Origin of the sequence: Sporosarcina sp. P25, assembly GCF_002743235.1 — a bacterium.
Classification (GTDB): Bacteria; Bacillota; Bacilli; order Bacillales_A; family Planococcaceae; genus Sporosarcina; species Sporosarcina ureae_B.
Map to the genome: position 1 here is coordinate 115343 of NZ_PDYV01000002.1, position 57671 is coordinate 173013.

Annotated in this window: 61 protein-coding genes, 1 pseudogene and 1 riboswitch (1 of these 63 cut by a window edge); of the genes and pseudogenes, 53 read left to right on the forward strand and 9 right to left on the reverse strand. The window is 41.7% G+C overall.

The window, feature by feature from the left end; translation table 11 throughout:
- Both CSV70_RS02310 and CSV70_RS02315 read right to left on the reverse strand, forming a co-directional pair.
- On the reverse strand, nucleotides 1–712 hold the 5' portion of the coding sequence (locus CSV70_RS02310) for an iron-hydroxamate ABC transporter substrate-binding protein (RefSeq protein WP_099626656.1). The gene continues 221 nt to the left of window position 1, outside the view; only the first 712 of its 933 coding nucleotides appear in the window; its start codon is at nucleotides 710–712; its stop codon lies off the left edge, out of view.
- A 3-nt stretch (nucleotides 713–715) separates the two neighbouring features.
- Nucleotides 716–1510: an ABC transporter ATP-binding protein gene (locus CSV70_RS02315; protein WP_099628466.1), complete on the reverse strand. Its 795-nt coding sequence runs from the start codon at nucleotides 1508–1510 to the stop codon at nucleotides 716–718.
- A 122-nt stretch (nucleotides 1511–1632) separates the two neighbouring features.
- On the opposite strand from CSV70_RS02315, the pseudogene CSV70_RS02320 reads away from it, so the two are divergent.
- Nucleotides 1633–2678 (forward strand): annotated as a pseudogene (locus tag CSV70_RS02320) (NAD(P)/FAD-dependent oxidoreductase).
- Between the two features lie 54 nt (nucleotides 2679–2732).
- On the opposite strand, the gene CSV70_RS02325 reads toward CSV70_RS02320, so the two are convergent.
- Both CSV70_RS02325 and CSV70_RS02330 read right to left on the reverse strand, forming a co-directional pair.
- On the reverse strand, nucleotides 2733–3413 hold the full coding sequence (locus CSV70_RS02325; protein ID WP_099628523.1) for an MOSC domain-containing protein: 681 nt from the start codon (nucleotides 3411–3413) through the stop codon (nucleotides 2733–2735).
- A gap of 53 nt (nucleotides 3414–3466) precedes the next feature.
- Nucleotides 3467–3799 (reverse strand): DUF5658 family protein, encoded by a 333-nt coding sequence (locus tag CSV70_RS02330; RefSeq protein WP_085132168.1) that lies wholly within the window; start codon nucleotides 3797–3799, stop codon nucleotides 3467–3469.
- Between the two features lie 155 nt (nucleotides 3800–3954).
- On the opposite strand from CSV70_RS02330, the gene CSV70_RS02335 reads away from it, so the two are divergent.
- The 6 genes from CSV70_RS02335 to CSV70_RS02360 all read left to right on the forward strand — a co-directional run bounded on the left by CSV70_RS02335 (nucleotide 3955) and on the right by CSV70_RS02360 (nucleotide 8917).
- The gene (locus CSV70_RS02335; protein WP_085132167.1) at nucleotides 3955–4407 is read left to right on the forward strand and encodes a MarR family winged helix-turn-helix transcriptional regulator; all 453 of its coding nucleotides are present in this window, start codon (nucleotides 3955–3957) and stop codon (nucleotides 4405–4407) included.
- Nucleotides 4404–6038, forward strand: coding sequence for an MDR family MFS transporter (locus CSV70_RS02340; protein WP_099628467.1), 1635 nt, complete (start codon nucleotides 4404–4406; stop codon nucleotides 6036–6038). The genes CSV70_RS02335 and CSV70_RS02340 overlap by 4 nt, the downstream gene beginning before the upstream one ends.
- Nucleotides 6039–6215: 177 nt before the next feature.
- Complete coding sequence (locus CSV70_RS02345; protein ID WP_099628524.1) at nucleotides 6216–6578, forward strand: GntR family transcriptional regulator; 363 nt, start codon at nucleotides 6216–6218, stop codon at nucleotides 6576–6578.
- Complete coding sequence (locus CSV70_RS02350) at nucleotides 6578–7483, forward strand: ATP-binding cassette domain-containing protein (protein WP_233191747.1); 906 nt, start codon at nucleotides 6578–6580, stop codon at nucleotides 7481–7483. The genes CSV70_RS02345 and CSV70_RS02350 overlap by 1 nt, the downstream gene beginning before the upstream one ends.
- Nucleotides 7458–8210 carry a hypothetical protein gene (locus CSV70_RS02355; RefSeq protein ID WP_099628469.1) on the forward strand — a complete coding sequence of 251 codons (753 nt, stop codon included), beginning with the start codon at nucleotides 7458–7460 and terminating at the stop codon, nucleotides 8208–8210. The genes CSV70_RS02350 and CSV70_RS02355 overlap by 26 nt, the downstream gene beginning before the upstream one ends.
- A gap of 86 nt (nucleotides 8211–8296) precedes the next feature.
- Complete coding sequence (locus tag CSV70_RS02360; RefSeq protein WP_099628470.1) at nucleotides 8297–8917, forward strand: hypothetical protein; 621 nt, start codon at nucleotides 8297–8299, stop codon at nucleotides 8915–8917.
- A gap of 59 nt (nucleotides 8918–8976) precedes the next feature.
- On the opposite strand, the gene CSV70_RS02365 is transcribed toward CSV70_RS02360, so the two are convergent.
- Nucleotides 8977–9828 (reverse strand): dimethylarginine dimethylaminohydrolase family protein, encoded by an 852-nt coding sequence (locus CSV70_RS02365; RefSeq protein WP_369822330.1) that lies wholly within the window; start codon nucleotides 9826–9828, stop codon nucleotides 8977–8979.
- A 150-nt stretch (nucleotides 9829–9978) separates the two neighbouring features.
- Between CSV70_RS02365 and CSV70_RS02370 the strand changes: the two genes are divergently transcribed.
- Both CSV70_RS02370 and nhaC read left to right on the forward strand, forming a co-directional pair.
- Nucleotides 9979–10899, forward strand: coding sequence for an NADP-dependent oxidoreductase (locus tag CSV70_RS02370; RefSeq protein ID WP_099628472.1), 921 nt, complete (start codon nucleotides 9979–9981; stop codon nucleotides 10897–10899).
- Nucleotides 10900–11072: 173 nt separating this feature from the next.
- Nucleotides 11073–12521, forward strand: coding sequence for a Na+/H+ antiporter NhaC (gene nhaC / locus CSV70_RS02375; protein WP_085132163.1), 1449 nt, complete (start codon nucleotides 11073–11075; stop codon nucleotides 12519–12521).
- 39 nt (nucleotides 12522–12560) lie between these two features.
- Here the strand turns inward: nhaC and CSV70_RS02380 are convergent, their stop codons facing one another.
- Complete coding sequence (locus CSV70_RS02380) at nucleotides 12561–13811, reverse strand: HTH domain-containing protein (protein ID WP_099628473.1); 1251 nt, start codon at nucleotides 13809–13811, stop codon at nucleotides 12561–12563.
- An 88-nt stretch (nucleotides 13812–13899) separates the two neighbouring features.
- Here CSV70_RS02380 and CSV70_RS02385 point away from each other — a divergent pair, with 88 nt between their 5' ends.
- From CSV70_RS02385 to CSV70_RS02420, 8 genes are all read left to right on the forward strand, one after another.
- Nucleotides 13900–15012, forward strand: a complete 1113-nt coding sequence (locus CSV70_RS02385) for a mandelate racemase/muconate lactonizing enzyme family protein (protein WP_099628474.1) — start codon at nucleotides 13900–13902, stop codon at nucleotides 15010–15012.
- On the forward strand, nucleotides 15009–15665 hold the full coding sequence (locus CSV70_RS02390; protein WP_099628475.1) for a GNAT family N-acetyltransferase: 657 nt from the start codon (nucleotides 15009–15011) through the stop codon (nucleotides 15663–15665). The genes CSV70_RS02385 and CSV70_RS02390 overlap by 4 nt, the downstream gene beginning before the upstream one ends.
- Nucleotides 15666–15806: 141 nt before the next feature.
- Nucleotides 15807–16853 carry a selenide, water dikinase SelD gene (gene selD / locus CSV70_RS02395; RefSeq protein ID WP_099628476.1) on the forward strand — a complete coding sequence of 349 codons (1047 nt, stop codon included), beginning with the start codon at nucleotides 15807–15809 and terminating at the stop codon, nucleotides 16851–16853.
- 21 nt (nucleotides 16854–16874) lie between these two features.
- Nucleotides 16875–17909: a tRNA 2-selenouridine(34) synthase MnmH gene (gene mnmH / locus CSV70_RS02400; RefSeq protein ID WP_099628477.1), complete on the forward strand. Its 1035-nt coding sequence runs from the start codon at nucleotides 16875–16877 to the stop codon at nucleotides 17907–17909.
- A gap of 212 nt (nucleotides 17910–18121) precedes the next feature.
- Nucleotides 18122–18550, forward strand: coding sequence for a YugN family protein (locus CSV70_RS02405; RefSeq protein WP_085132157.1), 429 nt, complete (start codon nucleotides 18122–18124; stop codon nucleotides 18548–18550).
- Between the two features lie 171 nt (nucleotides 18551–18721).
- Entirely contained in the window at nucleotides 18722–20014 is a 1293-nt protein-coding gene (locus tag CSV70_RS02410) for an MFS transporter (RefSeq protein WP_099626665.1), read from the forward strand.
- A 126-nt stretch (nucleotides 20015–20140) separates the two neighbouring features.
- Complete coding sequence (locus tag CSV70_RS02415; RefSeq protein WP_232319127.1) at nucleotides 20141–20383, forward strand: PepSY domain-containing protein; 243 nt, start codon at nucleotides 20141–20143, stop codon at nucleotides 20381–20383.
- Between the two features lie 94 nt (nucleotides 20384–20477).
- Nucleotides 20478–20957 carry a GAF domain-containing protein gene (locus tag CSV70_RS02420; RefSeq protein ID WP_099628478.1) on the forward strand — a complete coding sequence of 160 codons (480 nt, stop codon included), beginning with the start codon at nucleotides 20478–20480 and terminating at the stop codon, nucleotides 20955–20957.
- A 372-nt stretch (nucleotides 20958–21329) separates the two neighbouring features.
- Here CSV70_RS02420 and CSV70_RS02425 read toward each other — a convergent pair whose 3' ends face one another.
- Nucleotides 21330–22652 (reverse strand): sodium-dependent transporter, encoded by a 1323-nt coding sequence (locus tag CSV70_RS02425; RefSeq protein WP_085132154.1) that lies wholly within the window; start codon nucleotides 22650–22652, stop codon nucleotides 21330–21332.
- 172 nt (nucleotides 22653–22824) lie between these two features.
- Between CSV70_RS02425 and CSV70_RS02430 the strand changes: the two genes are divergently transcribed.
- The 3 genes from CSV70_RS02430 to CSV70_RS02440 all read left to right on the forward strand — a co-directional run bounded on the left by CSV70_RS02430 (nucleotide 22825) and on the right by CSV70_RS02440 (nucleotide 24969).
- Nucleotides 22825–23277, forward strand: coding sequence for a helix-turn-helix transcriptional regulator (locus CSV70_RS02430; RefSeq protein ID WP_099628479.1), 453 nt, complete (start codon nucleotides 22825–22827; stop codon nucleotides 23275–23277).
- Between the two features lie 15 nt (nucleotides 23278–23292).
- The gene (locus CSV70_RS02435) at nucleotides 23293–24450 is read left to right on the forward strand and encodes a PstS family phosphate ABC transporter substrate-binding protein (protein WP_099628480.1); all 1158 of its coding nucleotides are present in this window, start codon (nucleotides 23293–23295) and stop codon (nucleotides 24448–24450) included.
- Nucleotides 24451–24603: 153 nt separating this feature from the next.
- Nucleotides 24604–24969, forward strand: coding sequence for a hypothetical protein (locus CSV70_RS02440; protein ID WP_099628481.1), 366 nt, complete (start codon nucleotides 24604–24606; stop codon nucleotides 24967–24969).
- Nucleotides 24970–25010: 41 nt separating this feature from the next.
- On the opposite strand, the gene CSV70_RS02445 is transcribed toward CSV70_RS02440, so the two are convergent.
- Both CSV70_RS02445 and CSV70_RS02450 read right to left on the reverse strand, forming a co-directional pair.
- The gene (locus CSV70_RS02445; RefSeq protein WP_099628482.1) at nucleotides 25011–26366 is read right to left on the reverse strand and encodes an S-layer homology domain-containing protein; all 1356 of its coding nucleotides are present in this window, start codon (nucleotides 26364–26366) and stop codon (nucleotides 25011–25013) included.
- A 116-nt stretch (nucleotides 26367–26482) separates the two neighbouring features.
- A complete protein-coding gene (locus CSV70_RS02450) occupies nucleotides 26483–26872 on the reverse strand; it encodes an OsmC family protein (protein WP_085132149.1) in 390 nt (129 codons plus the stop codon).
- A gap of 130 nt (nucleotides 26873–27002) precedes the next feature.
- Between CSV70_RS02450 and CSV70_RS02455 the strand changes: the two genes are divergently transcribed.
- From CSV70_RS02455 to CSV70_RS02610, 33 genes are all read left to right on the forward strand, one after another.
- Entirely contained in the window at nucleotides 27003–27137 is a 135-nt protein-coding gene (locus tag CSV70_RS02455; RefSeq protein ID WP_085132148.1) for a YfhE family protein, read from the forward strand.
- Between the two features lie 143 nt (nucleotides 27138–27280).
- The gene (locus CSV70_RS02460) at nucleotides 27281–28267 is read left to right on the forward strand and encodes an alpha/beta hydrolase (protein ID WP_199171584.1); all 987 of its coding nucleotides are present in this window, start codon (nucleotides 27281–27283) and stop codon (nucleotides 28265–28267) included.
- Between the two features lie 63 nt (nucleotides 28268–28330).
- The gene (locus CSV70_RS02465) at nucleotides 28331–29761 is read left to right on the forward strand and encodes a sensor histidine kinase (protein ID WP_099628484.1); all 1431 of its coding nucleotides are present in this window, start codon (nucleotides 28331–28333) and stop codon (nucleotides 29759–29761) included.
- On the forward strand, nucleotides 29754–30323 hold the full coding sequence (locus CSV70_RS02470) for an ANTAR domain-containing response regulator (protein ID WP_085132138.1): 570 nt from the start codon (nucleotides 29754–29756) through the stop codon (nucleotides 30321–30323). The genes CSV70_RS02465 and CSV70_RS02470 overlap by 8 nt, the downstream gene beginning before the upstream one ends.
- Before the next feature lie 160 nt (nucleotides 30324–30483).
- Nucleotides 30484–31752: an ethanolamine utilization protein EutH gene (eutH, locus tag CSV70_RS02475; protein WP_099628485.1), complete on the forward strand. Its 1269-nt coding sequence runs from the start codon at nucleotides 30484–30486 to the stop codon at nucleotides 31750–31752.
- Nucleotides 31753–31774: 22 nt separating this feature from the next.
- Nucleotides 31775–32116, forward strand: coding sequence for an ethanolamine utilization microcompartment protein EutS (gene eutS, locus CSV70_RS02480; RefSeq protein WP_085132136.1), 342 nt, complete (start codon nucleotides 31775–31777; stop codon nucleotides 32114–32116).
- A gap of 12 nt (nucleotides 32117–32128) precedes the next feature.
- Nucleotides 32129–32626, forward strand: a complete 498-nt coding sequence (locus CSV70_RS02485) for a EutP/PduV family microcompartment system protein (protein ID WP_085132135.1) — start codon at nucleotides 32129–32131, stop codon at nucleotides 32624–32626.
- 163 nt (nucleotides 32627–32789) lie between these two features.
- Nucleotides 32790–34235 (forward strand): ethanolamine ammonia-lyase reactivating factor EutA, encoded by a 1446-nt coding sequence (locus tag CSV70_RS02490; protein ID WP_099628486.1) that lies wholly within the window; start codon nucleotides 32790–32792, stop codon nucleotides 34233–34235.
- 14 nt (nucleotides 34236–34249) lie between these two features.
- On the forward strand, nucleotides 34250–35614 hold the full coding sequence (locus CSV70_RS02495; RefSeq protein ID WP_085132133.1) for an ethanolamine ammonia-lyase subunit EutB: 1365 nt from the start codon (nucleotides 34250–34252) through the stop codon (nucleotides 35612–35614).
- Nucleotides 35615–35621: 7 nt separating this feature from the next.
- Complete coding sequence (gene eutC, locus CSV70_RS02500) at nucleotides 35622–36617, forward strand: ethanolamine ammonia-lyase subunit EutC (RefSeq protein ID WP_369822331.1); 996 nt, start codon at nucleotides 35622–35624, stop codon at nucleotides 36615–36617.
- A 16-nt stretch (nucleotides 36618–36633) separates the two neighbouring features.
- The gene (gene eutL / locus CSV70_RS02505) at nucleotides 36634–37278 is read left to right on the forward strand and encodes an ethanolamine utilization microcompartment protein EutL (RefSeq protein ID WP_232319126.1); all 645 of its coding nucleotides are present in this window, start codon (nucleotides 36634–36636) and stop codon (nucleotides 37276–37278) included.
- Between the two features lie 73 nt (nucleotides 37279–37351).
- On the forward strand, nucleotides 37352–38821 hold the full coding sequence (locus tag CSV70_RS02510) for an aldehyde dehydrogenase family protein (RefSeq protein ID WP_233191750.1): 1470 nt from the start codon (nucleotides 37352–37354) through the stop codon (nucleotides 38819–38821).
- A gap of 23 nt (nucleotides 38822–38844) precedes the next feature.
- Complete coding sequence (locus CSV70_RS02515; RefSeq protein WP_085132129.1) at nucleotides 38845–39129, forward strand: BMC domain-containing protein; 285 nt, start codon at nucleotides 38845–38847, stop codon at nucleotides 39127–39129.
- 33 nt (nucleotides 39130–39162) lie between these two features.
- A complete protein-coding gene (pduL, locus tag CSV70_RS02520; RefSeq protein WP_099628487.1) occupies nucleotides 39163–40035 on the forward strand; it encodes a phosphate propanoyltransferase in 873 nt (290 codons plus the stop codon).
- A 16-nt stretch (nucleotides 40036–40051) separates the two neighbouring features.
- Nucleotides 40052–40357, forward strand: a complete 306-nt coding sequence (locus tag CSV70_RS02525) for a EutN/CcmL family microcompartment protein (RefSeq protein ID WP_085132127.1) — start codon at nucleotides 40052–40054, stop codon at nucleotides 40355–40357.
- Complete coding sequence (locus CSV70_RS02530; RefSeq protein WP_099628488.1) at nucleotides 40332–40673, forward strand: BMC domain-containing protein; 342 nt, start codon at nucleotides 40332–40334, stop codon at nucleotides 40671–40673. Before CSV70_RS02525 ends, CSV70_RS02530 begins: the two co-directional genes overlap by 26 nt.
- 60 nt (nucleotides 40674–40733) lie before the next feature.
- Nucleotides 40734–41687 carry a malate dehydrogenase gene (mdh, locus tag CSV70_RS02535; protein WP_085132125.1) on the forward strand — a complete coding sequence of 318 codons (954 nt, stop codon included), beginning with the start codon at nucleotides 40734–40736 and terminating at the stop codon, nucleotides 41685–41687.
- Nucleotides 41688–42059: 372 nt separating this feature from the next.
- The gene (locus CSV70_RS16415; protein ID WP_157111241.1) at nucleotides 42060–42230 is read left to right on the forward strand and encodes a hypothetical protein; all 171 of its coding nucleotides are present in this window, start codon (nucleotides 42060–42062) and stop codon (nucleotides 42228–42230) included.
- Nucleotides 42231–42396: 166 nt separating this feature from the next.
- Nucleotides 42397–42573: riboswitch (cobalamin riboswitch) on the forward strand.
- A gap of 173 nt (nucleotides 42574–42746) precedes the next feature.
- The gene (locus CSV70_RS02540; protein WP_143560405.1) at nucleotides 42747–44021 is read left to right on the forward strand and encodes a ribonucleotide reductase N-terminal alpha domain-containing protein; all 1275 of its coding nucleotides are present in this window, start codon (nucleotides 42747–42749) and stop codon (nucleotides 44019–44021) included.
- 75 nt (nucleotides 44022–44096) lie between these two features.
- Entirely contained in the window at nucleotides 44097–45194 is a 1098-nt protein-coding gene (locus CSV70_RS02545) for a CdaR family transcriptional regulator (RefSeq protein WP_085132123.1), read from the forward strand.
- A 145-nt stretch (nucleotides 45195–45339) separates the two neighbouring features.
- Nucleotides 45340–46467, forward strand: coding sequence for a YibE/F family protein (locus CSV70_RS02550; RefSeq protein WP_369822332.1), 1128 nt, complete (start codon nucleotides 45340–45342; stop codon nucleotides 46465–46467).
- Nucleotides 46464–47237, forward strand: a complete 774-nt coding sequence (locus tag CSV70_RS02555; protein WP_085132121.1) for a YibE/F family protein — start codon at nucleotides 46464–46466, stop codon at nucleotides 47235–47237. Before CSV70_RS02550 ends, CSV70_RS02555 begins: the two co-directional genes overlap by 4 nt.
- A 264-nt stretch (nucleotides 47238–47501) precedes the next feature.
- Nucleotides 47502–48536: a DctP family TRAP transporter solute-binding subunit gene (locus CSV70_RS02560; RefSeq protein ID WP_099628491.1), complete on the forward strand. Its 1035-nt coding sequence runs from the start codon at nucleotides 47502–47504 to the stop codon at nucleotides 48534–48536.
- Nucleotides 48537–48554: 18 nt separating this feature from the next.
- On the forward strand, nucleotides 48555–49040 hold the full coding sequence (locus CSV70_RS02565; RefSeq protein ID WP_099628492.1) for a TRAP transporter small permease: 486 nt from the start codon (nucleotides 48555–48557) through the stop codon (nucleotides 49038–49040).
- Entirely contained in the window at nucleotides 49037–50359 is a 1323-nt protein-coding gene (locus CSV70_RS02570; protein WP_085132118.1) for a TRAP transporter large permease, read from the forward strand. The genes CSV70_RS02565 and CSV70_RS02570 overlap by 4 nt, the downstream gene beginning before the upstream one ends.
- Before the next feature lie 17 nt (nucleotides 50360–50376).
- Nucleotides 50377–51078, forward strand: coding sequence for an SDR family NAD(P)-dependent oxidoreductase (locus CSV70_RS02575; RefSeq protein WP_199171585.1), 702 nt, complete (start codon nucleotides 50377–50379; stop codon nucleotides 51076–51078).
- A complete protein-coding gene (locus CSV70_RS02580) occupies nucleotides 51062–51538 on the forward strand; it encodes a PPC domain-containing DNA-binding protein (RefSeq protein WP_085132116.1) in 477 nt (158 codons plus the stop codon). Before CSV70_RS02575 ends, CSV70_RS02580 begins: the two co-directional genes overlap by 17 nt.
- A gap of 2 nt (nucleotides 51539–51540) precedes the next feature.
- Entirely contained in the window at nucleotides 51541–53022 is a 1482-nt protein-coding gene (locus CSV70_RS02585; RefSeq protein WP_099628526.1) for a class I adenylate-forming enzyme family protein, read from the forward strand.
- Nucleotides 53019–54152 carry a thiolase C-terminal domain-containing protein gene (locus CSV70_RS02590; protein ID WP_099628494.1) on the forward strand — a complete coding sequence of 378 codons (1134 nt, stop codon included), beginning with the start codon at nucleotides 53019–53021 and terminating at the stop codon, nucleotides 54150–54152. The genes CSV70_RS02585 and CSV70_RS02590 overlap by 4 nt, the downstream gene beginning before the upstream one ends.
- 4 nt (nucleotides 54153–54156) lie before the next feature.
- Nucleotides 54157–54462 (forward strand): Zn-ribbon domain-containing OB-fold protein, encoded by a 306-nt coding sequence (locus tag CSV70_RS02595; RefSeq protein WP_099628495.1) that lies wholly within the window; start codon nucleotides 54157–54159, stop codon nucleotides 54460–54462.
- 182 nt (nucleotides 54463–54644) lie between these two features.
- On the forward strand, nucleotides 54645–55604 hold the full coding sequence (locus CSV70_RS02600; RefSeq protein WP_099628496.1) for a bile acid:sodium symporter family protein: 960 nt from the start codon (nucleotides 54645–54647) through the stop codon (nucleotides 55602–55604).
- Nucleotides 55605–55829: 225 nt separating this feature from the next.
- Nucleotides 55830–56423: a hypothetical protein gene (locus CSV70_RS02605; protein WP_099628497.1), complete on the forward strand. Its 594-nt coding sequence runs from the start codon at nucleotides 55830–55832 to the stop codon at nucleotides 56421–56423.
- 326 nt (nucleotides 56424–56749) lie between these two features.
- Nucleotides 56750–57532 (forward strand): helix-turn-helix domain-containing protein, encoded by a 783-nt coding sequence (locus tag CSV70_RS02610; RefSeq protein WP_099628498.1) that lies wholly within the window; start codon nucleotides 56750–56752, stop codon nucleotides 57530–57532.
- Nucleotides 57533–57671: the final 139 nt, after the last annotated feature.

Below are 57671 nucleotides of genomic sequence, written 5' to 3' on the forward strand. Positions count from 1 at the left end.
AAAGAGCATAATATCCGTCTTTCTCAGTCATTTCCTTTACTTTTTCAGGCATAGCCAGTTTCATTTCCTGGTAGAGGATTTCCGTTCCTCTTCCCCAGTTATCGCCGAAGACGTAAATTTGTTTGTCAAACTCTTCGATGACGGAAACTGTCGTATCTTCTCCAATTTTGGCTTTAATGTCTTTTCCTGCCTGCTGCGCACGTGCCTTAAATGCATCTACCCATTCTGTCGCTTCTTTTTCCTTATTCAATAACTTACCGATTTCGATTTGCTGTGTTAAATAATCTACTTTTCCGTATGTATACGTAACAGTAGGGGCAATTTCTTTTAGTTTATCAATGTTCTTAATAGTGTTAAGTCCAATAATTAAATCCGGCTCCAGTTCAATAATCTTTTCAATGTTTTCGTCCGACACTTCTTCTACATCTTTCAAAAATGAATCAAAGCTTGGATTATCTTTTGACCAAGACTCAGCTCCCACCAAATTCACGCCAAATTCATGTACAGTACCGGCAAAACTAGATAACACCACAACCCGTTGTGGATCTGCGGGAACCTCCACTGGACCTTCTTCTGATTCATAAGTAATCGTGTCGCTTGCTCCTTGTTCTTTTGCAGGTGTATCTTCTTTCGCAGGTTCTTCCTGTTTATTGCCGCAAGCTGCTAACGCAAGTACGAAAAGCAGAAGAGCAGGTAATAGAATTTTCTTCAACAGTTATTCGTCTCCTTTTAGTAGATCATATGTGATACATAACGGTTTGCCCGTTCTTGGATCCGTTCCAATTTCGGCATCAATTCGAAATACTTCTCGCAGTATATCTGGCCGTATTACGTCCTCGCACACGCCTGCGCATACAATGTCTCCATCTTTCATGGCAATGATGAAATCGGCAAAACGTGCTGCTTGATTCAAATCATGAAGAACCATGACAATGGTGCGTTGTTGCTCTTCATTAAGCCTTTGCAATAGCTCTAGCACTTCTAGTTGATGTGCCATATCTAAATAGGTAGTCGGCTCATCTAGGAAGATGATATCTGTTTCCTGGGCAAGTGCCATCGCGATCCAAACACGCTGGCGTTGACCACCGGATAATGCATCGACTTGACGGTATTTGAAATCAGTCGTATTGGTGACCTCGAGCGCCCAGTTGATAACATCCATATCACGCGGTGTTAAACGTCCCATTGCATTCTGGTAAGGAAATCTACCGTAGGATACCAATTCACCAACTGTTAAACCGCTGGCAGCTTCTTGTGTCTGAGGAAGAATAGCCATCTTTTGCGCGAGCTGCTTAGTCTTTTGTTTAACAATATTTCCGCCATCTATTATCACTTCTCCTGATTGATGCGGAATTAAGCGCGTGACCGCTTTTAGAAACGTTGATTTGCCACATCCGTTTGCACCGATAATAGCAGTTACTTTCTTGTCAGGTATTTGAACCGATAACCCTTTAACAATCAGGTGATCATCGTATGAAACTTGTAGATTTTCTGTATACAAGCGAACCATTTCGTGAAATCAAACCTTTCCTACTAAGTAATCATTGATAATGATTATCAATATCGGTACAATGAGAACTATAAATTGAAATGCAAGCGATGTCAATAATTATTTATAAGGGAGAAGATGGAATGAAACAAGATCAGCTACTGGACGTAACAATTATCGGCGGCGGACCTGCGGGGTTATATGCTGCTTTTTATAGTGGATTGCGTGAAATGAAGACGAAAATCATTGAATACCAGCAGCAACTTGGTGGAAAGATCCATGTCTACCCAGAAAAATGATTTGGGATATTGGCGGTATGACACCGGCACCAGGAGCGCAGGTAATTGAACGGCTTGTGGCCCAAGGGTTAACTTTTGATCCGGAAGTCGTGCTCAATGAGAAAATAGTGAAGATCGAGAAAATAGAAGACAAGCATTTTGCATTACATGGCTCATCCGGTACTATTCATTACAGCAAAACCGTAATAGTAGCAACAGGTACAGGTATTTTGAATCCACAGAAGATTGAAGTGGAAGGCGCAGAACGCTTTGAAGTGTCGAATTTGAACTACACGGTAAAATCTTTGGGACGTTTCAAAGGAAAGACCGTTCTGATTTCAGGCGGTGGGAACGCGGCAATTGACTGGGCCAATGAACTGCAACCGATCGCTAAGAAAGTGTACCTAACTTATCGTAAAGAGAATTTAAACGGCCATGAAGCGCAAGTGCGACAACTCTTTGAGAGTGGTGTGGTCTGTCACTTTAATACGAATATATCTCGATTCATTGCGTCTGCGGATCATAGTTCAATTGAGAAAGTGGAGCTACGAGACAATGAAGAAGAAACAGTTACCACGATAGCTGTAGATGAAGTCATCATTAATCACGGTTACGAGCGTGATACTTCGTTAATTGGCGACCAGCAACTAGGTGTTGAACTAACGGAACATAAACAGATTGCCGGAACGTGCACGAGTGCTACGTCTATAGAGGGAATGTATGCGGCAGGGGATGTACTGAGCCATAAAGGCAAACTACATTTAATAGCAGGGGCATTTCAGGATGCAGCGAATGCTGTGAACTGCGCCAAACTCTATATTGATCCCGAAGCAAATGAAAATGGTATGGTATCTTCTCACAATGAACTCTTCAAGGAACGAAATCGTGAATTGGTCAAACAGCTCATATAAACAAAAAAAGAACTGACGGACGATATGTAACTATCGTAGTGTCAGTTCTTTTATTTAGATATTCTCGAGCTTCTCTAGCCGTTTCATCAGCATGTCTTGCCACTCTTTAGCCAGTGCATCGACTTCTAAAATTCGCTTCAATCCTTCCACATCTTTAGGGCGCTGAAAATACACTTCATTTGCATAGAGGATGGAAACTTCGTTTGGATCTTGTTGAAGCAAAGTAATTGCAGAATCTGAACGAACAATTCCTTCTTTCACGACACGGCATAAATAGCCTGTGAATCCAGTGTTGACCATCTCTTTCATCAGATTAGGCAAGCCAGTACGCTTACTAATTGTGCTGCAAGGAACCCGACCTTGCGTTACTTGAATAATGGCTTCACCTACCTGAAAAATGTCTCCGATGCATATGTCTTCCTCTAGCATCCCGTCCACTGTGAGGTTTTCTCCGAAAGTAGAAGAGGGCAATATGCAGGAGAACTCTTTTTCCCAGAAAGTGTAATGCTCCCCCGGATAGATACAGACTGCGCGATCAGGTCCACCATGATGTTTCGTATCAGCAATCCCATCACCTTGAAAACCTTCTTTAGAAAGATAGACTTCCGCAGATGTTTGTTTACATATAGCGCTGACAAATTCTTTTCCACTCATTGTCTGCAAAGTACGTGGCAACCCGATTGCCAACGTTCGTAATGTTGGAGAAATGTTCAATAAGTTCCCTTCTTTCCACATATTCATATATACAGTATACAATACATACGGTTTGCAGGAAGGATACTATCATTTCAAAACGCCACTACAATTAACCAAAAAATATGAATGAACAACACAGCAATATAAAGAAATAAGGCAGTCGTCAAGGTAATGCGCACGACGACTCCCGACGATCGAATGGTTAGCAGATATAAAAGCAGTAGCGGCAAACCTAATTTGACGGCATAAAACAAAAAAATGCTTGTTTCATACATAAATGCGACAAACAGATTAGCTTCCTCTATGTGGCCGGTTCGCAAACCGTAATCAGTGAATAGGGCGTCTAATAAACAAAGGCAAGCTAATAGAAAGCCCACATTCAATAATCTGTTTTGTTGAATAGGAAAATCCTTTACTGTATTCATCTTATTCACTCCTAACATACAGTGTAAGTAGATAGGATGTGTATAAGATGATCTATTTATTCATTTAAATCATTATTTGACAACATATTTTTTGAGCATTATACTTTAACCATTAAAGTATTCGGCGATTAAATTATATATTGGAGGTATGGCCAGTGGCAGATGAAAAAGAGTTGTTTTCCCGTTTCGAGGAATTGTTTTGGCAAGTGACACGGAATATGGGGCAGATCTGGAAGAAGATTTTTGACGAGCATTTTCCTGGTTCGCAGTCACACTTGGTCTTTACTTTGGAACGCCGTGGCACGATGCGTATGTCTGAACTGGCAAGTGCCCTGAATCTAACGGCAGGAGCGGTAACAAGTGCCTCTGACAAATTGATCGAACACGGTTATGTAGAAAGATTTCGTGATGAGAAAGATCGTCGCGTTGTCTATCTGAAAATAACAGACAAAGGCAGAGAGACTATGTCGGAATTACGGACGCAAGGTCGACAAACGATGAAGACCGTATTTGCGCATTTAACGGAAGAAGAGCTACAGCAATTCATTGATACGTTCGAAGAAGCATCCAGTGTCATCACTACGATTAGAGAGGAAAACAATATATGAACGATTTGAATGATAAACAGAAAGTAACCATCATGATTGCGATTATGACGGCAATGTTTTTCTCTGCGATCAATCAAACGATTATCGGTGTTGCGATGCCACGAATCATTGCGACACTTGGCGGTTTGGACTATTATACATGGGTGATAACGATTTACTTACTGACGATGGCGGTAGCTACTATATTGGTAGGGAAACTGTCTGATATTTATGGACGAAAACCGTTTCTGCTTGGCGGTATCGGGATCTTCGTAATAGGCGCATTTTTATCTGGTCTATCCGCTGATATTTTCCAACTAATCGTGTACCGTGGGATTACGGGAGTTGGTGCGGGTATGATCATGTCTACCGCGTTTACTGCGGTCGGTGATTTATATTTACCACGTGAAAGGGCAAAGTGGACCGGTTTAATGAGTGGTATTTTTGGCATTTCAAGTGTCTTAGGCCCATTGATGGGTGGGTATATTGTAGATAATCTTGACTGGCACTGGGTATTCTGGGTGTTCTTGCCGCTTGGAATTATTGCGTTTGCAATGATCTTCAAGCTATTCCCAAAAGTTCCGCGTCGTGAAGGGGAATCTATCGATTACTTTGGCTCATTCTTCCTAACGGTCACGATTGTTGCTTTGTTAATGTCATTCAGTTTAGCGGGGGAAGGAGCAGGGAAATTTGCTTGGTCTTCCTGGCAGATTCTCAGTTTATTCGCATTGACTGTGGTGGCATTGATTGCCTTCATAATTACAGAGACAAAAGTGAAGACACCTGTACTTCCATTGTCATTGTTTAAAAATGATATCGTAACGATTTCGAATCTCGCTGGATTCCTTCTTGGAATGGGCATGATGGGTGTCATGATTTATACACCATTCTTCATTCAAGGAGTAAAAGGGATTTCACCAAGCGGTTCAGGGCTCATTATGATGCCGATGTCGATTTTCATGGTATTTGCTACCACCTTTGCGGGAGCCTATATGACCAAGGCTGGTAAATATAAAGGACTGGCGATTATCGGCTTAAGCGTTACGACAGTGGGGATCTTTTTACTGTCGACGATCACGATTACTACGCCAGTGTATGTGATGATTGTGTATCTATGTATTATTGGCATTGGACTTGGAGCAAGTATGCCCGTTTTCTCATTAACGGTACAAAACGCTGTCAGCTTACGACAGCTCGGCGTCGCATCCGCGTCTTCCCAACTGTTCCGTTCACTCGGCAATACGATGGGTATCGGGATTTTAGGAGCTATCATGAGTTCACGAATGGCCTCCGGGATAAAAGAGATGCTCGCTGAAGAAGGCAGTGTGGTCGATACGTCAAAAATACCGCCTGAACAAGCGCAGCAACTAGGGCAGTTAATGAATCCGGAAATTTTGATGAATCAACCAAAACTAGAAGCAATTCAAAATGGTTTGCCGGTAGAATTGCAAAGTGTGGCGGCAGACATGATCGCTTCGGTCAAGGATGTATTCAGTGATGCATTGACAACAACGTTCTTTGCCGGTGCAGGCATTATGATAGTAGCAGTCATTGTCACGATCTTCCTACGCGCGATTCCATTAGTTTCTTCCAAGGATGCAACGCCGCTGACTTCTAAAAAAGAAGGAGAAACTTTGCATACATTACAGTAATAACATATGTATGGTTAGTAGGTGTTTTAGCTAATTGATCCTTTTATACTTTCAGATGCAAGGCCTAGCGCTTTGCATCATTTTTGTGTTCATTTGCAAAATACTTCAAAAACAAGTATAGTACATTACAACAGTAATGCACTGGGTAGCCTGAAGGTGGTGAAGTTCTTGCTTGAGATGGATGGAGAGAAGCCGATTTATATACAAATTGCAGAATGGTTAGAGACAGAAATTATTGATGGTACGTTACAAGCGGATGATAAAGTGTACTCGCAGTATCAGTTGGCGGAGCTATTCAATATCAATCCTGCGACTGCAGGAAAGGGGCTGAGCATCTTGCTAGATGCGGAACTTATCTATAAAAAACGAGGGCTCGGTACATTTGTCTCTGCGGATGCACGCGATAAACTGTTGACGAAACGTAAAGACGGCACATTGCGACGACTGGTACAGGAGTTGCTTAATGAAGCTGCATTGCTTGGTTTGAAAGATGAACAGCTTATCGAATTGATTCAAGCAGAGCGAAAGGAGAGGTCATGATGCAGACAATTACTTTGGAAAACGTAACGAAAAGCTATCGATCCATTACCGTATTGGATCAATTAAATTTAGAGATTCGTGAAAATGTGATTACAGGTGTAGTGGGGCGTAATGGGGTAGGGAAAACGACGCTCATGAAGATGATTGCGGGTTTCATCAAAGAGTCAGGCGGAGAATTGCGCGTGTTCGGCGAACGTCCCTTCAATAGCCTTTCTGTTTCTGCGAATATGATTTTTGTTGATGACATGATGGGCTTTCCGGATGCGTTGACGCTAGAGGATTTATTGGAAGAGTTTAATCGCTTCTACGAAAATTGGGACGGTGAACTGGCTGGGTGCCTACTCGAATACTTTAGACTGCCATTGACTTTGAACCATCGCGTACTGTCTAAAGGAAAACGCAGTACATTTAATGCGATTGTCGGAATCGCGGCACGTTGTCCATTGACGATGTTCGATGAACCGATTACCGGAATGGATGCCGGAGCGCGCAGAGACTTCTATCGCGCGCTCCTGAAAGATTATCTGGCGCATCCACGAACCATTCTTTTATCGAGTCACCACATGGAAGAGATGGAGGACTTGCTGGAGGATATCTTATTGATAGAAGGAAAAGAGATTGCATTTCATGGTTCGATAACCAAACTGCAAGAGAAATTTATTTCATTAAAAGGTAAAGAAAGCGTATTGAAACAGTACGCGAATCAATATGCTGTTATTCATCGATCCTCTGCAGGTCCGTTGACAGAGTGGATTGTTGATAATGAACATACAAAAGCGGAACGGACTGAACTAAAGCAGGCGGGAATACGCGTGTCAGCCGTTTCGGCAAGTGAGGCTTATCTTGCAATGACGGGTCAGACGAGAGGAGGGGTAGATGATGTTTTCGACGCAATGGAGCGTTAATGAGCTCGCAAAACGACAGTTTTTATTCAAACTGAATGCCAACGGTACATTATTTACGATGTTGATTATACTGCAAATTATAGCAACTATATTTATAAGCGGAGCATTTACATCTACCTCCACGAATGATTGGGGAGAGCCGATCTCCTTCAACTTCACTTCCATATCGAATGATGGGCAGGTAGGGCTGACACTATTCTGGGCATTCATAGTCGGCTTCCTGTTGACATCTTCTGCACAGCGGAATGAATCCTTTTCATTCGTAACGAACCGTTTGACGTTTCAACTGGCCAATTTCTACTTCTTCTGTACTGCTGCATTACTCGGTGGTGTGACGACTGTTTTACTTGGTTCAGTTATGAAAATTATCGCGATGTTCAGAGATAATATGATTATTGAAACGACTGGATTATTATCTTCACCAGTGGATTTCTTTTCACGTATTTTTGTTATGACGGCTTATACACTGTTACTCATGCTGATCGGTTATACGTTAGGCTCTTTAATTCAACTAAGCAAACTGTTTATCGCACTGTTTGGAGTGATCTGGTATGCATTCACGCGGAGTACATTTGCCGTGTCGGATAATCAAGATAGTGGATTATTGTACTTCTTTTATGGAGAAACGTCGATTCTATTATTCACGTTAAAGATAGTAGGAACAATTGTTGTTCTGCTTGCTATCAGCTTCTTTGTCACAAATCGTTTGGAGGTGAGGAATCCTTGATGTTTCTTACTATACTCGTACCCGTAGTTCTGCTTCTTGGGTTGTTGACAATTATTATGGTGACAAGGAATATGGGGAGAATGCGGATGAAAAAATCATTTCATTGGAAGCTGATTACTGGATACCTCGTATTGCTGATGATCGGACTTGTTGTAGCAGAAACGATGGAACGGCAAGTGGAGGGCGTAAATCCTCCTGAAGTAGTGGCGAATGAAGTTGGATTTGATCTATACAATGCGATAGTAGAAGAATTACCAATTCCTGAAAACTTGGTCTTGGCTAAACGATCGCATGAAGTGGAAGGGAAATTCTCCATCCCTTCTTTCACGGGTGCGTATATTTTGATAAAGCGCACATCTGACGCTAGTCGGACAATCGAAGAAACAGTCTATTCCCCTGAACTGATGCTGATGTTTAATGAGGATGACAGTATATATTACGACTTATCTGATCAACTCAACATTAAACTGCCTGTTTGGGATAGCAATTCCATGTCTGTTCCTACACAACCAGAAAATCATTTGGAGTATACGTTTTACCACGACTCAAACATATTGAATCAGTTTACAGGAGAAAAAACACATGGGAATTCCTCGGGTACCGTGTCGGGTGTCATGACAATTCACTTGTCGATTCCTGAATCAATTGAGCTCGATATACCTGAGCTGAATGATGAGCAAAACTACTATATAGATGTACTCGAATAAAAAAACTGAAGCATAATCACCACACTAACTAGTGTGGTGATTGACTTCAGTCTTTCTCTTTAACCGCGTTCTACAGGCATCGAGCAACATCTGAACGAACCGCCTGATTTAATGATTTCAGAAAAGTCGACCTCAATGACTTTAAAACCGTGTGCACGTAAGTCTTTATTCACTTTTTCATTTTGAGGCAAGCTGAATAATTTATTGTTGCCTATTGAAAGTACATTCGTACCAAGTGAGAACTGTTCATCCTCGGCTACTTCAATAAGCTCATAGGAAGCAGCAAACAGATCGATTGTTTGCTGATCAAAAGCGGCAGGGAAGTAGAGTGCTTTCTTGGATGACAGAAGATTGAATACGCAATCCAAATGTAAGTAGCGCCCATCGAACGGAATTCGCTTAATGTTATGATCAGGCAATTTTTCTTCGAGTTTACTGACCGCTTCCACGGATGTACGGCTGCTGATACCGATATAGATCGTATCACGGTCGACGATAATGTCGCCACCTTCCATTCGATCGGTGGCGGACTGATAGGGAATATCTTGCGCAACCAGCCATTCTTTGAGTGTGATTTCTTCACCTTTTCGAATATTTGCAGCTAAGTCGGCAATGAATACATCATTGCCGATCGTGAATCCGATATCTCGTGTAAAAACTTGTTCAGGGTATTTTTCAGAAGTAGGGAGCGTGATGACTTCCACTCCATTTTCTTTCAAGAGCTTTTCAAATTCTGCGTGCTGACTCATTGCACGTTGTATATCGATATTTTCATCTTCATACTTTTTCTGTACTTCGTTAATGACTTCATCGATCGCCATAAATTCTGGCGGGCATAAAATGACTCGGCGTAACGTATCGTATTCCGTTATACATTTTATAGAATCAGTTTTTTGTATATTAGCTGTCAATGGCAGCGCGCCTCCCATTTTTGTAAGTACTTTATATTATTCCCGTTTGTGAAGTTTTATAAACGTATTCTACATAGGAGCTGATTTCTTCGAATTAATGGAAGAGAAACGGTAAGATTAACTTAGTATGAAATAGAAGGGGAGGATAATATGAAAGCGATTGTTAAACAGAGTGCAAAAACAAATGACATTGCTTTATTGGAAGTCCCTGTTCCGGAAATAAATAATGATGAGCTTCTGATTGAAGTTCGGGCAATAGGTGTAGGAATACATGATGAATACTTTCTGCCACAGAATATTTCTTATCCGTACACAATTGGAATCGAAGCCGCCGGAGTGGTACAAGAAGTAGGAAGTTCTGTTTCGTCCTATGAAAAAGGCGACCGGATTGCGTTTATCAGCATGCTGCAGCCAAAAGGCGGAACGTGGGCAGAATACGTAGCGGTCCATAAAGATTCTCTCGGCTTCCGTATCCCTGAAAATATGACGTTTGAGCAAGCAGCGGCTATTCCGGTAGCTGGCAATACGGCATTAAAAGCAATTGAGCCACTGCCACTTCGGTCTGGGAATTCTATATTCATTGCTGGTGCGTCCGGTGCGATTGGTACATTTTTGATTCAATTAGCAAAAGAAAAGGGATATGTAGTGGCAAGTTCAGCTTCGAAAAGGAATCATCAGTATATGAAGGAGCTGGGTGCCGACTTTACAGTAGATTATCGCGATGCAAATTGGCAACAGCAGATTACTGACTGGATGCCTGGAGGCGTGGACGCAGCCATTGCAGTACAGTCAAAAACGACGACAGACAGTATGAAGGTAGTGAAAGACGGTGGACATGTCACCAGTATTTCGGGTGATCAAGTACCTTCTGAGCGCGGAGTGTCAGTAGAAATAGTATCGCATCAATTGGATATACGTAATGAACTGAGCCGAATGGTGAAGCACATTGCAGATAATGATATGAAACTGGTCATAGAGGAAGTCTATCCTTTTGCTGAAGGGTTTGAAGCTTTAAAAAAGACACAGACGAGACATGCCAGGGGGAAATTAGTATTATCGATGAATAAGTGAGACAAATATTTACAAGACAGTCGCCAAGTGCGGCTGTCTTTTTATGTGCAAAAAGCATGTTTCGAAAACGCTTACAAAATTTGCATTGACAAGCAATTCAGGAAACGCTTACTATAAGTTAAACGACAGTATAGCGACAGTTTAGAATTATCTGGAGATTGGTGGGGGAAATCATGGAAACACAGAGACAGAAAAAGGATATAAGTTTTTGGTGGGCGATCCTGCCACTAGTATTAATGATTATGGTTATGATTGTAACGGTGGTAAAACTAGAGCAAGGTCCGCATATGCCGTTAATAGTAGGTACTTCCATTGCAGCTCTTGTCGCTTGGCGTCATGGTTTCTCTTGGAAAGAGATCGAAGAAATGATGTACAAGGGAATTCGCTTAGCACTTCCTGCAGTAATCATTATTATGCTCGTTGGATTAGTGATTGGCTCATGGATGGGCGGTGGAATTGTCGCTACGATGATATTTTATGGATTGAAAATCATTACACCATCTTGGTTCCTTGTTGCGATTGCGTTAATTTGTGCTATCGTTTCCTTAGCGATCGGTAGTTCATGGTCCACAATGGCAACAATCGGTGTAGCAGGTATGGGTATCGGCTTAAGTATGGGAATTCCTGCTGGTATGGTAGCGGGGGCTGTAATTTCTGGCGCGTACTTTGGAGATAAGATGTCACCACTATCGGACACAACCAACTTAGCCGCAGGTCTTACAGGAACGGATTTGTTCGATCATATTAAACATATGTTGTATACGACGATTCCTGGATTAGTTATAGCTTTGGCTGTGTTTACATTCTTGGGAAGAAAATTTGGATCGGGTGAAGCTGAATTGACGTCGATTGCAAAAACGTCCCAAGTCATGCAAGAGAACTTCGTTATATCGCCCTGGCTATTGCTAGTTCCATTGGTAGTCATCGTAATGGTCGCAATGAAGATTCCTGCAGTACCGGCATTGATTATTGGAATTGTTTTAGGTTTTTTAGCGCAAGTAACTATTCAATCGGGGACTTTTGCAGATGCGCTCGGTGCTCTGCAAAGTGGTTTCGCAATCGAGACAGGCAACCAGCTAGTTGATAAACTATTTAATGGCGGTGGCTTAGATAGTATGATGTATACCGTCTCTATGACTATTGTGGCCATGACCTTCGGTGGTATTCTTGAGTATTCAGGTATGTTACGGGCAATTATGATGCAATTGCTGAAAGTGGTAAAGTCGACGTCTACATTAATTATTTCAACGATTGGTGCATGTGTCATGACCAATGCCACTTGTTCTGAACAATACGTTTCGATTGTTGTACCTTCCAGAATGTTTAGTAAGACATATAAAGATATGGGATTGAGCTCGAAGAACCTGTCGCGTGCACTGGAAGACGGTGGGACACTTACATCCGTATTTATTCCTTGGAATACTTGTGGTGTGTTTATATTTGGTACGCTCGGTGTCAGTGTAGTAGAATACGGCCCATACGCTATATTGAATTTCGCTGTACCTCTGATTTCGATTATCTATGCTTTAACCGGTTTTTCTATTGTCAAAATGACATCTGAAGAAATTGTGGAAATGAATGAGCAAGAAGCGAAGTTGGAACTTGAGGCGCAACTTGAATAATTAAAAAAGCAAAGCCGAGTTATTAACGGCTTTGCTTTTTTAATAAATCGTAAGCTTCATTTTGTACAATGCGCGTGGTCTTCCTTGGCTGTAAGTCATTTCTTCGCCAACCGTATAGATGAATTGTTGTTCCATTAGCTTTTTAATTGTCCGTTCAGCAGTTCTTCTGGAGACGGCTAAATACCCTGCCAAGTCATTAGCGGTGAATGGGGTAGATTGTCTGAATTCATCAAACTGCGTTAGCTTGGAAATGACTGCAGGGCTCAATGTAGTCTTTTCACTGATCGTAAGCAAATCTGGGTTGTCCAACTTCATGGCAACTGACGGCTTTGTTGCAGGCAAAGGACCGTGTAGGTTCTTATGTTCATCTAGCATAAAGACTCCTTTGTTAACCGCTTGTTTGCAGAGTTGCAGTGCACTGATCGCATTGTCACTTGCTTCTACCGTTGTTAGTCCTAATCCAAAAGACAACGTGGATGCAGGTTGAAGCGATTCACAGAATTGGACGAAGGCTTTTAACGCGAAAATAAATTCGATGGTGCCTAGGGTAGTGTAGAAAAAGAAGCTGTCCTCTTTTTCTATCCATTGCGCCTGCAAGTAGTTAGCCAGTTTTTCTATGGCGTCCTGAGGAAGTTTCTTAGGTTGATGAACTTGTAGTACTCCAACAGCGACCTTAGTTGCTTCGCTTCTTGCAAAATCTGCTTGTTGGACTGCATGTTCTAGTGCACGTAAAATATTGCTTGCAGGATCGAGCATTCGAAATGATGGGATGCCTGCCGCTTGTAATTGATCGTATACGGCATGCACACTAGTTACTGCCATTTTTGACTTTCCGCTTGTAACATGCTCAATATGAAAATTCACAACCGCTTGTAAATCACTGTTGGATTGCAGTTCATGTATAGCAGGCTTTTGTATGGAAGAGAAAGGATCGATATCTTGTAGGATCTGTTCGATATGTTTTCGTTCTTTTATATCTATAGAAATATCATGAATTGCCATATTTTTTTCTGAAGCAAGGTATAATAAAGTGACAGCGATTGTATGTTCATTTTGTTGGATATAAAATGCTGGAATTGAGATGGTCTGAAGAACTTGTTTGGACGCCTCGTAAGGCAAGGAGCCAGAGAACAAAATGGCGTGACAAGGTTTCATTGTCTGTAGTAGATAAGGAGCATCAGACGGCCTGTCGTATCGATAGTAATCAATTCGTATAGTATGGGGCAACATAATACTCTCTGCTTGCCGACAAAATTCTTGTGAGCCGATCAATGCAATGGTAACCTTCATAATGGGACCCCCTCTTTTAATTAACGACTATTTAACGACAATCATACAATACAGATGAAATGCTGCCAATAGGAAAGGAAGAGAAATAATGAAAATAACTGAAATTGAAGTGTTTGCGATTAGATTACCGCTCTATGAACCATTTGTGATCAGCTATGCATCGTATAGTGATATGCCATCTATCATTGTAAAAATGACGACAGATACTGGGCATGTTGGGTACGGTGAAGCAGTAGCGGACGATCATGTAACAGGGGAAAGTTGGGAAGGTACATTTGCTGTACTCCGCCATACACTTGCTCCTATTTTACTTGGTGAAAATCCAAGTCGCTTTGGGAAAATTCATGAAGTGATGGATCAGGCAATCTATGGTGTGCCTACAGCAAAAGCGGCGCTTGACATGGCGTGCTTTGACGCAGTAGGCAAGGCGTACGGTATCCCCGCTTATGATTTACTAGGTGGACGTTATCATGAGAAGTTTCCGATTACACATGTGTTAAGTATCGCTTCACCTGAACATATGGCACAAGAGGCTGCCGAACGTGTAGCATTGGGCTATAGTTCATTAAAGATGAAAGTCGGTACCAATGCAGTGGAAGACGTCAAGCGAATTCAAGCAGTGCGCGAGCGCGTAGGGAAAGAAATCGCAATCCGTGTGGATGTCAATCAAGGCTGGGTTAACAGCTCTACGACATTACAAGCAATGAAGCAATTGGAAAGCTGTGATCTGGATTGGCTCGAGCAACCAGTAATAGCGGATGATATCGATGCAATGGTAGAAATCAAATCGAAAATCGCGACACCTTTAATGGTAGATGAAGGATTGCGTGGAGTGCGCGAAATGCGTGAAATTATCGCAAAGCGTGCAGCAGATAAAGTGAATATCAAACTCATGAAATGTGGGGGTATGTATCCTGCAATGAAGCTTGCACATATGGCTGAGATGGCGGGTATGGAATGTCAGGTTGGATCGATGGTGGAGTCGTCTATTGGATCTGCAGCGGGCTTCCATGTAGCTTTCTCACAAAAAGCGATGACAAGTGTAGAATTGACTGGGCCGTTGAAATTCAGTAAAGACGTCGGCAATCTGCACTATGATGTACCGTTTATTGAACTCAATGAAAAACCTGGATTGGGTATCGATGTAGATGAGCAAGCTCTAGAAGAATTGACAGTGCGTAAAGAAAAGGTGTCATTATGACGTTGCAAGCATCACTTTCACTTCTAACTGAAGATCAGTTGCCAGAAGTTGTAGCTTTACAAGAACGGGTCATTGCTGTTCTCGAGCAACCGGAATTCCTGCAATCATTAACGAATGAAGAGTTTGTGTATATCTTACGCGGCAATGGCATAATGGCGGGAGCTTTCGTAGAAGGTCGTCTCGTCGCTTTCCGTGCCATGTTGGATCCTGGTGAAGACGATGAGCATTTAGGAAGCGATGTGGGAATATCACAAAACGAATTATCCAATGTGCTGTACTCGGAGATTTCAGCTGTGGATCCAGACTTTAGGGGAAACGGATTACAGACGACATTGGGTAAATGGCTGATGGAACATGTAAAGAAAGATCGCTATCGCTATATTTGTACAACTGTTGCACCTTTTAATATCCCGAGCTTGAAAGATAAATTTGCACTGGGTTTACGAATTAAAGGACTCAAAGTTAAATATGGCCATAAACTTCGTTATATTTTATTCAAGGATCTTCAAGAGCCTTTCTGTGAAAAGACTTCGCAACAAAAATCTCTTCTAATGGAGAATACTGAAGAGCAACAAAAATTGCTGGAAGAAGGTTGGATTGGGGAATATATTGAGAGACAAGACGACCATTGGTATGTAATATACGTGAAATAATAGATTTGTAACATGTAAGACTATGCCGTAAAGCGTAGTCTTTTTTTCATTCGCCGGATGATTTTCAAGTGCCCAACAGATGTAGAATGCAAACTCTATGGTAAAATTAAGGAACTACAAATTGAAAGGTTGATATCCGTAATGCGAAAATCTTCTATAAACCTCACTTCATTATCTTCAAAAGGAGGCTGTGGTTGTAAAATAGGACCTGCTGATTTAGCTGAAGTTCTTCGTACACTGCCTCCTGGTCTCGCGGATCCTAATTTACTTGTTGGATTGGATACAGGCGACGACGCAGGTGTATATAAGATAAATGATACGACTGCTATCGTGCAGACACTTGATTTCTTCACACCCATTGTCAATGATCCATATGATTTTGGACAAGTGGCGGCGGCAAATGCAATCAGTGATGTTTATGCAATGGGTGGTACACCAATTACAGCATTGAACATCGTCGCATTTCCCATTCACACACTTGATCGCAGTATCTTGACAGAGATCTTGCGCGGAGCTGCTGACAAATTGAAAGAAGCCGGTGCAGTACTCGTTGGGGGCCACTCCATTGACGATCAAGAGCCAAAGTTTGGTATGCAAGTAACTGGAACTGTGCATCCTGATAAGATTCGTACAAATGCAGGAGCAAAACCTAGCGATGTGTTGATTCTGACAAAACCAATTGGCGTAGGTATCATGACCACTTCGTTGAAAAACGGATTATTATCTGAAGAAGAAGAAATTCACGTTACAAAAGTGATGACAACGCTCAATAAAACTGCTGCTGAAGTGATGGATAATTACAGTATTCATGCTTCAACAGACGTGACGGGCTTTGGTTTGCTTGGACATGCTTCTGAAATGGCAACAGGTAGTGGAGTATGCTTGCGAATCGATAACGAGAAAGTTCCTGTTTTACCACGTACAAGAGAACTGGCAGAATCCGGTTCAGTTCCAGGTGGTACGAAAAACAACTTTGCACATATAGAAAATATGGTCGAATATCCGGAATCATTGGATCAAGTCGGCAGATGGATTTTATGTGACGCAGTAACTTCTGGCGGTTTGCTTGTAGCAGTTGCTGGAAATGAAGCAAATCGTTTGCATGAGAACTTGCGTGAAGCTGGAGTCGATGCACATATTATTGGAGAAGTAACTGATGAGTATAATGGTCGAATCATCGTGCAGTAAATCAAGGAGATGGGAAATTACATGGTACGAGACATTGCATTGACGGAAGCGCTCGAATTACAGAAAAATCATTCACATACATTAGTCGACGTACGCTCTCCGAAAGAGTTTGAAGAAGCAACTATTCCAGGTAGTATCAACATTCCGATTTTCACCAATGAAGAACGTGCGGAAGTGGGTACACTTTATAAGCAAGTAGGAAAACAAGCCGCGATGGATCATGGTTTGGCTATCTTCTCTAAGAAGCTACCCGAATTCATTGCGGAGTTTAGGAAAATCGACACGCAAATCACTGTGTTTTGCTGGCGTGGCGGCATGCGAAGCAAAACTGCAATGACCGTATTGGAATTGATGGGAATCCGCTCTAGTCGAATCAGTGGCGGGATTCATACCTATCGTCAGTGGGTCATTGCACGACTGCAAGAACCAATCAAACCTAAATTGCTCGTACTAAACGGTTATACAGGAAGCGGTAAGACGAAGATTCTTCATAAGCTGAAGGAAGACGGTTGTCCGGTCATTGATCTAGAAGGGATGGCAGGTCATCGTGGTTCGATATTCGGACAAATCGGTGTTCAGCCGAACAACCAGAAAAAATTCGAATTGCTAATTGCAAATAAACTCGAAAAGTATGAAAATGAACCGTATATCTTTATAGAGGGCGAAAGCAAACGCATAGGACAAGTACATATGCCGGAACTACTGTTTGAGAAAAAAGGACAGAGTCCACAATGGATTATTAGATTACCAGTCAATGTACGTGTCGAAGAAATCCTTTCCGAGTATGAACCGGAAAAACAACCGGATTTGTTTCTAGAAGCATTTGCAAGAATTCGCAAACGTATTCATCAACCAATCGCCGTACAAATTCAACAAGATCTGGAGAACGGACGGTTCACAGAAGCCGTAGAACAGCTATTGACTCACTACTACGACCCACAATACGAACACTCCGTAGCCCGCTTTGCTACAAATGACCAAGATGTCATCCAAGCTAAAACCGTACAAGAAGCGTATGAAGAATGCTTGAAACGATATAAAAAGCTAATGAAATAAGTGAAGTTAGACTATCCTTTTGGGTAGTCTTTTCTATTACGTGAAAAACACTAGTTGATGGAATTTGCCCTCGCGCATACTTACAATTCAAGTAATTATTTTTCAGTTCGATAAAATGCAAAAGTTTGTCAAATGATTAAATAGGGTATTCTAAAAACTATCATCAGTCAGACATTCAACAAGAAAAACTCATATAGAAAAGAGGAAATGTCATGATCGAACTTAAAACAAATTTGCCGGGAAAAAAGTCGCTATTTGGAGATGCGTGTAACATACTCATAGAACATGATATCCAAATGGGAGGTAACTGGGACTTCGATCGCGGAAACTTCGATACCATTTTGAATCAAGACGGTAGTGATACGATCTACTTAAGAATACCTTTTCACGTAGTTGACGGGGAACTCGATGAAGATAGTGCCATGATCGAATTTGACGTACCATTTATTATTAATCACGTAGTAAATATTGGATTGGATGACGATGACAGTCCTGTATTAGCTTCTGTTGGCCTAGACCAGTTCCAAACACCCGAAGATAAAGATGGACCTATTGTATACGATGAAAAATGGGTTCGTGAAGGTGAAGCACGAATAGCAAAATTTTCAGATCACCCTATTTTTATCGCTCCGCTAATATAGAACTTCATATTTTAAAAGAAGCAAGCAGCCCTAGAAAAATCGGGATTGCTTGTTTTTTGTATGGAAAAGACCTATCTTTTGATTTATCAATATATGTTAAGATGAATAAGGTGTGAAAAGTCAATTAACTTATACGTCTATTATATAGAAATAGAAGGGTTGGGAAATTTCATGTCAAAGCGGCAAGATTATGTATACTACACAAAATCCAAAGAAGCGCAGAAACAATTGTATAAGCGCTCCTTACTTGTTGTGATCATTTCCCAGATATTTAGTGGTGCCGGACTGGCAGCTGGCATTACAGTAGGGGCGCTATTAATTCAAGACATGACGGGAAATGAAAGCTTAGCGGGTATGCCGATTGCACTGTCCACTTTTGGTTCCGCATTCTCTGCTTATCTCGTCGGCAGGCTATCTCAACGTTATGGTCGTCGCCTTGGTCTCGGTGCAGGCTTTATTACCGGTGGTGTAGGAGCATTCGGGGTAATCTTTGCAGTGATGACCGGAAGTCTTGCTGTGTTATTCCTCTTTCTGTTTATCTATGGAGCAGGGACCTCCTCCAATCTACAAGCCCGCTATGCCGGAACAGATCTTGCGAATGAAAAGCAACGGGCCACTGCAGTCAGTGTCGCGTTGGTTTCAACCACAGTCGGTGCAGTAGCCGGACCAAATCTCGTCTTACCAATGGGACATGTGGCAGATTTCATAGGTATACCTTCATTGACCGGTGTATTTCTATTAGCAGGTGTCGCCTATGTATTATCCGGGCTGACATTCTTACTGTTTTTACATCCCGATCCTTTACTCGTTGCACGTGAGATTGAATTGGCCAAACAAAAAGAACGTGGAGAGTCTAGTGAAGGACATGTTGCTCATCAACATACGGCAAATAAGATGGGGATTTGGGTAGGAGGCATAGTACTCGTACTGTCGCATGGCGTCATGGTGGCTATTATGACAATGACCCCTGTCCATATGCAACATCACGGTGCTTCGATATCAGGAATTGGTTTAGTTATCGGTTTACATATCGCAGGAATGTACTTGCCGTCCATTTTTACTGGTGTACTAGTAGACCGAATCGGGCGACCGACTATGGTGATTGCATCGGGAGTGACACTTGCGCTAGCAGGTATTCTCGCAGCTTATGTAGCGGGAGAATCGATAGTGTGGATGTCTGTCTCGCTCATATTACTGGGGGTTGGCTGGAACTTCGGATTAATCAGTGGAACGGCGATTGTTATCGATTCTACTGATGTGTTGACTCGTGCGAAGATCCAGGGAAGCATCGATGTGTTTGTCGCACTAGCAGGGACTGTGGGTGGGCTGGCTTCAGGAATTGTCGTGGCGTTTTTAGGGTTTTCCATGTTAAGTTTCCTCGGAACATATATTTCCTTACTACTTATTCCACTCGTAATTTGGATGCGTTATAAACAAAAAAATGTTTCAGCACAAACCGCCTGACAAAAACGGATTATTTCCTTGGAAATAATCCGTTTTTCATTCGTAACCGACATGCTTAGCTGTGTGGCATCGCTCCACTCTTCCACATAGATTAACAACGTAGAAAGAAATGGGAGGGATCGAATATTGAATCAGCAAAGTGAGTATTGGATGAATCACTGGCAACATCCGCAATATCGTAGAATTTCAATGGAGCAGGCAAATGAAATTGCATTACAAAGAGTACCGGGTGAAGTGGTGAAGTCAGAACTGGAATTTGATGACGGTATGTTGATCTATGAAGTGGATATTCGCACAGCAGAAGGACATAAGTATGAAGTCAAAATAGATGCCGTGACCGGTGAGGTATTGAAGGTAAAATTAGATTGATTTGAAACAAGGAATGAAGCTCGATTACTTTTCCAATACTATTATTCTGTGTATGATAAAAGTAAGAACTATACACAGAAAGCAGGGAATTAGTATGTACACACCCATTGATTATTCCAATAATTTACAAGAGAAGTACGCGCAACTAACAACACAGTTGGATGCACTATTGTCAGGAGAGCCAAACGTATACGCAAACTTAAGCAATGCATCTGCAATACTTAATCAATTCTTCGACCGCATCAATTGGGTAGGATTTTACTTGATGGATGGTGATGAGCTCGTACTCGGACCATTCCAGGGATTACCGGCTTGTATCCGTATACCGCTTGGTAGAGGTGTTTGCGGGACGGTAGCGAAGACGAAAGAGGGCTTGGTCGTAGCAGATGTCAATGCATTCCCAGGCCATATTGCATGTGACGCAGCATCTCGTTCCGAAGTTGTTGTACCGCTGATTAAAAATGGGGAAGTATTTGGTGTGCTCGACATCGACAGCCCCGAATTAGATCGCTTTACGGAAGACGATTTAGTGGGATTGACGCAAGTAGTAAAAGCGCTTATGAAACATATTTGAGAGAAGAATAGCTGAAGGTGAGAGAGACGTTACTCTGCGTTCCAGGTAGAGGCCGTTTTGGAGATAGGTAAGAGCGGTCGCTGAGTGGCATAGAGCGCCTAACTGGTAGGATAGAGCAATTACCGGGGTTCATAGAGCGGTTAAATAAATAGATAGAGCACTTATGAGGGTTTATTGAGCGGATAACGTGGCAGAATGAGCGTCTTTTCTAAAGAAAACGACAGGAGTAGATTGTAAGTGCAAGTCGACTTCCAAAGGTTCACCGTGAGCTCTGGGATAAAGCGTCCGCTTGAAACATCGACCAGCACTGCCTGACCATTTGTTAGAGTATATTAAGAAAAACCACGCCGGAGAAAATCTCCAGCGTGGTTTTTACATGCCTAAAATCCAAGTAAAGAAAATGACGACGATCGCAATCGGTGCGAAATAGCGTACAAGTACTTTCCACAAAGAGTGAAGAGCCGGGTGCATCCCTAACTCTTCCGCTGTATCCTCTTTCGTCAGTACGAAACCGGCAAATAAAGACACAGCTAATGCCCCGAGCGGCATCGCAATTCTACTTGTCAGCAAATCAGCGAAATCAAAAATGGAGTTGCCGAAAATACTGACGTCAGATAATAACCCAAACGATAAGGCACTTGGAATTCCTACTAAAAAGATTAGCCCGCCAAACACCCAAGAAGCACGCTTTCTTCTATCATGCTTTTTACGTATACCTGTAGAAACTACGATTTCGAGCATCGCTATAGCAGATGTCAATGTAGCAAACAGCATCAAGAAAAAGAAAATAATTAAAAACACGCCGCCAAATGGAATTTCATTGAAAATAGCTGGCAGGATGACGAAAATAAGTCCTGGTCCCGCTTCCGGTGAATGTCCTAACGCGAAAACTGCTGGGAAAATAACAAGTCCCGCTAGGATCGAAATCCCAATGTTCAGCATAGAGACATTAAACGCGGACTGTCCGAGCTTCTCCTCTTTCGAAAGGTAGGAAGCATAGGTCATCATCGCCGTCACACCGACACTTAGTGAGAAGAATGCCTGTCCCAACGCAACCAAGAAAGTAGTTCCGTTAAAGTAACTCCAATCTGGTACGAATAAGAAACGTACACCTTCCATCGCACCGTCTAGTGTTAGCGAACGAATCGCCAACACAATGAATGACAAGAATAACAAAGGCATGATCCAGCGGCTGGCCCGTTCAATTCCTCCACGAATCCCGCTTTGAACGATAAAGATTGTTAACGCCATAAATAACGCTTGTGCTAATAATACTTCCCATGGATTCGCAATCGTTGCATTGAATAGCTCGCCGTAATCCAGTCCACCTAATTTAAACGTAAAGGCTCGCGCCAAATACGATAAAATCCATCCACCGACAACACTGTAAAACGATAAGATGATGAAAGAAGAGACAAGTCCCATCCATCCAACCCATCCCCAATTGCGTCTCGTTGATAATCTTTTCAAAGAAGTCACGGCATCTGCCTGTCCTCTTCGGCCAATAACAAACTCAGCCAATAAAATCGGTAGACCGATCAATAATGTACAAATAATAAATAACAGCACAAACACGCTGCCACCGTTTGTTCCGGCCATATAAGGAAACTTCCAGATTGCACCTAGACCGATAGCACTGCCAGCAGCCGCTAAAATAAAACCAATCTTGGATGTCCATTGTTCACGCTGTTTCATAAGAGTCCTCGTTTCTTTAACTAAATCACAAAGTTAATAAATCTTATCATAATTTTAAGAAAGAATCGATAGTTGTGAAGTTAACAGAGAGTTTTGAAAACAATTTGCCTAATCTATAATGTTGGTGTAATATTACACCATTAGATGTGAAATGTAACCACGGGGTGATCTAGTGAATCAACAACAATTCGTACAACTGATTTCATTAAAGTTACGGGTAATCCGATTGGAGAAAGAATATTCTCAACAAAAAATGGCGGATGTGTTAGGGCTTTCCAAAAAGACGTTGATTCAAATTGAAAAGGCAAGGGCGATGGCTAGTTGGACAGCTGTCATAGCTGTCTGTGCTTTATTTCGTGAAAGTGAGGTATTACAAGCTACTGTCGGTGGGGATCCGTTAGAAGTACTGGAAACCATTGCGCATGACGGTATTGACCGCCGAATGGATCAATCTATGGGCGGTAAAGTGTGGTGGCGTGACTTGGAAACGAAAGGACAATTTCGTTTACAGCAAAATGTAATTAGTCAGCACTTCCGTATTTTGGATGAGGAGCATTATCGTTGGTACAGTTCGTTTGATGAAGACGAGGCACGGCATCGGCTGGAGGAACTGAGTGGAAAGTAAAAAGGAGGGACGCGTATGATTGCACCCATAGCATTTGCGGTACTTTTATTGATGGCGTTACTATTCTTCGCAGGAATTGGATTATTGTATTTATCGTTAATGGGATTGATCTACTATATTCCGTTAGCGCTAAGTGCAATGATCGTTGTATATGTGTGGATCGTTATGATGATCTTTCATGTCTTCAACACGCCGCAACGAAAGCGATTGTTCGGTATTATGGCAGGAGCAGTTCTACTCGGAGCGGCAGTTTGGCCGATGATGCATATATATAAAGAAAGTATTTCAACAGTGGATGCCGAAGTGGAAGTACGTTATTATGAGCCGTTTACAATTGGACAGGAATCCAAGCTTGTCGTACTCGATGAGGCGGCTACACTCGAACTGAGGGATGATTTACCGAGAATAGACGGTGCTACCGCACTATATCCCCTGTATGCAGCTTTTGTTCAAGCAGTCTATCCTAGAAAAGAATACAATCCGTATGATAGTGAAGTAATGGTCAATACAACACCTATCGCTTATGAAAATCTGTTTTCTGGCGAGGTAGATATAATTTTTGCAGCAGGACCTTCAGACGCCCAAATGAAAGTAGCGGAACAACTAGGGCTTGAGCTGAATTTAACACCAGTTGGAAGAGAAGCATTTGTCTTTTTTGTTAATCAAAAAAATCCCATTGATCATCTAGAATTAAAACAAATTCAAGATATCTATGCAGGGAAAATCACCAACTGGGAAGAAGTTGGTGGTAAAAACGAGCCGATTCGTGCATTCCAACGACCGGCAGACAGTGGTAGTCAAACAGGCTTGGAACGGCTGATGGGGGATATTCCGATTATGGATGCTCCAAAAGAAAATGTGCCCGAAGGAATGGGTGGAATAATATCAGAGGTCTCCAAGTATAGGAATTATAAAAATGCGATTGGCTATACATTTCGCTATTACTCAATGGAAATGGTAAGTAACGATGAAATCAAGCTACTCTCAATCAATGGTGTAGAGCCGACGAAAGATACAATCCGTACTGATGAATACCCAATTGCAACAGAATTTTATGTTATCACAGCGGGGACAGACAATCCGAATGTTGAGAAGTTCATTGAATGGATGGTTTCACCGCAAGGACAGGAATTAGTGGAGAAAGTAGGTTATGTGCCAGTGAAGAAGCCGTGAATAAACGGTAATGAAGTAGAAGGAAAAGAAATAACTAATATTTACACGGCTCGCTTTTGTAGTCATTGCGAGCACGTCAGGTGTGTAATGGCTCAATAATCATGTTGAATACACAGTGCATTTTTATCCTTAGCTAATTGGAGCGGTGAAGTAATGGTAAAACGATATTTGAACATAGTATGGCTCGTTATGAGTCTGATTCCAGCGCCATTCCTATTTCATTTTTACGAGTACGGTCAGTATATGAAGCGAGAAGATGCAACATACTTATTAGTAGTATCTATTTTATATATTGTGATAACAGGCATTTTATCTAGTATTATAAAGGTTCGTTACATCTTACTAATGAATATAATTATAGCCATAGTCTCTCTAATATTGGCTATGAATTTCATCTCAGATGATGGTGGATGGTTCAAGCCATTTGGTCGAGACGTTGTCATCTTGCTAACAGCGATCCCAGTTTTCATTGGACAATTATTGATTCGGACGATTGCTAAGCTCGTTATAGATCGATAGAAAAAATGGCATGCCACTAAATTAGAGGCATGCCATTTTACTTATTTCTTAAGTGTATGTTTCTTACCTGCTTGATCTGTCACGATTAACTGTGTAGCGGTAACTTCCATATCTTTCGCAAGAATAGTAGAAATCTTGCTTGTCTTTTTATCTAACAGATTATATTTATAGACACCTGTTTTATTGAAATAATACATCGTAGAAAGATCAAACGCTACGGATTTATTGTTTTGGCTTACTTGGTTAGTTTTCGAAGTAGCTTCCACTTCATCAAAAATAACGCGTGCGTCGAAGTTCAATAATGTCTTTTTATTTTTTCCATCCATCGCTACTGAATACAGCGTCAACGGATCGTCCAGTGGAGTTGTGGGATCGAATTTGGAATCGAAAACACGCTCTTTGTTCTTTTCAAGTGTATAGTAAATGCGATCGTTCCAAATGAACATATTGCGGAACTTTTGATCAATTGAAATACTACCAATTGTGTAACTCCGGTCATTTACATTCAATTTGACTAGATTATAACCTGCGGGCATTTTATTTCCTGCACTGATCAAGTTCCAATACGGAATGAAAAGATCATCATTGTATAGAATCATTTGATAACCGGACATGAGCAGTACTCGGTTGATTCCGTTGTCTGGCATAGTCGCGCTATCCAAGAGTGTTAAACGTATTCCTGCTTTTTTACTCTCTTTCAATAGCTTAGTAGAAGTTTTATCTTTTGCAATGGTATAAGTAAAACCGTTCTGTTCAATCGTTTTTCCTTTAACACTTACATAAGAACGATAGTCTTTCAACTTCATGGAATCATCCAGTGCGCGTACTAAAAATGCAGCAAACTGAGAACGTGTAACGGAGTCTGCTGGCATATATTTACCTTCAGAGCCGCCCGTAATGCCTTTTTTCGCAATTCCATTAATATCGGGGAATGACCAATGGGTCGGTGATACGTCTACAAACGTTGCTTGATGGTCGACAGGTATGTTAAATGAACGACGAATGATCGCGGCCATATGTGCACGTGAAGTATCTTCACCAGGACGCATGAAACCATTGTCTCCTCGCATGATGCCTTTTTCATTCACAGTTGCGAGAATTTGATAGTATGGAGATTTTTTCGAGACGTCCTTGAATTGCACTGTAGGGTTTTTTATCAATGGAATTTTCAATGCTTTTATTAGCATAGAAGACGCTTGCGCCCGTGTAATGGGATCATTAGGCTTAAAGGTACCATCTGGAAAACCACCGATGATATTACGGTCGGCTAAATACATAATTTCTTTCTTTGCCCAATGCTTGTCTACGTCAGAAAATTGTGCGGCAGCTTGTGCATGAAATGGTGTTGCTGCAAAAATCAATAAAACTGTTAACAACCCGACTAGTTTATTCTTCATATAGGTAGACCTCCTTTAGGTATTCTATTAATTATACAGGACTTTAATGGGAAAATAAGGATCTTCAAACGAAAAAAACGACAAAAGAAGGAATTCTCTTGTCGGATTATTGAAACTTACTTTGTACCTATCTCGTATGTTTTCACAACATCGATACAACCCATCACGGATTGCAACATAGAACAATTTTTCTCCGTCAGCATCATGACTCGTGGCATTTTTTCTTCTGTAACGTCTGATCCAATAATAGTGAAATGAAGATGGATCTTTAGTAGGCGGCTTGCATCGTCTTGAGAACGTACAACCTCTTTTACATCAATTGCAATATCTTCTGCCGGCAAACGCATTTTATCAAGGACTTTTCGCATGACACCACCACCACAAACAGCGATCGACGCAACCATTAGCTGATAGGGACGAAACCCTTTTTCTTCATTTGATGAAATGTGTAATGTACCGAATTCCGTTTCGGTATCAAATCCGTGTTCTGTCATATAAAATTTCATATGGTTCAGCTCCTTTTACAGTTAGTATACGTTGTTTGAGGAAGAAACCCAATGAACGATAACTGTCTTTCTGCGTTTAATTTCAAGGATTTGTGGAACACTGAAATTAGACTGAAAGGAGTGTTGAAACGTGAGTGAAAATAAGCAGCCGCACAAAACATTGACTGATAAAAATAATGGTCTTTCATCCGCACAGGAAGTATTGTACGCCAAAGAGTATAAACGAGCAGATAAGGCTACCGAGCAAGATAACAAGAAGAAGTAAGACATAAAAATAGTAAATGTGGTGTGCCTCAGTAGTCGTTATCCAACTACTGGGGTTTTTCTCATGAAATCGTCCTAACGGATTCTATGCTTTCACTGTATAATAAAAGTAAATGCTAAGACAAAGAGAACGAGGATATAGAAATGAAAAAAATAAGTTGGAAAAAGGTCGTTGTTTTACTAGTTACGATCTTTATTGTCTTTCAGATAGCAGGTAGCTTTTTCTTCTATAATTTGGCCATCAAACGTGGTCCCAAAGACTTCCTTACAAGCAATGCCGACTTGAAAGTATCAGCCGAAACTATGGATGTATTTTTAAATGGAGACTGGTTAGATTGGGTTGATAAACAGGAGTTTGAAGAAATGCATATGACTTCTAGAGATGGTTTAGAGTTAATGGGATATTACTTGCCGGCCAAACAGCCAACTGACAAATTAGTGATTTTGACACATGGTTATTTAGGCCACGCAAAACAGATGGGATTGTACGGTCAATTTTATTATGAAGAACTCGGCTATAATATTTTCATGCCAAATGCTAGAGGACATGGAAAAAGCGGTGGAGATTATTATGGATTTGGTTGGCCTGATCGTTTGGATTTGATAGATTGGACGAAGTTGCTTACCAAAAAAGCGGGTACTAATACACAAGTGATCTATCACGGATTGTCTATGGGTGCTGCAACGGTATTGATGGCGAGTGGTGAAAATCTTCCGAATCAAGTGAAGGCAATCATTGCAGATAGTCCGTATCAATCCGTGTATCAGCTTTTTGCCTATCAATTAAATCGGATGTTCCATTTGCCAGCCTTTCCACTGCTTGATAATATGAACTTATTGACAAATGCAAAAGCTGGATATTCGTTGAAGGAAGCAGATGCGCTGAGTGCTGTACAGCGTGCAACTGTACCCATCCTGTATATACACGGCAACGCTGACACATTTGTCCCGACAGATATGGCAAAGAAACTGTATGAAGTAACGGAGAGTGATGCGGACATTTTTTTAGTAGATGATGCGAATCACGGGGAAGCGTTTGTGATGGATCAGGAAGCGTATAAGAGAAAGGTAGATGATTTTCTTGAGAGTCATTTATCGACATCGAACCTGTCAATTGACCTATCTCGCTAACCGTCCTATACTATTTTTACAAAGTAAGGGAAGCAGTATTTCTCATTATAAGGTCGTGACGTATTGGTAAAAGAAACAGTGAAGCAACTTTGTAAACAGCATACGGAACTGACTGATCAAGATGTGCAGATTCTTCAGGAAATGGCGTTTAGTTTGCAGACTTACGCTGATTTATCGGATTCATATATGTTCATTGATTGCAAATTAAAACCAGGTAACCAAGCAATAGTCGTTGCGGAGGCTTTTCCAGTCGGTAGTACACCGCTATATAATAACTCGGTTATTGGAAAGATTGTTTTTGAATCTTTTGAGCCAGGTGTATTTTATTCTTATCGCAACGGAAAAAAGTCGATCATAAGACAGGCGATGACACAAGAAGGTATCGTGGTGGATCAGACCGTGGTACCAATTAAGAATACAAACCATCAAGTGATTGGTGTACTGATTTCAGAGAAGCAGGTTGTTTCACCGACTCCAACAGGCAATGTACAGAAATTTTCGGTAGTTACAGAAACCGCGGAAGATCAGATGACAAATTCGGGACTGGGTGTAGTTTCGGACTTATTGATGGAAATGCTCATTTTGACAGATGAAAGTAATCGGTTGGTATACGCGAATCCTTCAGGGTTAAGACTCATTTCTGAAATGAGTGAGAAAGATGATGTGCTTAACCGTGATTTATTAGAATTATTACCTTTTTTGAGGACGGTTTATGAGCAGGAAGATGATGTGTTTGTTTTTGAACTAACAATCCAGCGGAAAAACTTAATAGTGAAAAAGATAAGAATGCGTGAAAAAAATAAATCTCAAGAAACGTTGTTGATTATACAAGATATTACCGAACTTCGTACAAAGGAAAAAGAATTGATGATGAAGTCAGTCGTGATAAAAGAAATACATCATCGTGTAAAAAATAATCTGCAAACAGTTGCAAGCTTGATAAGGCTGCAAATGCGTAAAGGTATGCCGGCCGAAAGTCGCTCTTCATTTGAAGAAACACTTAATCGTATATACAGTATTTCGTCTGTATATGAAATTATCCTCACTAAAGAACATGCAGATGACGATGATGTAAATATCATAAATTTGACAAGAAAAATATGCTCAACTATGGTGCTGAATGAATATAATTTGAAAGTAGACTTGATTATTGAGCCGAATAACAATAAAATAGTAACAACCTCTAAGAAAGCGGTTTCAATCGCACTTATCGTCAATGAGCTTATACAAAACTCTTTAAAACATGCATTTCAAGGCAAAGAAGAGGGGATTATTGATGTGGAATTTACCGTGGAAAATGATTTTGTAGAGATTCATGTGTCCGACAACGGCGTTGGAATGAAGAATCCGCAAACATCGCTTGGTACGGAAATCATTCACAATTTGGTTACCAATGACTTGAATGGTGAGTTTCTATATGTGCCCAGGGAGATCGGAACTCATGCAGTAGTTAATTTTCCAGTGGGTGCGGAGGTGGAAATTTTTGATGAGTAAACGAATCTTGATTGCGGAAGACGAATCCATCATTCGCATGGACCTGAAAATGACCTTGCAAGACCATGGCTATGAAGTAGTTGGGGAAGCAGGCGATGGGGACAGGGCGATCGAGCTAGCCTTCTTGCATAAACCGGATTTGATTTTGATGGATATCAAAATGCCGAAGATGAACGGTCTGAAAGCGAGCCGGATCATTGGAGAACAACTGGATATACCTATTCTCATTATCACCGCGTACAGCCAAAAGGAATTCGTAGAAAAAGCACAACAAGACAATATAGTTGGCTATTTGGTCAAACCTATATCTGAATCCAATTTAATACCGGCAATCGAAGTAGCTCTTCACCAATCAGACAAAGCAAAACGGCTGAAGAAAGATGTTCAGCAGGCTAAGCAAGAAGTGGAAAAGCGAAAAGTCATAGAGCGGGCAAAAGGTATTCTGATGAACATGGAGCAATTAACCGAGCAACAAGCTTTTAAAAGAATGCGTGATACGAGTATGTCTCGGCAAATGACAATGGAGTCACTTGCCATGGAAATTATTGATTCGCACAAGTAAATAGATCTAAGCAAAGACGCTTAAAGAGATACATTCTTTAAGCGTCTTTTTGTCTTCTTTTTTCGCGAATAACACACGAATAGTGATAAGAGGGCGGTGTTTTTTAGACTAGGATTAAGTAAAAGACTACACAATATGACAGTAAGAGGGGGAAACTCAGATGGAAATGATCGGCACGGTGATTGTGTATATCATCATGGCCTGTGCAGTTGCAGGGGCATTTGCTTCAATCAAAAATCCGGAAGAAGGATTAGGTAAGGAATTCATGTCTGGATTACACGCAGTAGGACATATCTTCGTTCCTGCGGCGGGAATTATGGCGTCCATACCATACTTAACATGGTTCATTAGTAAATTTATCGGTCCCATTTTTAACTCAATAGGAGCAGATCCAGCTATTGCAGCAACGACGATTTTGGCTTCAGATATGGGCGGATATCAGTTAGCAGAAGCTTTGAAAGTAACAAATGAAGGATGGATTATGGCGTTAATCGTCGGTTTTATGTCTGGTGCAACCATTGTATTCTCTATTCCAATGGGACTTGCGATGCTAGATAAGCGTGACCATAAATATATGGCGCTTGGTATCATGTCAGGTGTATTAACGATTCCAATAGGTGCTTTTATCGCATCTGTTTTAGTAGTGTTATTTAACACTGATGTGCGTGATGTAATTAGCACGACTGCTACATCCAATTATGAGTTTGCAATTAGTTATTTACAGATCTTTATAAATTTATTGCCATTATTAATATTTGTTGTGTTGATTGCAGTCGGACTGAAGTTCTTCCCGCGTATGATGATTAACGGGTTTATGATTTTTGGCCGCGTGATGGACGCTGCTATTAAACTAGTGTTAGTGTTCTCTATTGTTGAAATATTTACAGGCATTTTCACTAAAATCTTTGGTGTTTGGGGCTTCGATCCCATTATGGCAGATAAAGCAGACCAGTTCCGTGCACTTGAAACGGCGGGGTACATTGGTATCATGCTAGCGGGTGCATTCCCAATGATTTATTTGATTCGGAAGTATATGGGAAAACCTTTAGAATCTGCGGGGAAGAAAATTGGGCTTTCACCTGAAGGTAGCGCAGGTCTACTTGCAACCGTCGCAAATATCTTAGCGATGTTCTCATTGGTTCGTTATATGAGGCCAAAAGATAAAGTTATTAATATTGCGTTCGCAGTCTGTGCTGCATTCTTGTTGGGCGATCATTTATCGTTCACAGCGAATTTCCAGCCAAATATTATTTTACCGGTTATACTAGGTAAATTAAGTGCAGGAATCATTGCAATTATTATTGCGTACAAGCTATCTGTACCAACAGCATTAAAGCTAGAGAAGCAAGATCGTGAAGCTGGAATTATTAAAAAAGGTGAGTACGATACTGAAAACATTGAACCAGAAGCTTCTGCTACTAAAGTATAAAACTATATAGGGTGTGTGTATAATGAGCGAAGAAAAGAAACGATTTATACAGGAATTTGTTCCAGGAAAACAGATTACACTCAGTCATTTGATTGCTAATCCCGATCCTGATATGTTTCAGAAGTTAGGCATCCAAGAGGCCGGTGCCTTAGGTATCCTCACTTGCACACCGAGTGAAACGGTAATTATTGCAGGTGACTTGGCTACGAAAGCAGCGAATGTTCGCATTGGATTCCTTGATCGATTTACCGGTAGTCTTGTCGTTGTAGGCAGTGTCTCGGAAGTAGAGATGGCTATGCTAGAGATAAATCGCTTTTTATCGGAGAAGTTAAAGTATACGCCAGCTGAAATTACAAAATCATAAGGAGTGAGGACGATGCGAAACAAGGCGATGCTGATCGGTGCGGTACGGGCGGGAAAGTCTACATTGACAAATGCCTTATTGGGCCGAGAAGTAGAAGCTTTCAAAACGCAAACGCTCAGTTATTATGATTGGATTGTTGATACTCCGGGCGAGTACACAGAAAATCCAATGTTCTACAAAAATATTATGGCTACCGCGCTTGAAGTAACGCACGTATTGTATTTGCAAGACGCAACGAGTGAGAAGCTTATTTTCCCGCCAGGTTTCAGCATGGGCATCCCGAAACTACCCATTGGAGTGATCACCAAATGCGACCTTCCGGATGCGGATATAGATCGTTCACTTGGCATGTTAAAGACTGTCATGAACGAAGGGCCTATCGTTATGGTTTCTTCTAAAACGGGCATGGGCATCGAACATCTTAAGGAATTGACAAAGCTTAACGACCTTCAAGCGATGCGACATTACGCAGAGTCAAAAGCTGACCAGCACTTGATCTTTCTCGGCTAATATTCTTTACAGGTAAGTAGGAATTTGATATAGTAAATTTCATACAAGTGAATAAAAACGGCAAAGGCGCCTTTACATCCCGTGGAAAAATCCATGGGTTTGTAAAGGCGTCTTTTTTATATCAAAAGTGGAGGACAATAAGTAATCAGAAAGGAGTGTGGGCGTGAGCAATTTCAATAAGCACGAAACCATTATTAGTGCAGGAATTGATATTGGCACAAGCACGACGAAACTGATTATCAGTCGATTTTCCCTACGTAATGTGGCGGGCGCAACACATGTGCCAAGAATAGAAATTACAGACAAAGAAATACTTTATAAAAGCCCGGTATTCCGAACGCCATTACAAGATGCAGTGACGATTGATGTAGCAGGTGTCCAAGAGATTATACGCAGAGAATATGAAAAAGCCGAAATCCAGCCTTCTCAGATCGAAACAGGAGCTGTTATTATTACCGGTGAAACCGCTACCAAGCGAAATGCCAGTGAAATGTTGCATCTTTTATCTGATGAAGCAGGTGATTTCCTCGTAGCAACGGCAGGCCCTGACTTAGAAGGCATCATTGCAGCAAAAGGATCAGGCAGCTATGAATCGTCTGGAAAAAGTGGGCAAGTAATCGCCAATATAGACATTGGCGGAGGAACGGCAAATATTGCAGTGTTCCAAGACAAGCAACTGCTTGGCACATGTACGATGCATATTGGCGGTCGCTTGATCGAATTTGAACACGGGAAAGTCCGTACAATTTCACCGCCTGTCGAACGGTTATTGCAAGACCAAGGCTATACGTTACAAGTTGGAGATCCACAAAATGCATCAGCAGTAACTTTTGTAACGACTTATATGGCAGAAGCGATGGCACGTATTTTGAAAAATGAAGTTCATGCTCAAGATCAAGTGCTGCTGCTCGGTCATGAACCGAACTGGCTGCAGCCGGTCGATACGATCGTCTTTTCAGGTGGTATATCCGAATGTATGTATCATCACACTACTGAAGAAGTCCAAGAAGCGAAGTACGATGATATGGGAATTCAACTCGCGGAAGCGCTGCTACAAAATACATCGTTGCAACACTTTACTTGGCAGGAGCCAGTGGAAACTGTGAGGGCTACTGTGTTGGGAGCTGGAACACAGACTACTGAAATTAGCGGGGCTACCATACAGGTTGCACCACATGAGTTGCCGTTAAAGAACATCCCTATTTATCAATACGACTTTGAAGAAAATCTTGAGACAGGATTATCCCAGTTCGAAGATGCGGTTCAGCAGGCAGTTACTTTATACGACTCAGCAAAAGAAGGGCAAAACTTCGCACTTTATCTATCCAATCTTCCCTATCTCGGATTTCGCGATGTGCAGAAACTGGCCAGTGCAATTGTTCAGATCATGAACGAAAGGCCGCGACCTGAACAACCGATTATATTGGTCATTCAATCAGATCATGCCAAAGTGATTGGCCAAACACTGGCAGCGTTACACGTGAAACAAAGTATTATTTGTATAGATCAAATCAATGTGGAAACAGGCGATTACATCGATATCGGCAATGCGCTCACTTCAGGCGTCGTGCCGGTCGTCGTGAAAACCTTAACTTTCCATACAACGTAAAGGAGGTCTTGTACGTGAATTTATCCACTACATTAGGCGGCGAACGATATGTGTTCCATGACCTAAAAGAAGTGCTAGCAAAAGCGAATGAAGAGAAATCTGGAGATCGTCTCGCAGGAATTGCGGCGGAAACCGTGCAAGAACGAATCGCTGCCAAAACAGTCGTCAGTGAGTTGCTTGTAAGCGATATCCGTAACAATCCACTGATTCCAATTGAAAGTGATGAAGTCTCACTAATTATTGAAAATGATATTAACGAGAAGGTCTATGGTGAAATCCAGAACTGGAGCATCGCAGAGCTGCGTGAATACATTTTGAGTAATGAAGTAGGCGACCGCGAATTAAAGCGTCTCAGCCGTGGATTGACTTCGGAAGTCATCGCAGCCGTCACAAAGCTAATGTCTAATCTCGACTTAGTGCACGCGGCTAATAAAATTGAAATCTTATCAACATGTAATATTACAATCGGTCAAAAAGGTACATTGTCTTCCCGTCTGCAACCGAATCATCCGACAGACAATATTGATGGAATCATCACTTCGTTAAAAGAAGGTTTGTCTTACGGTATCGGTGATGCGGTAATTGGAATCAATCCAGTAGATGATTCTGTGGAAAGTGTAAAGCGTGTGTTGAATGCAACGAAAGATTTCATTGATGAATGGGAAATTCCGACGCAAAACTGCGTACTCGCACATGTTACGACACAGATGAAAGCAATCGAACAGGGGGCACCTGCCGATATGATTTTCCAAAGTATCGCGGGAACAGAAAAAGCTCACCGTTCATTTGGGATTTCGGCGGAATTAATTGCAGAAGCGAAAGATCTATCACTGAAAATGGGCACGGGTACAGGTCCTCAAACGTTGTATTTTGAAACAGGACAAGGATCTGAATTATCGGCTGAAGCGCATTACGGCGTAGATCAAGTAACTATGGAAGCACGTAACTACGGATTTGCACGACATTATGATCCGTACATCGTTAACACAGTCGTCGGATTTATTGGACCGGAATACTTGTACAACAGCAAGCAAGTAATCCGTGCTGGCCTTGAAGATCACTTCATGGGCAAGCTTCATGGTCTTCCGATGGGTGTAGATATTTGCTATACGAACCATATTAAAGCAGATCAAAATGACATTGAGGATTTAAGTATCTTATTATCAGCGGCAGGTGTGAACTTCATCATCGCAGCACCAATGGGTGATGACGTTATGTTGAATTACCAGTCCATGAGCTTCCATGACGTGGCGACTGTTCTTCAGACGATGGGCAAAACACCAGCACCTGAATACTTGAAATGGCTTGAAAAGATGGGGATTTATGAAAATGGCATGCTGAGCAAACATGCCGGAGATCTCACGCTCTTCAATCGATAGGAGGTGGATGGACTTGAATGAAGAATTAATTCAGCAAATCACAAAAATGGTTGTGGAAAAACTGGAGGCCGCAAATAGCAGTCAAAAAATACAACCGTCAACGAATGAACAGAAAATAGAACTATTTTCACAGCAACCGATCGGACATTTGGAAGTGGAAACTGTGGGGAATTCGCCTAGTGGCGCAGTGACATTCCATAGTACGACGAAAGAGCCGAAGCGAAATATTTCTACTGTAAAACCCAAGCCGACGACAGCGTATGGTAACCCGAAATCAAAACCACAAACAGCTTCTGAAGAAGATAAGCTGGCAGAATATCGTAAGAAAACACCAGCGCGCGTAGGAGTTGGGCGCGCAGGCTCACGTCCGAAAACAAAAACGTGGCTACAGTTCCGACTGGATCATGCAGCAGCGGTTGACGCAGTCTACGGTGAAGTACCGGATAACTTGCTTGAACAGCTAGGATTGTTCCAAGTGCAATCCAAAGTGGCAGATAAAGAAGAATACATTCGACGCCCGGATCTTGGTAGAAAGCTTTCAGACGAAGCAAGATCTTTAATTCAGGATCGTTGTAAGAAATCACCCGTCGTACAAATCGTAGCGTCAAACGGACTGAGTGCGAAAGCGATAGAAGAAAACTTGGAAGACGTCTACTTGTCATTACAACAATCACTTAACAACTTGAATATTGATATGGGAACAACATTTTATGTCGATAAGGGACGAGTTGCCGTAATGGATGATATCGGAGAGCTGTTGCAACCTGATGTTGTCATCATGCTGATCGGTGAACGTCCAGGTCTTGTTTCTGCAGAGTCGCTAAGTGCTTATATGTGCTACAAACCTCGACATGGCACGATTGAAGCAGATCGTATGGTCATCTCGAATATCCATAAAGGAGGAATCCCTCCTGTCGAGGCGGGTGCATTCCTCGGGACGATTATTCAGAAAATCTTAAAGTATGAAGCGAGCGGTGTATCGCTTGTTCAAAAGGAAGGATAAGGAAGGGGGAGGGCAAATGAAAATCTATGCAGATATATTGTCGATGCAAGTCATATCAAATGTCAGTCCGGAACTTGCTGAGAAGTTTCGATTGAAGTCTAACCAGCGAAGCCTTGGGATAGTAACGACGACAATTGACGACGTCGGCTATACAGCAATTGATGCAGCAACGAAGCATAGTGATGTGGAAGTGGTCTACGCAAAAAGCTTTTACGCGGGTTCAGCTCATTCTTCTGGCCCGTTATCGGGAGAGTTTATTGGAATCATTGCAGGTTCGTCACCGGAAGAAGTGAAAAGCGGCCTTGATTCAATTCGTATAACGATAGAGCACGAAGCGTATTTTGAAGCGATCAACGGAAACCCGAATCATGCGTTATATGCGCATACCATCTCCAGTTGTGGGAGTTATTTGGCTGACATGGCCAATGTATCCGATGGACAGTCATTGGCATACTTGATTGCACCGCCTGTTGAAGCTGTTATCGGTTTGGACGCTGCTTTAAAAGCAGCTGACGTTACACTTTGTGTACTCTATGCACCTCCCTCCGAAACAAACTTCGGCGGTGGCCTGTTGACAGGCAGTCAATCTTCTTGCAATGCTGCAGCCGACGCATTCCGGGAAGCAATACAGAAGATGGCAGATGATCCGTTAAGTTACTGATAGATAAGCATGTAGAAAGGAGTGGTTAAATTTGGTCCAATTAGTGGATAATGATTTATTAGCTTTGCAACAAATGCGTACAGCCGTCCAAACTGCAAAAGAAGCACAAGAGAAATTTATGGGCTATTCTCAGCAACAAGTCGACAAGATTGTCAAAGCCGTAGCGGATGCTGCCTTTGAACAATCCGGTCGCCTCGCGCAACTAGCAGTAGAAGAAACAGGTATGGGGGTAGCAGCTCATAAGAAAATTAAGAACGAAGTGGGCTCCCGAGACGTATATGAAAGTATTAAAGATATGAAAACAGTCGGTGTCATCAAAGAAGACCATATGAATAAAGTCTTGGAAATCGCTGCTCCGTTCGGTGTAGTTGCCGCTATTATCCCGACAACCAACCCAACATCGACAGCGTTCTTCAAAACGTTGATTTCATTGAAGACACGAAATTCCATTGTAGTTAGCCCTCACCCTTACGCAGTGGAATGCACACACGAAGCATTAAAAGTATGTGATGCAGCAGCTGTTGCAGCGGGTGCACCGGAAGGTTTGATTCAATGTCTCACGTTGGCTTCGATGGAAGCTACACAGCAATTAATGTCGCATAAAGATGTTAATCTAATCATTGCAACAGGCGGTAGTGCGCTCGTCAAAGCGGCATATAGCTCCGGTAAGCCGGCTTACGGTGTAGGGCCTGGGAATGTGCCAGTGTATATCGAACGTTCCGCAAAGATTGAAAAAGCAGTAAAAGACATTGTGGACAGCAAATCATTTGACTACGGTACGATTTGTGCAACCGAGCAAGCCATTGTTGTCGATAAGCACGTCGTGGATCTCGTTACGCGTGAGTTGAAGAAAAACGGCGCGTATATTTTATCGGATGATGAGAAAAAGATTATGGAAGGTATCATCTCACCGGTACCCGGTAAGGTGAATCCGAAAGTGGTCGGTAAGAGCCCACAGTTCATCGCGAAAATGGCAGGCATTTCTTTACCTGAAGGCACGCGCTTGATTGTTGGGATGGAAACGAAAGTTGGTAAAGACGTACCGTTTTCATTGGAGAAATTATCACCGATTTTCGCTATGTATGTCGTGGATGGTGTGAAGCACTCGAAAGAAGTGTGCCTCGACTTGCTAAATCTTGGCGGGCGTGGACATAGCTTGGCACTACATACCGAAATCGATGCAGTAGCTCGGGAATTCGCTATGGAAATGCCAGTATCCCGTATTTTGGTCAATACCATGTCTTCTATTGGAGCAGTTGGTGGTACGACGGGTTTAATGCCATCATTCACATTAGGGTGCGGAACATTTGGCGGTAATATTACATCAGACAATGTCACAGCTAAGCATTTGTTGAACATTAAGCGGATGGCATATGGCACGAAGGAAGTACAACTGCCGAAGCACTCAGAGCCTGTAGAGAGTTCCAATGACCAGCTCGTATCTAGTGTGATGAACAATGTATCAGCCACAACAAACAACAACATCGATCCAGCATTAGTACAGAACTTAGTTAGTGAAATCGTTAAACAACTTACAAAATAAAACACTATTAGGAGGAAACAATTATGAACAGAGAAGGTACAGCATTAGGAATGGTAGAAACTAAAGGATTAATCGGTGCAATCGAGGCAGCAGACGCAATGGTGAAAGCAGCAAGCGTAAACTTGGTAGGTAAAGTACATGTTGGCGGCGGAATCGTAACAGTTATGGTACGCGGTGATGTAGGCGCAGTAAAAGCGGCAACAGACGCAGGTGCTGCTTCAGCACAACGTGTGGGCGAATTGCTTTCTGTTCACGTAATTCCAAGACCACATAATGAACTAGAAATGATGTTACCAAAAAGCGAATAATCACTGCTGACATAGTAGAAAGGCGTGAACTAAATGAATCAGCAATTGATTGAACAAATTGTCGGAGAAATTCTTGGACAATTAGGGAAAGCTCCCGTTCAATTGCCGGAACGAGCGGTTCCTATTGCAGTTTCCGCCCGTCACGTACATTTACAGCCTGAACATGTGGAAGTATTGTTTGGCACAGGGTATGAATTGACACAGCGGTCCGAGCTTTCACAGCCGGGCCAATTCGCCGCCAATGAAACGGTGATGATTGCAGGACCTAAAAGCAGCATTGAACGTGTGCGTATTTTAGGGCCTGTCCGAAAAGCGACCCAAGTTGAGGTCAGCTTTACGGATGCTATGAAGCTCGGCGTCAAGCCCCCACTTCGGGAATCCGGCAATATTGAAGGATCAGCACCGATTACATTAATTGGACCAAAAGGTAGTGTGCATATAAACCAAGGTCTTATTATTGCACAGGCACATATCCATATGGCGCCCACTGACGCTACGCGCTTTGGCGTGGAAGACGGGGAATATGTCACAGTGGAAGCGGACGGAATGAGATCTATTTCATTCCTCAATGTACGCATTCGAGTGAATGAGCGATATCGTCTTGAAATGCATATTGATACCGATGAAGCAAATGCAGGTTTCATTTCACAGGGGTCGATTGGTCGTCTAGTGAAATCGGATGATGCAAAAGAAACGGTACCTGTACAAACGATGATGAAAACGGTGACGACGACTACTCCAGTAAATGCTCCAGTGACATTTGAATTCACAAAAAAGCTTTTGTCGGCTGAAGACGTGTCCGAGATTTCAGAAAAGGAAATTGTTATTAATAAAGGCACAATTGTGACGGCACTAGCAAGAGATACAGCACGTGAACTCGGTAAAACGATATCTAGTAGAAAGTAGAAAAAGGTGATTACGCATGCGAATGGGTAGAGTGATTGGTAATGTATGGGCAACCCGTAAAGAGGATGGATTATCAGGACTTAAGCTGTTAATCGTCCAGCCGATTGATGCACACGGCAATAGTATACAGTCGCATATGGTCGCGGCAGATCGGATTGGAGCAGGGGTTGGTGATGAAGTACTCATTACGAGTGGCGGTTCTTCACGCTTTATTTTACCGAAAGAAAACCCGATCCCAATCGACGCGGTCATTATTGGTATTATCGATTCAACAGAAGTGAAAAGAGGTGATATACATGAGTCAAGCGATCGGAATGATTGAGACAAAAGGATTGATTGGATCGATTGAAGCGGCGGACGCCATGGTGAAAGCATCCAACGTAGAGTTAGTATCACAGGAGATGGTGGATGGCGGAATCGTTACGGTCATCGTTCAAGGTGACGTTGGAGCAGTTCAGGCAGCTGTTGATGCAGGTCGCGACGCAGCAGCGCGTGTAGGTGAATTACTAGGCGCGCATGTAATACCGCGTCCCGATGATTCAGTATATGGCATGGTGAAACCCCTAGTGTCGACTACTTCAGAAATTCCACAAGTAAAGAAACTGGCAGAAGTGAAGAAGGCACCGAAGAAAGACTGAGGTATACATGTGCTATAAGCGTATTACTCATAGTGAAATCTATAGAAAGGAGTGGTTTCCATGGCTTTCAAACGACATAAAATTGCAGTCATTGGAGCTGGTCATACCGGTTCAACCGTAGCATTGATGGCAGCGCAGAGAGAACTAGGTGACATCGTATTAGTCGATATACCGGATCTCTCTAATCCAACCAAAGGTAAAGCACTAGATCTTCTTCAAACGAGTCCTGTACAACAATTTAATTCTCGCATTACAGGTACATCTAATTACGAGGATATTGAAGGTGCAGCAATGGTTATCATTACTGCGGGTGTTGCACGTAAACCAGGTATGAGTCGCGATGATTTAGTTGCAACCAATGCGAAGATTATGCGTTCCGTTTCCGAGCAAGTAAAGCGTCATGCCCCAGACAGCACCGTGCTGATTTTAAGTAATCCGGTAGATGCAATGACATATGTATGTTATAAAACAACTGGATTTCCTAAAAATCGTGTAATTGGACAATCAGGTGTGCTTGATACTGCACGTTTCAATACGTTCATTTCCGAAGAATTGAATATTTCTGTAGAGGATATTTCGGGTTTTGTACTTGGCGGACACGGAGATGATATGGTGCCACTTGTGCGTTACTCTTACGCCGGCGGCATTCCGTTGGATAAAATCATATCGAATGAACGGCTAGAAGCCATTGTGGAGCGTACTCGAAAAGGCGGCGGTGAAATTGTCTCACTACTAGGTAATGGTAGCGCTTATTACGCACCCGCTGCGGCTTTAGTAGAGATGGCTGAGGCAATTATTAAAGATAAGAAACGAATTTTGCCGTCCATCGCTTATTTAGAGGGTGAATATGGATATCAAAATATTTACTTAGGCGTACCCACTGTTCTCGGGGGCAATGGTATCGAAAGTGTGATTGAACTTCCGTTAACAAAGGAAGAACAAACAGCACTTGATCAGTCAGCTGACTCTGTCAGAGCAGTCATCGACATTTGCGAAAAGCAAATGTCCTTATAACTACTGATCTCTCTAAGTCGTAAAGAGGACTTAGGGAGATTTTTTTGTATGGAAAGAATTTTACAGACCGTGTTTTATAATGGAATGATACAGAAGTCATAGGTTCTCTTCAAAAAAACGTAAAAGTTCATTCGGAATGATAACTTTTATATTTACTTTTGTTTATTTGAATGATACAATAAACAGAATTCACTGAATTATAAAACATGCCTTTAGTAAACTTACTCGGAAATATATAAAGAACTTATTTCCTTCGTTTCTAAAATGTAAGCGCTATCAAATAGCCTTTTATCAATAAGAGCGAAAAAATGTTCTTTTATTCCCCGATAAGGCATATACTATGAAAAATATAAAATCCAGGAGGTAATTCTTATGAAGAACAACGACTATCAGAACAATTCATCACTACCAGAGCAGAACGAAACATTCTATTTGATCACAGGTTACTCGGAGAATGGTTTCATCCATGGGATCACATGGCAAGAGGCATATGTTCAAGGATTGGCGGATTGCGGCTGTCTATGCGAACAACAACTCATGTAAGTAATGAAGAAAACTCGATACAGGGTGCCTAGCAAAAAACGATTGTGGATGTTTTCACAGTAGTTTAGTGCATAGGCACCCTATTTGTTTATGTGGACTTCCTTAATAAAAACAAACGCTACCACCCTCTATGTTATCCATGATAAAATGAAATCAATCAAATATATGAGTTTGCACGATACGCTGGTACCTATCAAGGTGTAAAAGGGAATCCGTAAACCGGAGCTGTCCCCGCAACTGTACACACGGACGACCGCTAAAATTAGCCACTATGGAGACATGGGAAGGCATTAGCGGAAGGATGAAGTGAAGCCAGGAGACCTGCCACGTATCGTCAAAGCGACACTTTCTTCGGGGGTTGAGGAGTGGAAGCAAAAAAGGTATCTGCATCTATGCATTTTTGTATGGAGTATTTTAAAGATGCCTGAATTTGTTTCCTCATTCACAACTATTGCAATCATCTTGCCGAAGAGGCGGAATGATTGTTTTTTGTTGTTTACGAAAGGAGACCGTGACATGAGAGTATTTGAACAGAAGAAGGAATGTATACATGAACGTGAACTGTTGCAGTTATTGTATAAACAAGTAGAACAACAGCGTGGAAGACCTGTGTATTCAGGATTTCATCAAGTAGTCAGGAAACTGTTACAGGATGGATTATACGGTCAATGGATCTATGACTTTTCAGCAAGCGAAATCAAATGGCTTGGCTTACAGATTGTAGCTGAACGCGATCGATTGATACCTCCTGCACTGTTGCAACAATATATGAATGAATTTGTAACATCGGATTATTATGACAAACCGATAGGACTGCCTCAAGAGAGGATTATGCTCATAGCAATGGCCGCCATGCAGCATGAAACTATCCAGCGCCTACAAAAAGTACAGGAAGCATATTGGCTACTGAGTCATGGCTATGTGACTTTACCAGCTGAAGTGATGTCGTTCTTCGGTAAGACATTCTATCGGCGAAAGACGAGAGTAGAGCAATATACCATGGATATTGCTGACAGTAGAATCGCATCATTTTTATCGAGCAAAGTAAAAGAAAAGCATATACGTATACCCGATTATTTTATGGAACAAGTAAAAGCGTGCGGCTCTTGGAGTTTATTTGAAGCTGAACAAACAGAGCGCGCTTTGAGTTGTTCGCATGGCAACTCCAACAGTGAATGGTTTCCTGATGCCGCTGACGGCTCCTCTATTGCTTATAAAAAAGTTTCTGCCATTGGTTTAATGAAACAGCTGCTTGGAAGTGAAGGAATTGTTGTACATTTTCACAATGAAAAAAGACAGGAAAAAGCTGCATTGTCCTCATATATTCAATTGCCGAACGTAATGCAGGAAACGGAGTTGGCCCGTACTTGTACCATACTTGTGCGTTTACTAAACGGCATTGAGAGCATATGGGGACATACTTTACGAGTTGAAGTGGCAGGTTGGGAAACCGCTATAGCTGACCAGAAAATTGGTTTGCATTCAGAGAAGGCCCTCCTATTTATTGAAGAAGTAGCGGAAGAAATAAACCGCTACTTGGAGGTGGCATCGTATCAAAGCGGAATGCAAATCCCTTTGCGCAAAGCAGCCGCAGTCACGCATCAGTCGATAAACCAAGCGACGAGTCAACAGCAAACCGCGATGATCGACCGAGTCACTGCAGAACAGCGCCATACCGATCAAGGCGGATCTATCATGTTAGAGAAATCTCCAACCATTGAAACTGCAGAACTGTTACAGCTGCTCATAAAGGCATGGGGCGGTGGAGTACCGGAAGTCCGACTTATCTGAATCTCCTCTATTGTAGTGGAATCTAAAGTGACGTAAACTAAGTATTACAAACGGTTTCCATTTGAGGTGAGACAGGTGTTTCAATTTGATACATTAGGACATGAAATGGTAACGGAATTATCGAATCTGATTAAGCAGCAAGTCATTTTAACGGATCGAAGAGGCTTCATTCAATCGAGTACAGAACCCGATCGAATCAACCAGTTCCATGAAGGAGCACTGTTGAGTATGCGTCAGAAAACGATGCTCCGTATGGGGGATGAGGAAGCGCAGCATCTGCAGGGGGTTCGTAGGGGTATCGTCTTGCCAATCATCATTGGAGGCGAACCGATCGCTGTACTTGGTGTGACGGGTGATCCAGACGAGATTCATCCGCAGGCTCAGCTGATCTTACGCGTAGCGGAACTGTTCATCCAGGACTCCCTGAAAAGAAAGCAGAAGGATGAAAAAGTACGTGATGTGGAGTTCTTCGTCTTTGACTGGCTGACAGGATCAAAGAAAGATGAACGATTTATGGAACGGGGGACACTGCTCGGAATCGACGTCACTCTTTACCGTCAAGTGGTGGTATTGGAAGTGCTGGATTTACTGGAACAGTTCACGATCGAGGAAATGGAGACATTCGCGTCGATTCAAAATATCCACCCTTCTATGAAGATGATTCGCTGGGCGCAAAATAAAATCTTACTATTATTACCTGAAATGAATCAACAAACAGTAAAAAATGAATTAGAATTCCTGTTGCTTCATATAAAACGGCGCAAGAAAGTACAAGTCGTCGCAGGTATAGGTGCATCCACACGGTATTTCGAATTAGCTAAATCATTCGCGCAGGCAGAACGTGCTGTCAATGCTGCAAAGGGATCCGGCGATATTGTCTTTGAGCATGAACTGCGGCTTGAAATTATTTTGCAGAGCGTTCCAGATATGGTGAAGCAAGAATTCCTTAAGCGTACAGTTGCGACGCTGGAAGATCATAAAGACCTGCTAAATAATTTGACCGTATGGTTCGAAGAGAATCAATCGATGCAAAATACTGCACAGCGTCTGCATATCCATAAAAACACATGGTCTTACCGGCTGCAAAAGATCGAGCAATTAACGGGATTATCTGTTTCTAGTACACATGATGTCTTTTTGTTGTACTTGGCATTGCGATTAATGGAGGAGTAGTCATGAATAAGTGATCAATTTGCTTCGCTTCCTATATGGGAAGCGGAGCTTTTCTTACTGGATGGAGAAACAGATGATTTTTTTCAAACCTACGTCTTATTCATGGTAGGATTAATCTGTGTCTCATCCTAAGAGTGTCAGGAGGATTGTCTTGAATAGAATTAGAAACGTCACAACATGGCAGTGGATCTTGTTTTTGATCTTAGCACTTTGCTGTATCAGTTCCATTGTTTTTGTAATTCAAAATTATTCATTTTATGACCGACCGATCGCTAAGGTAATCCATACAACGATAGAGGAAAAAACTGAAGTAACAGATACGCATGGCAATGAAGATACCCTATTTGTTCAGCACATAGTAGCTAGGATCATGAATGGGGAAGAAATGGGTTGTGAAGTCCAGTTGGTAAATGAGTATTCATCTTCGGGGGCGTACGATCAGCAGTACCATATAGGAAATGAACTATTTGTCTCCATTGATTCCAAGGCAGGAGAAGAACTGACAGGTAGTATCACAGACGTAAAACGTGATAAATACGTATTGATCGTTGCTTGGATCTTCGTCTTTACGCTATTGATTGTAGGGCATAAGCAAGGGCTATTGGCGTTAGTGGGCTTTGTGATGAACGTCATGGTACTATCAGTCGCTTTAGATATTTATGTGAAATATTATGAGGTCAGTTTACTTGTGGTTTGCGGGATATGTATCCTGTTATTCACAACCATTTCGCTCCTGTTAGTTAGCGGACGCAATGAAAAAACGTATGCCGCCATTGTGGCTACGTTAGTCGCAACGGTAGTATCTCTTTCCATCACGTCTCTTGTCATCTGGATCACTTCTGGGAATGGGCTGCGTTATGAAGAAATGCAGTTTTTGACGCGTCCTTATCACACGATCTTCATGGCGGGGTTATTTATTGGATCTCTTGGAGCTATCATGGATGTGGCCATTACCATGTCGTCTTCGATGTTTGCATTATATGAAAGAGATAGTACTATATCCGTTAAAGCGCTGAAAGCATCTGGCATAGATATCGGCAAAGATATTATGGGAACTATTACAAGCATTCTATTTTTCGCTTATATAAGTGGATCCATCCCCATGCTGATCCTCTATTTAAAAAACGCTTCACCTGTAGGATTTGCACTTTCGATGAATCTATCGCTGGAATTAGCACGTGCATTAGCTGGTGGAATTGGGATCGTCTTGACTATCCCGATTGGACTCTATACAGCGATTTTCTTTATTGAACGAAAGAGGGCGAGAATATGAATGTGATAGTATGGCTCGCGGTTATTTTACTCGTATTGATGATTGGGGTAGGTGGAAAAAGTGGAGTGCGATCATTCATTTCGCTGTTTTTTAACTTTGGTGTCGTCTTCTTCACCATGTTTTTTATGTTGGATCCGAACGCTAATCCTATACTGATTACATTTATCGCCTGCATAGTGATTGGATGCGTCAGTTTATTTTACATTAATGAAGTGAATAGCAAAACGGTAATAGCATTCATCTCGACGATGATTACCATTAGTATATTATTGTTTTTCATAGTAGTAGTATCCCAAAAGCTCATGATTCAAGGGTTTGGTGAAGAGGAAGAAGAGGCAATCGCAGGTATGTCACTCTATATTGGCGTGGATTTCGTAAAAATAGGTGCTTCCGTCATTATCATGAGTACAATTGGAGCCATCATGGACGTCGCTATATCGATCGCTTCCACTATGCATGAAGTATTTAAGCATAGTAGAAGCTTAAGTAAGAAGGAGTTATTTACGTCTGGTGTCAGTGTTGGACGAGATATTTTAGGAACCGATACCAATACCTTGTTCTTCGCTTTCTTTGGAGGCTATTTGGCACTGCTCATTTGGTTCAAGGATTTACACTACTCTATAGGAGATATTGTCAATTCAAAGATATTCAGTTCAGAAATGATTTTGATCCTTTGTGCGGGGCTTGGCATCGCGCTAGTCATACCGATTGCTTCTTGGATCAATGCATTTTACTTAGTAAGAGCTAGGAAAAAGTTAAATAACGTATAAAAAGAGGGGCACTGAATGGCTCCTCTTTTTGTGTTTTATTATTTTAATATGATGGCAGAGCTGAAAAAAGAAGCTTTACTATGGAAACTAGACGTTGACACAAAAAATAGAAGTGTTTTTCTATATATCATTGTACTAAAGTCTATATGAATTAAACTGTCAGACTATTAGAATTATATATACTAACAAAATGTTTTGAATAGATACTCTTTGGATGTAATAAGTATCTGGATGACTTTTGAAAAAAACTGGGGGGAACAACAAATGAAAATGAAGAAAAAGAGTGTTTTAGGCGCAATTAGTTTATCTGCCATGCTGATGTTGGCAGCTTGTTCGTCAGACAAAGAAGAAACAACAGACGGTGCGGGTGAGTCTGAAGGAAAATCATACGATCTGAAAATGTCTGTCACGGTTAATGATTCATCTACTTGGTATCAGGCCGCAGACAAGTTAGCGCAGGACTTGAATGAACAAACGGATGGTCGTATCAATATTGAAGTGTTTCCGAATGAACAACTATCAAATGGCGATCAAGGGAAAGGTGTAGAGCTTCTGACAAAAGGGCAGACCGACTTGAGCCTTCACTCCACTATTATTTACTCAATCTTAGATGATCGCTTTGGTGTGGCGAGTGCGCCATTTCTATTTAAAGATAAAGATGGGGTAGACAAAGTATTTGATGGTGCAGGTGGAGAAGCACTTGCAGAAATCCTCAATGAAAAGAACGTAGAATTACTCGGATTCGGAGAGAATGGTTTCCGTCAAATCACAAACAGTAAAAAGGAAATCAAATCACCAGAAGATATGAAAGGTCTGAAAGTACGTATTCCTGGGATCACCATGTACACAGACTTGTACCGTGCACTAGGTGCGGATCCAACGACAATGGCATTCTCTGAAGTATTTACATCTCTTCAGCAAGGTACGATTGATGGTCAAGAAAACCCGATTGATGTTATTCACTCTTCTAAATTGAATGAAGTACAAGACTACTTGACGACTTGGAACTATTCCTATGATCCACTAGTATTGGGCATCAATAAGAAGTTGTTTGATTCGATGAGTGAAGAAGATCAGGAGCTTGTGAAGAAGTTAGGTAAAGAAGCGGCAGAATATCAAGTAGAAATGGCACGTGAAAAAGAAGAGAGACAAATTAGTGAGCTGAAGGAAGCAGGTATGCAGTTCTATGCACCAACAGACGAAGAACTAGCCAAGTTTACAGAAGCGGTGCAACCGGTTTATAAAAAGTATGAGGATATTTGGGGCAAGGATTTATTAGACAAGTTCCAAGACCAATAAGAACTGGAGGGTGGATGTATGGGGAAAATATTCAATAGATTAGAAGAATGGATTGTCGTGATTGTACTGTCCATTATGTCCACCATTGCATTCGTTAATATTTTATCCAGAGGATTTGCCAATTATTCATTTTCTTTTACAGAAGAAATTACAGTTAACTTGTTCGTATTGTTAACATTTGTCGGAACGGCCATTGGAGTGCGTAAGTACGCGCACCTTGGCTTTACTCTGATTTATGACAAGGGCAGTCTGTTGCTAAAGAATATTATTACGATTTTGGTTGGATTGATGATGATGCTATTATTTTTTATTCTGCTATATTTTGGTTTGAAGATGGTGCAGTACCAGATGGATATGGGACAGAAAACACCTTCTCTTGGTTGGCCACAATGGTGGTTCTCGATGTCAATGCCAATCGGTGCGCTGTTTTGTTTAATCCGCTCTATCCAAGTAACTAGTGTTGAATTCCGACAGCAAAACGAGAAGGGAGAGCAGCCATTATGACAGCGATCATTTTATTCGGCGTCTTTTTTATTTTAGTCATGCTTCGAATGCCCATTGCTGTGGCCTTAGCAATCTCGTCCATTGTTGTGCTATTTACAGGCAGTGGATTGTTTGGTTTGGAATTGGTTGCAGATATCATGTATACGAGTGTAGCGAAATTTACGTTGCTCGCAATCCCGTTTTTCATCTTGGCGGGAGTCATTATGGAGCACGCGGGAATTTCAAAAAGATTGATTGATTTTGCGCAAGCTTTAGTTGGTCATCGTAAAAGCGGAATTATTTTTGTTACCGTTATGACAGCGATTTTCTTCGCAGCCATTTCAGGTTCAGGCCCTGCAACGGTTGCTGCGATTGGGGGTATTTTAATCCCAGGTATGGTGAAGAACGGGTATAAAACGGAAACTGCAGCAGGTTTGGTGGCCAGTTCCGGGGCAATCGGTATCATCATTCCTCCTAGTATTGCTTTTATCGTCTTCGCTGTAGTGGCGGGCGATCAAATTCCGGTATCGATCGGAAGAATGTTCATGGCAGGGGTCATTCCTGGCCTGCTATTGGGCGTTGGATTTATTATAGCCGCCATGTTCGTTAGGTATCGACAGGAAAAACGCGAGGGACCGATATCGCAACAGTACATAATAGAACCTGCAACAAGTGCGGAACGCTTTAAAGCTTTCGGAAATGCGATCTGGGGCCTATTAATTCCCGTAATAATTTTAGGTGGTATTTATGGTGGATACTTTACACCGACAGAAGCAGCGGTAGTGGCGGTATTTTATAGTTTGTTCATCGGATTTTTCATTTACCGTGAACTGACACTGAAAAAGCTGTATGACATCTTAGTGGCAGCGGGTATTCAGACGGCGGTCGTCATGTTTATCGTCAGTGCGGCGAGTGTCTATGCATACATCATCACAACAGAGCAAATCGCAACGCAGATTTCGAACGTCATGTTAAGTATTTCAGATAATAAAATTATCATCTTATTGCTAATTAATATCATTCTCCTAATTGCTGGGATGTTTATCGATGCAATTTCTGCCTACTATATTTTCATTCCGATTTTATTGCCGATTGTGCTATTGTTCGACGTCGATCCAACAGTATTCGGTGTCTTCATGACAGTCAACTTAGCGATTGGACTTTTCACTCCGCCAGTCGGTCTCAATTTATTCGTAGCCGCGGGTATATCGAATACTTCAATAGGGCAAATATCGAAAGGAGTTTTGCCTTTCGTTGTCTCTTCCATCATTATTTTGTTACTCATTACGTATATTCCGCAGATCTCTACATTTTTACCAGACTTACTAGACATTAAGTAGATGGAGGAGGGTTGCTTATGAAGTTGAAAGGACAGACGGCGATTGTCACAGGGGCTTCCAATGGTATTGGTGCCCAGACGGCCCTCCTTCTTTCACAACAAGGGGCCAATGTTGTTCTGGTGGATTCAGTGAGTTGTGAGGCGACATTGCAGGCAATTCAATCATTCAGTGGCAAAGCAGTTTATTTAGAATGCTTAGGCGAAGTTCGGGATAAGGAATTTGTGAATGCGGCAATGGCTAGAGCATCGGATACCTTTGGAGAGCTACATATCTTAGTAAATAATATGTGCATATGTAGTACTCACAATGAAAATCAGTCATCTGTTGATGAATGGGAACTAGAAGCAGATACGAATGCACAAGCAACTTCTTTATTCATTCGAGGTGTCTCACCATATATGATGGAGCAGAAGTATGGTCGTATTATCAACATTAGTTCGATATCAAGTTTTGGCGGTGAACGAACGTTTACAGCTTCTAAGGATTCAATTAGTAAGTTGACGAAGCAGACTGCTAAGGAGCTTAGTGAGTATGGAATTACATGTAATTCGGTTGCACCTATATCTATGACAAAATTGGACGAGGCGACAATCCATCAAACTGGCACAGCGACAAGTATCGCAGAAGCTGTACTGTATTTTGCTTCATCCGAATCTAATTATACGACAGGACAAATACTGAAAGTAGATGGAGGGTTTTGTATTGAATCACCCAATTGAAGCGGTGTATGACAAAAAAACGAATCGAATTATCGGTCGTTTGAAGAAAGATACCGATCTATTTGAAGGGATTCTTGCAGTGTGTAAGCAACATCACGTTGAAGCAGCTCAATTTCAATGTATAGGTTCTCTTGCGTATGCAACCATTGTACAACCTCAGCAAAATCTTGATAAAAGTTTACAGTATTCCGAACGGATTGTTACAGACACTCCCGTCGAACTGCTTTCAGGTACAGGGTTTGTTGGCTACGATGAACAAGGACAGCTGGATATCCACTTCCATGGTTTATATGTAGACTGTAATAAACAGGTGAATGGTGGTCACTTCCTTAAAGGAGAAAATCCTGTGGCAATTACAGTGGAATTCATTATATTGCCGGTATCCAATACACATGTTCATAGAAAACCAGATGAATATTCAGGTATTCCATTATTTCATTTTGCGCAAAGGAGTGAGTGATGGTGGAGACAATTGGTAAACTAGCAATGAAATCGGCAGCAGCCTATCCGAATAAAATAGCCGTGAAAGATGAAAGACGCTCAATTACATTTCATGAACTGATGGAAAGGGCACTTGCGCTTACAGCATACTTCAAGAAAGTGGGTCTTCAAAAAGGGGATCGCTTTGCCGTTCTGTCATCGAATCGTCTAGAACATATCGAGCTTGACGTGGCAACAGCGATCTCAGGTGTCATCAAAGTACCGTTAAACTATCGACTTCATCCGAAAGAACATGAATATATGCTAGACGATGCAGATGTTCGGTTGATTATTGGTGAATCAGAGTTAATAGAACCAATCAATACAGTAATTCAAGTGTTAACGATCGGCAAGTCGTACGAACAGGCAATTGAACAAAATGCTGGTGCTATATGTACAACAGAAGTTATGGAAGAAGATACTTTCGCGATTATGTATACATCCGGAACGACAGGAAATCCAAAAGGTGTGATGCTGAGTCATCGCAACATCATTTCGGGAGCATTGTCACTAGCGCTTGCTTGTGAAACCGATTATGACGATGTGATAGGACATGTCGCACCATTGACACACGGCAGTAACTTCCTGTCGCATGTAGCGTGGTTGTATGGATTAACGCAAGTTGTATTTAACAAGTTTGAGCCCGAAGAATTCGTGCATAATCTAACGAAAGAAAAAGTCACTGTTATTTTTCTAGTTCCGACGATGGTCAATTTGATGATCCAGCATCCGAAATTCAATCCGAAGAATTTATCTACAATCAAAACGATTAATATGGCAGGTTCTTCGATTGCGGCAAGTAAACTCGAGCAAGCCCTCGCTTTAACAGGGCCGATATTTGCACAGACATTCGGTCAAGTTGAAGCGCCGATGTGTATTACGATGATGCCTAAACGCGAACTTGGCGATCATCTGGAATCCTGTGGCCGTGTAGGACCATTTGTCGATGTGAAAATTGTCGATGCAAAAGGGATTGAACTGCCGGCAGGTGAAGTCGGAGAAATCGTTTGTAAAGGCTCTCTAGTCATGAAAGGGTACTGGAATAATGAGAAGGCGACGAGTGAAACATTACGTAACGGCTGGTTGCAAACAGGCGATCTCGGGTGGAAAAGTAAAGCGGGCTATGTGCATATCGTGGACCGCAAAAAAGACGTTATCATTTCAGGTGGGGTCAATATTTATCCGAGGGAAGTAGAGGAAGTCCTCAATAAGCATGACGGGGTAAAAGAGACATGCGTTATCGGCGTACCTGACGATAAATGGGGCGAAAACGTCATTGCGTATGTCGTTCCGAACGGTACTAAGCCCGTGATGAAAGAAGAATTACTTCAATTATGTCTTGACCATATGGCAAGTTTCAAAAAACCAAAAGAGATGTATATCGTGGATGAACTTCCGAAAAGCTCGTACGGTAAAATCTTAAAAAGAGAATTACGAAATCAGCATGTGGAGGTGCAATCTTGACGAATGTCTATATCGAAGGAATTGGCATGACGAAGTTCGGAAAATTTGTCGACAAATCTATGAAGCAGTTGTTAGTTGAAGCGTCGATAGAAGCACTTGAAGATGCAGGAAATCCGAAAGTTGATGCGGTGTTTGTCGGAAACTTTATGGGTGGCTCAATCGGTAATCAAGAAATCCTTGGCGCCTTAGTTGCCAATGAACTCGGACTCGGCTATATCCCAACGGCCAAAGTAGAAGGCGCTTGTGCATCAGGGGGAATTGCGCTTCGTCAAGGAATCATAGGGATTCTAAGTGGCGAATACGATACAGTCTTAATAGCGGGTGTGGAGAAGATGAAACATGCTTCGACTGCTGATGTTACACAGGCGATCAATGCCGCAATGGATAACGATTCTAATGAAAAGCAGGCAGGTCTCACATTCCCAGGATTCTTTGGCGTACTCGCGAATCGGTACTTTTATGAAACAGAAGCTACGAAAGAGCATTTGGCGATGATTGCGTTGAAGAATCGTGAAAATGCGTTAAATAATCCACTAGCACAATTCCAGAAACCAACGACGATGGAAGAGATTATGGAGGCACGTATTATTACTTCTCCACTCGGCCTATTTGATTGTTCTCCAACTACAGATGGGGCGGCAGCGTTAGTGATCACGCGAAAAAAAGGTGCTATCCATATCCGTTCGTCTGCACAAAGTTCAGGACCTACACAAATGCAAGACGCAGATGACTTGCTTTCATTGCCGGCATTACGAGAGTCGGGTCGCTTGGCATATGAAAAGGCAGGCGTGGGTCCGGAAGACATCGACGTCGTGGAAATTCATGATTGTTTCTCCATGACGGAAATGCTTGCGATTGAGGAGTTAGGTTTTTTCAATAAACGTGAAGGCTGGCTTGCAGTAGAGCAAGGTCGAACGAAAGCGACTGGCGATAAACCAGTGAACACGAGCGGGGGATTATTGTCACGCGGCCACCCAATCGGTGCAACCGGTATCGCACAAATGTATCAGCTCGTCCAACAACTGCGCGGTACTGCACCGAATCAAGTAGAACATGCCCGACTCGCTTTGGCACAAAACTTAGGTGGAACAGGTTCGTACTCCACAGTTCATATTCTGGAAAGGTTGTGAAAAGATGAAAGTCTATCAATGCGATCAGTGTGAATATGCCAGTGTCTCGAATAAATACCGTTGTCCGAGATGCGGAACAGGCCAGCTGCAAGAGCAAGACGTATCTTCGAAGGGTTCGGTTTACAGCTATACCGATATCCATATCGCACCTGCAGAATTTGCCCATCTCGCTCCTTATACCGTGGCACTTATTCAATTGGATGAATCCAAAGCGAAAGTTACGGCAAGAACGGATGGAACCGTTGAGATTGGGGATGTGGCGGAATTGGATTATGTAGAGGATGGGGCGTATATTTATCGGAAATGCTGAGTGAGAAGCGATGTTTTTAAGGTGAGCGCTCAAAGATTCGTGAAAGGCGCTCATAGTTACGACATGAGTGCTCTATCAAATGCTTTAACCGCTCATACATGGCCTTTGACGGATCATAGTGTTTCGAAAAGCGCTCATAGCAAAAAAACATAGACCGACTTCCTCGCAAGGAGGAGAACTACATGAAAACCATACAAACTATATCTAAAATCATTTCGAAGTATTTACCAATTTGGATCGTACTCTTATCCATCATTGCCTACGCTATTCCGGATGCGTTCATTTCAATCCGGCAACTCACGGGCTTTGGATTAGGGACGATCTTCTTTCTGATGGGCTTATCGCTTTCGTCGAAGAAGCTGCTTGAGGTCATCAAAAACCCAAAATATGCTTTACTTGGCATCTTGCTGAAATGGACGATCATGGTCGGAGTATCAATAGGAATTGCCTATATATTTTTCGGCAATCAAGCAGAGATCGCGACCGGCATTATATTGGCGGGTACCGTACCAAGCGGAACATCTGCAAACATTTACACGTTTATTGCGGGAGGAGAAGTCGCGCTCAGTATTACGATGGCAACGCTGGATACATTCATTTCTCCTGTGTTAACACCTGTCTTGCTGCAGACATTTGCAGGACGTTTTATACCTATTGAATTCTGGCCTTTATTTCTTAACATTATGTATATCGTGTTCTTCCCTTTGATTAGCGGTTTACTAATCCAGTGGAAGTTTCAACGACAAGTAGAGAAGTTTACACCGTATACCAGTGTCTTGTCCCAACTTGCACTATTTCTAGTCATTCTATCGGTTATATCCAATGCCCAGCAAGCACTGTCTGAGAACTTGTCCGTGCTGCCGCTTGTATTCGTAGCGGTCACATTACAAGTTAGCATACCAATGGGCGCTGGCTACGTTATCTCCAGATGGCTAGGCGCACCCGAGCGCAACGCCCGCGCGATTTTATTCCATACAGGTATTTGCAACACCGCTCTCGCCGCAACACTCGCAATGGAGCACTTCGGATCACTCGCAGCCGTACCAGCTGTTGCCAATATGGTCATGAACTTAACGATTGGCGCATTAATGGCGAGTCTATTCGAGAATAAGTTCCGACTTGTTGCGGATGGTAATAGCTAACGAAATATAGGACTTATGATATTTTTTTCAGTAAAGCGATAGAACTTTTATCGCTTTTTATATTGGGGATTATTTACAAAAGATATAATTTTAAAAATGGTAATGATATACTATTGCTATAAATGTGGCTAATTGAAGTGAAGTCAGTGTTCAACAAACGGGCCAGATTGTTATATAACCATCTGAATAAACAAGCGGATTTGTCTAAAGGTAAAGGGGGATTATATGAATACAAAACGTAAAAGGAAGGTCTGGGGGATAGGTTCAGGAGTATTTATTGTACTTGTCATAGCTTTCATAACTTGGTATTATCCATTGTCGCTTTTTAGCATCCATCAAAGCTTTACCTATCATCCTGGTTCGGAAACCCATAATGGCAAAACCTACGAAGAAGAGATTGGCAAGTTTAAAGCTGCCTATGAGAAGGATCTAAAAAAGGATGTAGAAAGTGATAATCACAATCCTACGGTAAATCGAACTCCATTTATTCTTCCGATTTTTGAACAAGAATGGCTGATCGGCACGGACTCCAAAACAATTGACAAAGATAAACTGGATAGAATGCTTTTCGACGTACAACAGGCAAGAAATACCCTGTTAGACCTTGTTTCTGAAGGAGACTTTTCCAAAGAAGAAAGAGTATACATGGTTGACAGTATAAATAATTTCTTGAACTTGGAAGAGAGTATTCGATTTATTAGAAACGGAACATATTTTTCGAGAAGTGATTTGCAAAGGTTGTTAGGTAATTTACAAGGAGAGTTCTGGGCAGGTTTTGATTACTATACCACCGTTTTTTATGATGTATCTCATAAATAAAAGTTTGAAGAAAACGGGCGCAATTCTTGAAGAAGGATTTGCGTCCTCTCCACAATAGGGGTAGATTACAGGATAATTGCTTGTAGGAAGAACGATAAATTGAACGGAATAATTATGAGTAGAAAGGGGAAAAAAATATCCCCTTTTTAATATGAATTATATCCGAATAGACATATCACTTTCAAAAGATACATAAGAAAAAGGCTTTAAAAACGTGGTATAACAATAATGCAACCACAAGTTGACAATGTGCATTCTCTGCGTGATAGAAAGAACAGCAATGTTTTTATACATTATAACTAACAAAATGAAAGGAGTTGAAATGAATGAATTTTGGTGAAAAGCTTTTTAAGCTTAGAAAAGAAAAAGGATTTTCTCAAGAAACTTTAGCTGAAAAACTAAACACCTCAAGACAAGCAATAAGCAAATGGGAAAATGAGCAAGGATTTCCCGAAACAGAAAAGCTCTTAATGATTGGAAATATCTTTGAGGTATCTATTGATTACTTATTGAAGGATTCTGTTGAGAGCAATGAAGGAAATGAAGAAGGTTATTATGTAAGCAGAGAAATGGCAGAAGGTTTTTTGTTAAGTACACAAAAAACTGCCAAGCATATTGGACTAGGTTTTAGTCTTTTTGCTTTAGCTTTTGAGCCGTATTTAATTTTAGGACTAAATTCTATGTTAGGACTCCTTTTAATCATTGTCATTGCAACATTAGGAGTTGTTGCTTTTGCAACATTAGGTTTTGACCAAGAGGATTATGCAGTTTTAAAACGAGAAGTATTGTTGTTCGACCAAAGTTATTTTAAAGAGCTGGTAGCGCGATATGAGAATTTTAGAAGAAAATATTCAGGGGTAATGGTTATTGGTGCTTGTTTATTAACGATGGGATTTTTGGCATTTGCTTTGGAGAAAAAGTTAGATATGGGAATTCTAGTTCCTTATTATCCAATTTTTGTCGTTATAATAGCCAGTGGTCTATATTTGACAGTTCGTACCCTTACTATCCTTTCTGCGTATCAATTATTGGTAAAAAACGAAGAGCATACAAACCGATTTGGTTTTAAACTTCGACAGAAAGCAAAGAAAAAATTCAATGACTTTTAAAGGGAATTACCACAATCGGGCGCGATTGTGTAACAACTTCTTTGTAATTGCTTAGTTGATCGGAGTGGAAGCCGGCGACTCCGGGAGGATCAGCGGGACAGGTGAAACACCCAGCGAGCGAAGCGAGGGGTGTGGTTCA

Bases quoted from the DNA above. Each gene is read 5' to 3' on its own strand.
- CSV70_RS02315 (WP_099628466.1), bottom strand. From the start codon at position 1,510: ATGGTTCGCTTGTATACAGAAAATCTACAAGTTTCATACGATGATCAC.
- CSV70_RS02325 (WP_099628523.1), bottom strand. From the start codon at position 3,413: ATGTGGAAAGAAGGGAACTTATTGAACATTTCTCCAACATTACGAACG.
- CSV70_RS02330 (WP_085132168.1), bottom strand. From the start codon at position 3,799: ATGAATACAGTAAAGGATTTTCCTATTCAACAAAACAGATTATTGAAT.
- CSV70_RS02340 (WP_099628467.1), top strand. From the start codon at position 4,404: ATGAACGATTTGAATGATAAACAGAAAGTAACCATCATGATTGCGATT.
- CSV70_RS02345 (WP_099628524.1), top strand. From the start codon at position 6,216: ATGGATGGAGAGAAGCCGATTTATATACAAATTGCAGAATGGTTAGAG.
- CSV70_RS02350 (WP_233191747.1), top strand. From the start codon at position 6,578: ATGCAGACAATTACTTTGGAAAACGTAACGAAAAGCTATCGATCCATT.
- CSV70_RS02355 (WP_099628469.1), top strand. From the start codon at position 7,458: ATGTTTTCGACGCAATGGAGCGTTAATGAGCTCGCAAAACGACAGTTT.
- CSV70_RS02360 (WP_099628470.1), top strand. From the start codon at position 8,297: ATGAAAAAATCATTTCATTGGAAGCTGATTACTGGATACCTCGTATTG.
- CSV70_RS02370 (WP_099628472.1), top strand. From the start codon at position 9,979: ATGAAAGCGATTGTTAAACAGAGTGCAAAAACAAATGACATTGCTTTA.
- nhaC (WP_085132163.1), top strand. From the start codon at position 11,073: ATGGAAACACAGAGACAGAAAAAGGATATAAGTTTTTGGTGGGCGATC.
- CSV70_RS02380 (WP_099628473.1), bottom strand. From the start codon at position 13,811: ATGAAGGTTACCATTGCATTGATCGGCTCACAAGAATTTTGTCGGCAA.
- CSV70_RS02385 (WP_099628474.1), top strand. From the start codon at position 13,900: ATGAAAATAACTGAAATTGAAGTGTTTGCGATTAGATTACCGCTCTAT.
- CSV70_RS02390 (WP_099628475.1), top strand. From the start codon at position 15,009: ATGACGTTGCAAGCATCACTTTCACTTCTAACTGAAGATCAGTTGCCA.
- selD (WP_099628476.1), top strand. From the start codon at position 15,807: ATGCGAAAATCTTCTATAAACCTCACTTCATTATCTTCAAAAGGAGGC.
- mnmH (WP_099628477.1), top strand. From the start codon at position 16,875: ATGGTACGAGACATTGCATTGACGGAAGCGCTCGAATTACAGAAAAAT.
- CSV70_RS02405 (WP_085132157.1), top strand. From the start codon at position 18,122: ATGATCGAACTTAAAACAAATTTGCCGGGAAAAAAGTCGCTATTTGGA.
- CSV70_RS02410 (WP_099626665.1), top strand. From the start codon at position 18,722: ATGTCAAAGCGGCAAGATTATGTATACTACACAAAATCCAAAGAAGCG.
- CSV70_RS02420 (WP_099628478.1), top strand. From the start codon at position 20,478: ATGTACACACCCATTGATTATTCCAATAATTTACAAGAGAAGTACGCG.
- CSV70_RS02425 (WP_085132154.1), bottom strand. From the start codon at position 22,652: ATGAAACAGCGTGAACAATGGACATCCAAGATTGGTTTTATTTTAGCG.
- CSV70_RS02435 (WP_099628480.1), top strand. From the start codon at position 23,293: ATGATTGCACCCATAGCATTTGCGGTACTTTTATTGATGGCGTTACTA.
- CSV70_RS02440 (WP_099628481.1), top strand. From the start codon at position 24,604: ATGGTAAAACGATATTTGAACATAGTATGGCTCGTTATGAGTCTGATT.
- CSV70_RS02445 (WP_099628482.1), bottom strand. From the start codon at position 26,366: ATGAAGAATAAACTAGTCGGGTTGTTAACAGTTTTATTGATTTTTGCA.
- CSV70_RS02450 (WP_085132149.1), bottom strand. From the start codon at position 26,872: ATGAAATTTTATATGACAGAACACGGATTTGATACCGAAACGGAATTC.
- CSV70_RS02460 (WP_199171584.1), top strand. From the start codon at position 27,281: ATGAAAAAAATAAGTTGGAAAAAGGTCGTTGTTTTACTAGTTACGATC.
- CSV70_RS02470 (WP_085132138.1), top strand. From the start codon at position 29,754: ATGAGTAAACGAATCTTGATTGCGGAAGACGAATCCATCATTCGCATG.
- eutH (WP_099628485.1), top strand. From the start codon at position 30,484: ATGGAAATGATCGGCACGGTGATTGTGTATATCATCATGGCCTGTGCA.
- eutS (WP_085132136.1), top strand. From the start codon at position 31,775: ATGAGCGAAGAAAAGAAACGATTTATACAGGAATTTGTTCCAGGAAAA.
- CSV70_RS02485 (WP_085132135.1), top strand. From the start codon at position 32,129: ATGCGAAACAAGGCGATGCTGATCGGTGCGGTACGGGCGGGAAAGTCT.
- eutC (WP_369822331.1), top strand. From the start codon at position 35,622: ATGGACTTGAATGAAGAATTAATTCAGCAAATCACAAAAATGGTTGTG.
- eutL (WP_232319126.1), top strand. From the start codon at position 36,634: ATGAAAATCTATGCAGATATATTGTCGATGCAAGTCATATCAAATGTC.
- CSV70_RS02510 (WP_233191750.1), top strand. From the start codon at position 37,352: ATGCGTACAGCCGTCCAAACTGCAAAAGAAGCACAAGAGAAATTTATG.
- CSV70_RS02515 (WP_085132129.1), top strand. From the start codon at position 38,845: ATGAACAGAGAAGGTACAGCATTAGGAATGGTAGAAACTAAAGGATTA.
- pduL (WP_099628487.1), top strand. From the start codon at position 39,163: ATGAATCAGCAATTGATTGAACAAATTGTCGGAGAAATTCTTGGACAA.
- CSV70_RS02525 (WP_085132127.1), top strand. From the start codon at position 40,052: ATGCGAATGGGTAGAGTGATTGGTAATGTATGGGCAACCCGTAAAGAG.
- CSV70_RS02530 (WP_099628488.1), top strand. From the start codon at position 40,332: ATGAGTCAAGCGATCGGAATGATTGAGACAAAAGGATTGATTGGATCG.
- mdh (WP_085132125.1), top strand. From the start codon at position 40,734: ATGGCTTTCAAACGACATAAAATTGCAGTCATTGGAGCTGGTCATACC.
- CSV70_RS16415 (WP_157111241.1), top strand. From the start codon at position 42,060: ATGAAGAACAACGACTATCAGAACAATTCATCACTACCAGAGCAGAAC.
- CSV70_RS02540 (WP_143560405.1), top strand. From the start codon at position 42,747: ATGAGAGTATTTGAACAGAAGAAGGAATGTATACATGAACGTGAACTG.
- CSV70_RS02555 (WP_085132121.1), top strand. From the start codon at position 46,464: ATGAATGTGATAGTATGGCTCGCGGTTATTTTACTCGTATTGATGATT.
- CSV70_RS02560 (WP_099628491.1), top strand. From the start codon at position 47,502: ATGAAAATGAAGAAAAAGAGTGTTTTAGGCGCAATTAGTTTATCTGCC.
- CSV70_RS02565 (WP_099628492.1), top strand. From the start codon at position 48,555: ATGGGGAAAATATTCAATAGATTAGAAGAATGGATTGTCGTGATTGTA.
- CSV70_RS02570 (WP_085132118.1), top strand. From the start codon at position 49,037: ATGACAGCGATCATTTTATTCGGCGTCTTTTTTATTTTAGTCATGCTT.
- CSV70_RS02575 (WP_199171585.1), top strand. From the start codon at position 50,377: ATGAAGTTGAAAGGACAGACGGCGATTGTCACAGGGGCTTCCAATGGT.
- CSV70_RS02595 (WP_099628495.1), top strand. From the start codon at position 54,157: ATGAAAGTCTATCAATGCGATCAGTGTGAATATGCCAGTGTCTCGAAT.
- CSV70_RS02600 (WP_099628496.1), top strand. From the start codon at position 54,645: ATGAAAACCATACAAACTATATCTAAAATCATTTCGAAGTATTTACCA.
- CSV70_RS02605 (WP_099628497.1), top strand. From the start codon at position 55,830: ATGAATACAAAACGTAAAAGGAAGGTCTGGGGGATAGGTTCAGGAGTA.
- CSV70_RS02610 (WP_099628498.1), top strand. From the start codon at position 56,750: ATGAATTTTGGTGAAAAGCTTTTTAAGCTTAGAAAAGAAAAAGGATTT.